Annotated in this window: 48 protein-coding genes (1 of these 48 running past the window's edge); 22 read left to right on the top strand and 26 right to left on the bottom strand. The window is 70.2% G+C overall.

Annotation, left to right across the window (positions count from 1 at the left end; genetic code table 11):
• On the top strand, window positions 1-998 hold the 3' portion of the coding sequence (locus tag ACFYNL_RS38670; protein ID WP_388812670.1) for an SUKH-4 family immunity protein. It extends 334 nt beyond the left edge of the window; the window shows 998 of its 1,332 coding nt (coding positions 335-1,332); its start codon lies off the left edge, out of view; the stop codon is at window positions 996-998.
• A 47-nt stretch (window positions 999-1,045) separates the two neighbouring features.
• On the top strand, window positions 1,046-1,351 hold the full coding sequence (locus ACFYNL_RS38665) for a hypothetical protein (protein ID WP_388812667.1): 306 nt from the start codon (window positions 1,046-1,048) through the stop codon (window positions 1,349-1,351).
• 103 nt (window positions 1,352-1,454) lie between these two features.
• Here the strand turns inward: ACFYNL_RS38665 and ACFYNL_RS38660 are convergent, their stop codons facing one another.
• Both ACFYNL_RS38660 and ACFYNL_RS38655 read right to left on the bottom strand, forming a co-directional pair.
• The gene (locus tag ACFYNL_RS38660; protein WP_388812664.1) at window positions 1,455-1,883 is read right to left on the bottom strand and encodes a hypothetical protein; all 429 of its coding nucleotides are present in this window, start codon (window positions 1,881-1,883) and stop codon (window positions 1,455-1,457) included.
• Between the two features lie 103 nt (window positions 1,884-1,986).
• Complete coding sequence (locus ACFYNL_RS38655) at window positions 1,987-2,205, bottom strand: hypothetical protein (RefSeq protein WP_388812662.1); 219 nt, start codon at window positions 2,203-2,205, stop codon at window positions 1,987-1,989.
• 60 nt (window positions 2,206-2,265) lie between these two features.
• On the opposite strand from ACFYNL_RS38655, the gene ACFYNL_RS38650 reads away from it, so the two are divergent.
• From ACFYNL_RS38650 to ACFYNL_RS38610, 9 genes are all read left to right on the top strand, one after another.
• Window positions 2,266-2,415, top strand: coding sequence for a hypothetical protein (locus ACFYNL_RS38650; RefSeq protein ID WP_388812659.1), 150 nt, complete (start codon window positions 2,266-2,268; stop codon window positions 2,413-2,415).
• Between the two features lie 24 nt (window positions 2,416-2,439).
• The gene (locus tag ACFYNL_RS38645; RefSeq protein WP_388812656.1) at window positions 2,440-3,090 is read left to right on the top strand and encodes a hypothetical protein; all 651 of its coding nucleotides are present in this window, start codon (window positions 2,440-2,442) and stop codon (window positions 3,088-3,090) included.
• A gap of 170 nt (window positions 3,091-3,260) precedes the next feature.
• Window positions 3,261-7,868 (top strand): toxin glutamine deamidase domain-containing protein, encoded by a 4,608-nt coding sequence (locus tag ACFYNL_RS38640; protein WP_388812653.1) that lies wholly within the window; start codon window positions 3,261-3,263, stop codon window positions 7,866-7,868.
• Between the two features lie 31 nt (window positions 7,869-7,899).
• Entirely contained in the window at window positions 7,900-10,089 is a 2,190-nt protein-coding gene (locus tag ACFYNL_RS38635; RefSeq protein ID WP_388812650.1) for an SUKH-4 family immunity protein, read from the top strand.
• 381 nt (window positions 10,090-10,470) lie between these two features.
• A complete protein-coding gene (locus ACFYNL_RS38630) occupies window positions 10,471-12,627 on the top strand; it encodes an SUKH-4 family immunity protein (protein ID WP_388812647.1) in 2,157 nt (718 codons plus the stop codon).
• Between the two features lie 138 nt (window positions 12,628-12,765).
• Window positions 12,766-13,509, top strand: a complete 744-nt coding sequence (locus ACFYNL_RS38625) for a hypothetical protein (RefSeq protein ID WP_388812645.1) — start codon at window positions 12,766-12,768, stop codon at window positions 13,507-13,509.
• 693 nt (window positions 13,510-14,202) lie between these two features.
• Complete coding sequence (locus ACFYNL_RS38620) at window positions 14,203-14,526, top strand: hypothetical protein (protein WP_388812642.1); 324 nt, start codon at window positions 14,203-14,205, stop codon at window positions 14,524-14,526.
• Window positions 14,523-15,830, top strand: a complete 1,308-nt coding sequence (locus ACFYNL_RS38615; protein WP_388812639.1) for a WXG100 family type VII secretion target — start codon at window positions 14,523-14,525, stop codon at window positions 15,828-15,830. Before ACFYNL_RS38620 ends, ACFYNL_RS38615 begins: the two co-directional genes overlap by 4 nt.
• A 29-nt stretch (window positions 15,831-15,859) precedes the next feature.
• Complete coding sequence (locus tag ACFYNL_RS38610; RefSeq protein ID WP_388812637.1) at window positions 15,860-17,278, top strand: hypothetical protein; 1,419 nt, start codon at window positions 15,860-15,862, stop codon at window positions 17,276-17,278.
• A 243-nt stretch (window positions 17,279-17,521) separates the two neighbouring features.
• Here the strand turns inward: ACFYNL_RS38610 and ACFYNL_RS38605 are convergent, their stop codons facing one another.
• Window positions 17,522-17,752, bottom strand: coding sequence for a hypothetical protein (locus ACFYNL_RS38605; protein WP_388812634.1), 231 nt, complete (start codon window positions 17,750-17,752; stop codon window positions 17,522-17,524).
• A gap of 504 nt (window positions 17,753-18,256) precedes the next feature.
• Between ACFYNL_RS38605 and ACFYNL_RS38600 the strand changes: the two genes are divergently transcribed.
• From ACFYNL_RS38600 to ACFYNL_RS38580, 5 genes are all read left to right on the top strand, one after another.
• Window positions 18,257-18,634, top strand: coding sequence for a nuclear transport factor 2 family protein (locus ACFYNL_RS38600; protein ID WP_100602404.1), 378 nt, complete (start codon window positions 18,257-18,259; stop codon window positions 18,632-18,634).
• Between the two features lie 347 nt (window positions 18,635-18,981).
• Window positions 18,982-19,284: a WXG100 family type VII secretion target gene (locus ACFYNL_RS38595; RefSeq protein ID WP_388812631.1), complete on the top strand. Its 303-nt coding sequence runs from the start codon at window positions 18,982-18,984 to the stop codon at window positions 19,282-19,284.
• Complete coding sequence (locus ACFYNL_RS38590) at window positions 19,281-20,708, top strand: putative T7SS-secreted protein (RefSeq protein WP_388812628.1); 1,428 nt, start codon at window positions 19,281-19,283, stop codon at window positions 20,706-20,708. The genes ACFYNL_RS38595 and ACFYNL_RS38590 overlap by 4 nt, the downstream gene beginning before the upstream one ends.
• A gap of 2 nt (window positions 20,709-20,710) precedes the next feature.
• A complete protein-coding gene (locus ACFYNL_RS38585; protein WP_388812626.1) occupies window positions 20,711-21,235 on the top strand; it encodes a hypothetical protein in 525 nt (174 codons plus the stop codon).
• Window positions 21,235-21,909, top strand: coding sequence for a hypothetical protein (locus ACFYNL_RS38580; RefSeq protein WP_388812623.1), 675 nt, complete (start codon window positions 21,235-21,237; stop codon window positions 21,907-21,909). Before ACFYNL_RS38585 ends, ACFYNL_RS38580 begins: the two co-directional genes overlap by 1 nt.
• A gap of 178 nt (window positions 21,910-22,087) precedes the next feature.
• Here the strand turns inward: ACFYNL_RS38580 and ACFYNL_RS38575 are convergent, their stop codons facing one another.
• From ACFYNL_RS38575 to eccB, 10 genes are all read right to left on the bottom strand, one after another.
• Window positions 22,088-22,750 carry a hypothetical protein gene (locus ACFYNL_RS38575; RefSeq protein ID WP_388812621.1) on the bottom strand — a complete coding sequence of 221 codons (663 nt, stop codon included), beginning with the start codon at window positions 22,748-22,750 and terminating at the stop codon, window positions 22,088-22,090.
• Window positions 22,747-23,724: a WXG100 family type VII secretion target gene (locus tag ACFYNL_RS38570; protein WP_388812619.1), complete on the bottom strand. Its 978-nt coding sequence runs from the start codon at window positions 23,722-23,724 to the stop codon at window positions 22,747-22,749. Before ACFYNL_RS38570 ends, ACFYNL_RS38575 begins: the two co-directional genes overlap by 4 nt.
• On the bottom strand, window positions 23,724-24,035 hold the full coding sequence (locus ACFYNL_RS38565) for a type VII secretion target (RefSeq protein WP_388812616.1): 312 nt from the start codon (window positions 24,033-24,035) through the stop codon (window positions 23,724-23,726). The genes ACFYNL_RS38570 and ACFYNL_RS38565 overlap by 1 nt, the downstream gene beginning before the upstream one ends.
• A 1,156-nt stretch (window positions 24,036-25,191) precedes the next feature.
• Entirely contained in the window at window positions 25,192-26,379 is a 1,188-nt protein-coding gene (gene mycP, locus ACFYNL_RS38560) for a type VII secretion-associated serine protease mycosin (protein ID WP_388812613.1), read from the bottom strand.
• Window positions 26,380-26,579: 200 nt separating this feature from the next.
• Window positions 26,580-28,037 (bottom strand): hypothetical protein, encoded by a 1,458-nt coding sequence (locus tag ACFYNL_RS38555; protein ID WP_388812612.1) that lies wholly within the window; start codon window positions 28,035-28,037, stop codon window positions 26,580-26,582.
• Between the two features lie 36 nt (window positions 28,038-28,073).
• Window positions 28,074-28,424, bottom strand: coding sequence for a hypothetical protein (locus ACFYNL_RS38550; protein ID WP_388812610.1), 351 nt, complete (start codon window positions 28,422-28,424; stop codon window positions 28,074-28,076).
• A 55-nt stretch (window positions 28,425-28,479) separates the two neighbouring features.
• Complete coding sequence (gene mycP, locus ACFYNL_RS38545; RefSeq protein ID WP_388812607.1) at window positions 28,480-29,889, bottom strand: type VII secretion-associated serine protease mycosin; 1,410 nt, start codon at window positions 29,887-29,889, stop codon at window positions 28,480-28,482.
• A 228-nt stretch (window positions 29,890-30,117) separates the two neighbouring features.
• Window positions 30,118-30,408 carry a WXG100 family type VII secretion target gene (locus ACFYNL_RS38540; protein WP_019754506.1) on the bottom strand — a complete coding sequence of 97 codons (291 nt, stop codon included), beginning with the start codon at window positions 30,406-30,408 and terminating at the stop codon, window positions 30,118-30,120.
• 96 nt (window positions 30,409-30,504) lie between these two features.
• Entirely contained in the window at window positions 30,505-30,816 is a 312-nt protein-coding gene (locus tag ACFYNL_RS38535; protein ID WP_019754507.1) for a WXG100 family type VII secretion target, read from the bottom strand.
• A gap of 262 nt (window positions 30,817-31,078) precedes the next feature.
• Window positions 31,079-32,668, bottom strand: coding sequence for a type VII secretion protein EccB (gene eccB / locus ACFYNL_RS38530; protein ID WP_388812601.1), 1,590 nt, complete (start codon window positions 32,666-32,668; stop codon window positions 31,079-31,081).
• Window positions 32,669-33,179: 511 nt separating this feature from the next.
• Between eccB and eccE the strand changes: the two genes are divergently transcribed.
• The 3 genes from eccE to ACFYNL_RS38515 all read left to right on the top strand — a co-directional run bounded on the left by eccE (window position 33,180) and on the right by ACFYNL_RS38515 (window position 38,831).
• Window positions 33,180-34,502 (top strand): type VII secretion protein EccE, encoded by a 1,323-nt coding sequence (gene eccE, locus ACFYNL_RS38525; RefSeq protein WP_388812599.1) that lies wholly within the window; start codon window positions 33,180-33,182, stop codon window positions 34,500-34,502.
• Entirely contained in the window at window positions 34,502-35,344 is an 843-nt protein-coding gene (locus ACFYNL_RS38520) for a hypothetical protein (RefSeq protein WP_388812595.1), read from the top strand. Before eccE ends, ACFYNL_RS38520 begins: the two co-directional genes overlap by 1 nt.
• A gap of 208 nt (window positions 35,345-35,552) precedes the next feature.
• Window positions 35,553-38,831 carry an SCO5717 family growth-regulating ATPase gene (locus ACFYNL_RS38515; RefSeq protein ID WP_388812592.1) on the top strand — a complete coding sequence of 1,093 codons (3,279 nt, stop codon included), beginning with the start codon at window positions 35,553-35,555 and terminating at the stop codon, window positions 38,829-38,831.
• 72 nt (window positions 38,832-38,903) lie between these two features.
• On the opposite strand, the gene ACFYNL_RS38510 is transcribed toward ACFYNL_RS38515, so the two are convergent.
• The 9 genes from ACFYNL_RS38510 to rimP all read right to left on the bottom strand — a co-directional run bounded on the left by ACFYNL_RS38510 (window position 38,904) and on the right by rimP (window position 51,045).
• Window positions 38,904-39,851, bottom strand: a complete 948-nt coding sequence (locus tag ACFYNL_RS38510; RefSeq protein WP_388812589.1) for a bifunctional riboflavin kinase/FAD synthetase — start codon at window positions 39,849-39,851, stop codon at window positions 38,904-38,906.
• 146 nt (window positions 39,852-39,997) lie between these two features.
• Window positions 39,998-43,702, bottom strand: a complete 3,705-nt coding sequence (locus ACFYNL_RS38505) for a serine protease (protein ID WP_388812587.1) — start codon at window positions 43,700-43,702, stop codon at window positions 39,998-40,000.
• 284 nt (window positions 43,703-43,986) lie between these two features.
• Window positions 43,987-44,892: a tRNA pseudouridine(55) synthase TruB gene (gene truB / locus ACFYNL_RS38500; protein ID WP_388812585.1), complete on the bottom strand. Its 906-nt coding sequence runs from the start codon at window positions 44,890-44,892 to the stop codon at window positions 43,987-43,989.
• A complete protein-coding gene (gene rbfA / locus ACFYNL_RS38495; RefSeq protein WP_388812583.1) occupies window positions 44,889-45,362 on the bottom strand; it encodes a 30S ribosome-binding factor RbfA in 474 nt (157 codons plus the stop codon). Before rbfA ends, truB begins: the two co-directional genes overlap by 4 nt.
• A 47-nt stretch (window positions 45,363-45,409) precedes the next feature.
• The gene (locus ACFYNL_RS38490) at window positions 45,410-45,706 is read right to left on the bottom strand and encodes a DUF503 family protein (protein ID WP_019755573.1); all 297 of its coding nucleotides are present in this window, start codon (window positions 45,704-45,706) and stop codon (window positions 45,410-45,412) included.
• Window positions 45,707-45,913: 207 nt separating this feature from the next.
• Entirely contained in the window at window positions 45,914-49,003 is a 3,090-nt protein-coding gene (infB, locus tag ACFYNL_RS38485) for a translation initiation factor IF-2 (protein ID WP_388812580.1), read from the bottom strand.
• 147 nt (window positions 49,004-49,150) lie between these two features.
• Window positions 49,151-49,447 (bottom strand): YlxR family protein, encoded by a 297-nt coding sequence (locus ACFYNL_RS38480; protein WP_388812578.1) that lies wholly within the window; start codon window positions 49,445-49,447, stop codon window positions 49,151-49,153.
• Window positions 49,448-49,549: 102 nt separating this feature from the next.
• Window positions 49,550-50,536, bottom strand: coding sequence for a transcription termination factor NusA (nusA, locus tag ACFYNL_RS38475; protein ID WP_030958814.1), 987 nt, complete (start codon window positions 50,534-50,536; stop codon window positions 49,550-49,552).
• Window positions 50,537-50,538: 2 nt separating this feature from the next.
• Window positions 50,539-51,045 carry a ribosome maturation factor RimP gene (gene rimP / locus ACFYNL_RS38470; protein ID WP_388812575.1) on the bottom strand — a complete coding sequence of 169 codons (507 nt, stop codon included), beginning with the start codon at window positions 51,043-51,045 and terminating at the stop codon, window positions 50,539-50,541.
• Between the two features lie 219 nt (window positions 51,046-51,264).
• Here rimP and ACFYNL_RS38465 point away from each other — a divergent pair, with 219 nt between their 5' ends.
• The 3 genes from ACFYNL_RS38465 to ACFYNL_RS38455 are packed head-to-tail and all read left to right on the top strand — an operon-like array spanning window position 51,265 to window position 53,289.
• Entirely contained in the window at window positions 51,265-51,831 is a 567-nt protein-coding gene (locus ACFYNL_RS38465) for a hypothetical protein (RefSeq protein ID WP_388812572.1), read from the top strand.
• Window positions 51,828-52,304, top strand: coding sequence for a ferritin-like domain-containing protein (locus ACFYNL_RS38460; RefSeq protein WP_388812569.1), 477 nt, complete (start codon window positions 51,828-51,830; stop codon window positions 52,302-52,304). The genes ACFYNL_RS38465 and ACFYNL_RS38460 overlap by 4 nt, the downstream gene beginning before the upstream one ends.
• Before the next feature lie 49 nt (window positions 52,305-52,353).
• Entirely contained in the window at window positions 52,354-53,289 is a 936-nt protein-coding gene (locus tag ACFYNL_RS38455; RefSeq protein ID WP_388812567.1) for an aminoglycoside phosphotransferase family protein, read from the top strand.
• A gap of 259 nt (window positions 53,290-53,548) precedes the next feature.
• Here ACFYNL_RS38455 and ACFYNL_RS38450 read toward each other — a convergent pair whose 3' ends face one another.
• The 4 genes from ACFYNL_RS38450 to ACFYNL_RS38435 form a co-directional block, all read right to left on the bottom strand.
• Window positions 53,549-55,252: a proline--tRNA ligase gene (locus ACFYNL_RS38450; RefSeq protein ID WP_388812565.1), complete on the bottom strand. Its 1,704-nt coding sequence runs from the start codon at window positions 55,250-55,252 to the stop codon at window positions 53,549-53,551.
• Window positions 55,253-55,324: 72 nt separating this feature from the next.
• Window positions 55,325-55,891: a GNAT family N-acetyltransferase gene (locus tag ACFYNL_RS38445; RefSeq protein ID WP_388812563.1), complete on the bottom strand. Its 567-nt coding sequence runs from the start codon at window positions 55,889-55,891 to the stop codon at window positions 55,325-55,327.
• Window positions 55,892-55,978: 87 nt separating this feature from the next.
• Complete coding sequence (locus ACFYNL_RS38440; RefSeq protein ID WP_388812560.1) at window positions 55,979-56,827, bottom strand: GNAT family N-acetyltransferase; 849 nt, start codon at window positions 56,825-56,827, stop codon at window positions 55,979-55,981.
• A 433-nt stretch (window positions 56,828-57,260) separates the two neighbouring features.
• A partial coding sequence (locus ACFYNL_RS38435) for a flavodoxin-dependent (E)-4-hydroxy-3-methylbut-2-enyl-diphosphate synthase (RefSeq protein ID WP_388812557.1) occupies window positions 57,261-57,671 on the bottom strand: 411 nt, incomplete at its 5' end.

Below are 57,671 nucleotides of genomic sequence, written 5' to 3'. Positions count from 1 at the left end.
GCCCCGGCAACACCGCCGTCTTCACGTACGTCGACCCGGCGAACGGCGAGGAGACCACCCTCTTCCGCACCTCCGCTCCGGGCCTGCCTCCCGCCGAGTACCAGGCGTGGGCCGAGCTGCGGCGGATGAACGTCCCCGCCGACAACGTCGTGGCCGTCCACACCGATCTGCGTCCCAGCCTGCTCCCCGGCGGTTACACGGCCGAGCTGCTCAACAACTTCCCCAACGCCCAGCTCTCCTGCTCACAGAGCTACGGGGCCCGCCCCGAGGCGCGCGCCGAGGGCATCGAAGCACTCGTCGAGCAGGTCGAGACGATGCACCGGATCGCGGGGCAGCAGCCGCCGCCGCGCCCGCACCGCGTTCCGGTTCCCGCGCAGGTGACGCCTGTGGAGCCGATGCGGGACGTGGCCCTCGGCCGCCATCTCGTCGAGGTTCTCGGTCAGGACGGCGTACGCCGCTACGACGCCGACACCCTCGCCGACAGCCCGTTGCCGGACGCCTGCAAGGCGACGCTCACGTGGGCAGGGCTCCCCGCCGACCTCCCTCTCTTCTTCACCGCCGACCGGTCTGACGCCCCTCCGGCCGGCGGCCTGTTCACCGATGTCGCCACGAATCTGCGTGAGCGGCGCAGCCCGGCCGGCGAGGAGAAGATCGGCGCCCTGTCGTACCTGATTCGGATCGGCTTCGACGGGGTCGCGGTCATGGCGGTGCAGTGCCAGCCGGGTTCCGGGCAGCCGGACGGTCTGGGCGCGGTGTGGGCGGTGGATCCGGTCACCGCCGAGGCGCGTTACGTCAATGTCTCGGCCGCTGCCTTCGCCCGTTCCCTGGCCCTGATCGCCACCGCGCGGCAGCGGCTGCAGGGCCTGGATCCGGTAGCGGCGGGTGCGGCGGTGGCGGAGCTGCAGGAGCAGCTGGTCGCCATCGACGCCTCAGCGCTGGCCGATCCGGGAGCCTGGTGGTCGCTGATCGTCGAGCAGATGTGGCACGGGTTGTTCTGAACGGCCTCCAGTACCGTTCCCGTTGAGCACAAAAGGAGCTCTCTGCCGTGACTTCGAACAACACCGCACGGCCCACAACCCCCGAACAGGCCCTCGCCCTCGTCCGCAGCCGCTACGCGCAGCCCAAGCTCCCGGACGGCACCCCCGCCGAAATGCACGTCGAGGAGTTCGACATCGGCTACCTGGTGTACGCGGTGTTCCCGCCTGTCACGGACGCCGCCGGGCGGCCCCAGCCCGCTCCGCCCGGCGGCAGCAAGATCGTCGTCTCCAAGGAGACCGGCGAGACCGTCACCGTCCCCAACTACCCGACCGAGACGGCCATCGCGCTGTACCGCAAGCAGCGACAGTCGTGACCGTACGCCGAGCGCGTGATCAGTCGCCCCCGATCAGTTGTGGCTGGACAGTCGTCTGTGATCAGCCGTCTCTGATCAGTCGTCTGTGATCAGTCGTCTGTGATCAGTACAGCGAGAATCCGCCGCTGTGGCGCCCTTGGTTCTTCTTCCCGGACTGTGAGGACTCGTCCTTGGAGTCCCCGGTGTCGGACTGCCCGGAGGCGGCGTCTGCACTCGCCGGTGCCTCTCCGTGCCTGATCTGGTCGCGCTCCTCCTCCGACAGTGACTCCCACTGGCCGCGCAGGGACGCCAGGCCTCCGCCCAGGGCGCGGGCGAACGCCGGGTCGTCCAGGGCGTCGCGCAGGGGGAGGCGGCCGGAGAGCATCCTCTTGGCCGCCTCCTGCAGGTCCTGGCTGACGCCATCGGTTGCGGACAGCTTGCGCAGGGCGGAGTTCAGGGAACGTATCTGCTCCGGTTCCAGGGCCTCGTCCAGTACGCCGCGCTCCGGCGAAGCGCCCTGCGGGTCCGGTGAGTTCTCCGGTCGACTGGTCATGTCGGCTCTCCTTGCTGCTCCTCGTCCTTCGGCACCCGCAGTATCTCCCGTCGCGCACAGGCGAAGGCTGCGGCGTGGGCGGCTGCCGGGCAGGTGGGTCCGGTCAGGGCAGCACATCCGCCAGTGACGCGCCGGCCGCCGCGAGAATGATCGCCATCATGGCCCAGCCGGTGCGTGCGCGCCGGGCCAACTCCACGCTGAGGCCGGCGGAAGCGAAGGACAGGACGTACACCATGGTCCCCATGCCCGTCGGCACACCGCTGGTGAGTCGTCCCACGATCACGACGAGGCAGACCAGCGCCACCAGCGCCCCGGCGGCCATGAGGGCCCCGCGCGCGCTCCGCGCCTGCTGCGACTGTTGTCTCGCGAACCCTGGGTCCGTTTGGCCCTGGAAACTCGTCCTGACCTCGTCCACGCCAGGGAGGGCCGGTTCGCCTTCGCCGCCTCGTACCTTCATCTGTACCTGTCCCTGTCCCTGTGCCTGTTCCCCGCCGTGTTCCCGGCCGTCCGTGGTCATGACGAGGCAGCGTAGGTGAATTGGCTAGGCTCACGCACCATGTCGCCTTCGCACACGCCCTCCCCCGCGCCGGATGCCACGGTCATACGGACCGGCCGCCGCAGTGGCATGGTCGGACTCCCCTGTTCCGTCCTCCTCGTCGCCCTGGGCGCCATCGGTGTCTTCGGCGCGGTCGTGATCGCTACCGGGAACGAGAAGGGCGCGGCCACCCCCGCGGGGTACGTGGGCCTCGTGTTCATGTTGGCGCTGGGCGTGGTCGGCGTGTTCCTCTTCATCGCCAACTGGGCCAACCGCAGGACGAGGATCCTCGTCGACCGCACGGGCCTGTGGATCGACAACGGAAGACTCCGCAACGTCGTCCCGTGGCAGACCCTCGCGGGAGTCGGCCTTTACTGGAGCAAGTTCGGGCGCCAGACCATGTACTCCCTGGAACTGTTCCCCACCGGCCCGGTCGACCGCGACGACCCGGTCCTATGGACCCTGGTCCGCGACGAGGAGCCGTTGCACCCCGACCTGCCCCGTCTGCGCTACCGCGTACCCTTCCCCGCCGGGTGCCGGCAGGAGGTGGTCACGGCCGTCCAGCAGTACGTCCCGCACATCTGGCTCGGCGAATCGGAGCGCGCGGAGGGGCACATCGGCCGACCTGACGTGGTGGGACACAAGGAGCGGATTCGGGGCCGTAGGCCGTGAACGGTCTCATACTCGGCTGCTTCGGACCACGGTGGTGGCCTGCAGCGGATTTGTGACAGCCGCCCTTGAAGTTGCCTCCAGATGAGTCCGTAAACTTTGCGGACGGCTGTGCTCCTGTGTGATTTGGCTTGAGGAGCGAGGGAGTTGTACGGCCGCAACGGGTGACGGGGGTGCTTTCTGCTGTGGCGATGATGCTGCCGGACGAACTCGAGTGGGTTCTCCAGATGCTGGGCTACAAGTGGCCGACGGCGAACGAGGACAAGCTCAGGGACTGCGCCACCATGTGGCGGGAGTTCGGCGGCAAGGTCACCGAGCTCCACACCAAGGCCAACAACAGCGCCCGCACGGTGACGGCTCACAATGCCGGCGAGTCGATCGACAAGTTCACCAAGACGTACGAGAAGTTCGACGGCGGAGGCGGCCAGGACGGCTACCTCCGCAACGCGGCCGAGGCCGCCTTCCTCATCGCGAACGTCCTTGAGGCCTGCGCGTACCTGGTCGAGTTCGCCAAGTGGGCGGTGATCGCCCAGCTCATCGCCCTCGCCATCCAGATCGCCGCCGCCGCTGCCGCCGCACCCTTCACCTTCGGTCTGTCCTCGGTCGCGGGAATGGGCGCCACCCAGGCTGCCCGGCTGATCGTCCGGCGCATCCTGGACGAGCTCAAACAAGCCATGATCGAGGCGCTCATCGAGACGCTGAAGGAGCCCGCGATCTCGGCGGTCGAGGCGATGATCAGCGACCTCGTGCGGCAGACGGTGAACGTCGGCTTCGGCGCCCAGGAGGGCTACGACGTGGGCGCCACCATGAAGGCAGGTGGCCAGGCGGGCCTCGACGCCCTCAGGCAGAGCCCGCAGACCTTCGCCGAAGGCGTCCGCGACAGCCTGGGCCAGAAGGCGGGCAGCCGGGCTCGGCACGCCATCGACAGCCGTATCGACGGGTACGACGGGCCGGCGGGGCCGGCGGGGGGCGACACCGGTAGCAGCGGCGGGAACAGCGGGAGCGGCAGCTCCGACAGCAGCGGGGACTCCGGGTCCGGCAGTTCCAGTTCCTCGTCCTCCTCCGACTCCTCGTCCTCCTCCAATTCCTCGTCCTCCGACTCGTCTTCCAACTCGTCGAGTTCGTCGAGCCCGGACTCTTCCCCGTCGACGCGTGCGAGCAACGGCCCCGGCGTGAACATCGGCGGCGGGATATCCGCCGACACCGGCGGCAACGACATCGGCGCCCCGAACGTGGGTGCAGCTCCCAACTCCGACTCCGGGCCTGGCAACGACTCCGGCAACCGGTCCTCCTCGGACACCCCGTACTCCAGGCCGGCGCCCTCCGCAGGACCGTCACTGTCGGACTTCGACGACCCCTCTCCCGGCGGGGCCTCGCCGCGCGGTGCGGACGCCAACGGTACGTCCGGCACTCCGAGTGCGCCCGGTCCCTCGCACTCCGGCGGCGGCTCCCCCGTGTCCGGCCTGTCGTCCCCGACCGCGCAGTCCGCGCCCACATCCGCGTCGCCGGGCGGGACGTCGTCCTCCCCCGGAGGCGGCTCGATCGGCACCCAGATCGACGGGCTGGCCGCGAGTACGCCCACACAGTCCAACGCTGCGCCGACGCCGACCGCCGACCCCACCTCGGGTGGGACAGGTGGCCGTACGGACGGCGGCTCGGCCATGCCGACGTCCCCCACGGCGCCTTCCACCGGAGGCGCGACTCCGGGCACGCAGCACACCCCGAGCGGCTCCGGCGGCACCTCGTCCGCGACGAGCCCGAATCCCAGCTCGGGCCCGGCGAGGAATCCTTCCGCCGGTACGCCCGTCACGCCCTCCGCAACCGGGACCGGCCCTGCATCGACTCCGAGCCCCACGTCACCTACAACACCTCGGAGTACGCCGGCCCCGACACCGGACGGCCGAATACCCGGTACGGCGGACGGACGTGCATCCAGCACTCCCGACGGCCGAATTCCGACTCAGCGCACCCCTGGGAGCACGACGCCGGGCGACGGGACCGCGCCCCGAAACACCCCGGGGAGCACACCCCCGGGCGGCCGCTCCACCCCAGGCAACACTCCCGGGACCACGGCTCCGAGCGACCGCCCTGCGCCCGGCAACAACACCCCGGGCACGACTCCGGGCGACCGCACACCGTCCCGCAACACCACGGGCCCGGCCACCGGCATGGGTACCACCACCCCGGGCCAGAACCCGAGCACGACCAGCCCGAACCAGACCGCAACCCAGGCCACTCCCCCCAGGACCGCATCGCCGCCCACCGGCACCCCCACGGCGACGCCCTCCCCCACGACCGGTACCGGCTCGGGGCCCGCCTCCAAACCGAGCAGCAGCACCCCGAACTCCTCGACGCAGCCCGGCCCCACCACCCACAATCCCCTCACCCACAACCCAACCACTCAGGGCACACCCGTCACACCCGGCACTCCCAACCAGCCGAGCGCCGGCTCCACCCCCTCCAAGCCGCCCCACCAGCCGGCCGGCAGCACACCGAACACCCCCAACCAGCCGGGAGCGCAGCCCAACACCCAACAGCCCCCGGCGAACACCCCGAACCAACAACAGCAGCCCCAGGTCACCCCGGTCCCCATCCACCACGTGACCACGGCGCCGAACAACCAGCCCCACCAATCCACCCCGCACTCCACCCCCAACAGCCCCAACCAACAGAACTCCTCGGACAGCCCGAAGCCGATACAGCCACCCACCCCGGCCTCGGAAACCCGCAACACCAACCCCCCGGGCGGCGTCACCGACCCCACCCGCGCCGAACAGGACGCACTGGAGAACTCGGTCCCCCGAGACGAGAACGGCGACCCGACCCGGCCACCGAACCCGGCGGACGGCCGGTGGGTCGAACGCATCAACGGCGAAGGCCGGAACGCCCCCGGCCGCAACAACAACTGCGTCGACGTGGCCCTGTCCACAGTCGACACCTACGCCGGCAACCCCACCGCCGCCGCCAGCCGCACCCCCGACCTGGACGCCGACGGCAACCCCTCGGACCGCGGCGAAAAGGGCGGCCGCGACCGCATCGAGAACACCCTCGGCGCCCGCTTCAGCGACCTGGGCAACGGACGCGACGCCTTCAACCGCCTGGAAAACACCCTCCGCAACAGCGGACACGGCTCGCAGGCCGTGATCATCACACAGGACGCCAACGGACGGGCCCACGCCTGGAACGCCGTCAACCACAACGGCAAGATCACATACATCGACGCCCAGACAGGACAGCAGAGTTCGAAGCCCCTGCACAGCGGGGACAACGGGGTCTTCGCGATCCCGCTGGACTCGAACCGACGCGCGGTTGCCCCGGACAGCGGCAGCCACTCCGGGTCGAGCACGGCCTCGCAACCCGGACGCGAGACATCAGGCACGCCTACGAGCGACCGGCGGGCGCCCGAAGCCCCAGCTGGCGCCGACGACGGCAAGAACAAGGACGAGAAGAAGGATGAGGGCAAGAAGAACGAGCAAGGACAGAACGAGGGCAAGAAGCCGAAGAAGTCGAAGTCCCCGGAAGAGCGAGCGGCCGAGATCGCCAGGGCCAAGGAGGTCGCTGGGGATCCCTACGACTCGTCCCGAGCAGAAGGAACCCCCGGCTACGGCGTCGATCAGCCGGGCGACGGCTCCCACACCCACTACGGGATGCTCACCGACCAGTCACAGGACCGGCTGCGTCAGACGAACCGTGTCGAGCAGGTGGACCTCAGTCCTGTCGTCCGACGCCTCCATGAGTGGGCCGCACCCGGCCCCGAGGGGACGCCTCCACCGCTGATCGACGCCATCCGCGAATCCGCCAAGGGGCCGATCAGCCAGCAGCGGCTGAACGATCTGCTCCGTCCGGGGTTCGAGGACATGAGTCGCGAGGAGAGGATGGCGACCGTCGCTGCGATCGCCCGCCTCAGCAGCGCGTTCCACGAGGCGCATTCCGTGGATGAGTCCGGCGGCGCAGATCTCCACTCCCGGCACAACCCCAAGACCGGCGAGCGTGTGGACCCGGCCTCGCTGGCTCGCGAATACGCGGCGGTGCAGGGGCTCCTGGAGGGCGGCCATGACCCGGACAACGCCAAGGAGATGCGCGCCGAGAAGCGCAAGTTCACCTCTCTCTGGAACGAACACGTCGGAGACAAGGCAAGGATCAAGAAGGAAGAGGCGGGCAAGACAGAGGAAGAGAAGGAAAAGATGCGGGAAAGACGGAGACTGTTGCGCCCCGACTTTTCCGGAAAGAATTACGCAGTACTTGAAGTGGTGGAGACGAAGGAAGACGGCACCACCGAGATTCACTACATCATCGACTCCTCTGTGCCACCGAACTCCGACGACATCAGCCAGGATCACTCCGAGCCGGTACTCGGTGAGGCATTTCGCGCACGCGACCAGGCGAACCCGGGCCGCTACGAAGCGCCTGCTATGTACACGGAATTCGAGCCCTGCGGAGACAAGACCCATCCCGCCTCAGCGAACTGCTCCGACTACCTCGTGCACGAGCTGGAGCGCCCAGAAGGCCAGGAGCGGAAGAAGTATCACGAGAAATCGGAAGAGGAAAGGGCGGTCCCTGAAGGAAAGCAGAACAAGACGACCATCTACTACGCCGCCGGCTACCGCATGGGCGAGATGGATGCTGCGGCCGTCGAAATACGAGAGGGCGAGACACCGGAGCAGGCCGCGGAGCGGGCACACAGGGAAGCCAAGGATCGTCGCGACGAGGATATGCACCGGTTCCGAGGCGAGCTCGTCAGAATATGGATGAAGGCCGCCCAGAACAGTGGCGTAGAGTGAGCCGCCCAGCGTTGATCGGAGTGATGAACCAGTGATCCTTGCTGAAGCCGAGCGCGCTGTCAGTGACTGGCTGGCCGAACCGCGGCAACGCGGATCGGTGCTGCCCCTGCTCGGAGCCGCCGGGGTGGGCAAGAGCGCACTCCTGGGCAGGATGCGCGAGCGGTTTCCCTCGTCTGTGTTCGTGGACTGCCGCGGTCTGACCATGGATGAAGTGGCCGGTGGACTTCTCGCGGAGTTCGGCATCGATATCGCAGGACTTCGGGGACAGCACCCGCTGTTCGATGCCGTCGTGAAGGTGCGCAGTGATGCCATTGTCCTGCTGTCCAACGTGCAATGGTCCGGCCCTTTGTTCACATCGAGCGAGCCGGATCGCATTGCCGGCCCACTGGCTACTGCGTTCGGTGCACACAGTCGTGGGTGCGTGCGTGTGGTCGTGGAAGCCGACTCTGCTCGTAGCCGGGTGCACATCCGCCGCCCGAATGAGATCGTCCTGGACGGAGAATCCGATGGGGCGGATGTTGCGGCACTGCTCGGTTCCCACCCTCAGCTGCGCGCGCTCGCCGCATCTGAAGTACGCGAAACCCCGCTGGCGGTTTGGGAGTTCCTCTGCTCCGTGCTGGGGGAGCGTACCCAAGAGGAATCTCTTCGTCGGCTCGCGCAACAGCTCCCCGAGGTAGTGGCGGTGCAGGACACGGCCGCCGGCATCAGTGCGACGCTCGTATCCGATGCGCTGAAGTACGGCATCAGGTCACACAGCTCACTGGCCCCTGCCGAACAGGTCTCCATTGCCGAGGCCCTGCTCGCCTCCACGCGCACATCTCCGGCGATCCCCGCCTCCGCCGACGCAATTGCACGCGTGCGTGACTACGGAGCTCGTGCCGCCGCAGTCCACGCGGCCCTGGGCGGCGCCCTGCCCCGGCTTCTGGACAGGCAGCCGGATTTCGTGGCCCTCTGCGACCGGATCGGTCTGCTGGAAGGGATCGCCCGGGCATGGCCGGAAGGCGTGCCCATGGGAGGCGCCGCCGCCGACGCCCACTACCTGGATGCGGAAGGCGTAGCACCGCGGTCCCAGGCCGAATGGCTGGCCTGGCTGCACTGGGCTGCCGTGAACCGCGGACGTACCGAGTGGGCGGACGCACTCGCTGACTCTGCCGTGCGGCTGCCCTGGCGCACCTCGTGGTCGCGGTGGCGTCCGTACGGCGTGTTCGGGCAGCACCCCGGGACGAGCGGGGCTGTGGACTACGTGGAGCTCGGATTCAACGACGACCTCCCCGTGGTGACCACTCAGCGCGAGTTGCCTCTGCCCATGGATGACGAGTCGGAGGAACCGGGCGACGAGCGCTATCTGGAACGGGTGTGGAGGCTCACGGACGGCACGGAAACCGCGGTCCCGTCGGTGGTCGACGTCTTCCTCGACGACGATGGAGAAGTCGACCGTGTGGTCGGCCGTGCCGTCGACACTCACCCGGCCCCTCCGATGCCCTCGGAGCTGCCGTGCCCCCAACTGCCCCGCAGCGTCCGGGACACGACGCAGGCCGAGGGCGATCGCTGGGTGCTGGGCGGCAGTGGGGGCCTCTTCGCCCTGGAAGTGCTGGAGGCCAAGGAACTGGAAGCGGGGCCGCCGCGCTGGCCCAGCCCACTCGTCGCCCCGGTCCGCCGCGCGGCCATCTGGCCCATGCCCGCCCCGCTCCTCACGGCCGAGGGGCCCGATCGGTCCTGGTTCGCGAGTAGTTTCGGTGAGCAGGCACTCCGCCGACTTGAGCCGAACCGAGTCCCTGCCGGGGTCGTCCACCCGCAAGCGCGTGCCACCCTGACCGACCTCGGCTTCCCCGCTCTTGACGGCGGCGAGCCGAGATTCCTGACCACCGTGGCCCTTGACCGGACCGGCCTGGAAGCCACCGAGGCACGGGGGCACCAGGAGCCGGGCTACCGCTTGGGGACCTGGCTCGGCGAGGAGGTCGTCCTCGACGGTGGTTGCGGCCGCGTACTGCTGGCCTCTGCCGCCGGACCGCAGCTGCTCGGCAGCAGCCTGCGGCAGTTCATGACCTTGGTGGCTCTGTACGTCACGCTGCGTCGCAGCGATTTCCCCACCCGGTACGAGGAACGGGACGCTCGTCGCAGCCTCGCGTCCTGGGCACAGCAGATAGACCAACCGGCAGGATCGTCCGCACCTTGGCAGGCAGCATTCGACGGAGAGTCGGACGTCCCGGAATCGTTGTGATGCGGCGACCGTTAACCCGGCGCCGCCGCCCTCGCGTACCGGCGCGAGAGAACAGTCCGCTGACCACTGGTCGGAGTCGGAAGAGGCCCAGGAAGCACGAAAGGCGCACCGGCCGCAACGGAAGGCGGCAGACGTTCAGCTGCGCGGGACCACGCCCCGACCACCGCGAACCGCACTCGGGCGGCTGGATCGAGCGCCTCAAGAGGCGAACTGGTCGAACCGTTCAGGGATCCGCGCGGTGGCATGACAATGCGGCACAGGCCATGGAAGCCGATTTGCCGGGATCGCTTCGAACAAGGCGCCGCTATTCTCGAGGCTTACGCCTTTCCGACACCAAACGCCCAGGTCAGAGCAGGTCTGACGGTAGGAAATGACCGACGCATGAGCGCGACTCCGAACCTCGATGAAGTCACGGCAGAACTCGCTCTGAGCCGTGCGCTGCGGTGGATCGACCGTCCTCGCGACACCAGCGCCTGGCTATGGATCGGCGGGCGTGCGGGCAGCGGCAGAACGGGCGTGCTGCGCGCAGTCGTTGCCCGCCATCCGGCCGCCGCCCACGTCGACTGCGCCGGCAGGTCAGCGGAGGAAGTGGCCCGGGAGTTGGCGAAAGCCCTTGGCATCGCCGCCCCGGACTCCTTCGACGACACCTTCGGCTCCGTGGCCCGCCGGATCAAGGGCGACCCCGTGGTGGTGCTCACGAACACACAGTGGGCGGGCCGGCTGCGCACATCGCGCGAACCGGAGCGTGTGGTCGATCGGGTGGCACGGGCGCTGATCACGTTCCTTCCGCGCGGGCTGCGGATGCGCCTGCTGGTCGAAGTGGACGATGCCCCGGGTAGGGCCGACGAGTTGCGCGGACGGCATCTCACGCTGCAGGGGGGCTTCGAGCGCATGCCCGCCTTCGCGGAGTCGGCCGAGGATGCGGCCCTGACGTCCGCCCTCGATGCACTGGCGTTGGCCGAGCACCGTTTCGTTCCCCTCCCCGTGTGGTCCATCCTCTGCGCCGCGCTCGGCCAAGACGTCCCCGAGTCCCGGCTGGAGTCGCTGCTCGGCGAGCCGAAGGCCGGAGACTGGCTCCACCGGACGGAGGACGGGACCGGCACCCCCCTCTTCTCCTTCAAACAGGAGGCAGCGGCCCGACACCTGCGTACACAGATGCCCGCCGAGGAGGCCAGGTCCTGGCACGCGCGCGCAGTCACCGCGCTGTCCGCCGCGGACGCCTCCGAGGCGACACGCTGGTACGCCGAGCGCGCCCTGGCCGGTCACGCTGCGGCAGCCGACCAGTTCGAGGCATTCCTCAATGACACGGCAGCAGTCGTCGGGAGCGGCCACGAGACGCTCTTCGAGGCGTTCGAGGCCGCGTTCCATGGACGGCCCATCCCGCAGGGAACTGCCGGGGCCCGCCTCCACTACCTGGTGCGCCGCGGTGTTCGGCCTTCGTCCCAGGGTGAGTGGCTGGCGCTGTGGCATCTGGCCCTGATGCAGGCCGGACCGACGGAGGAAGCCGCCGCCGATCTACTTCTGCCGGCGGCCGGCCCCGTGATCCTGCCCTGGCGGACACTGTGGGCCGAGGGCGTCGGTGCCGGCGCGTTCGGCACGGACGCGGTGGTCAGGCGCCCGATCGTCCGGACACTCCAGATCGCGCGCACCCCGACCGGCGACCTGGTCACAGCCCGCACACGCCGCGGCCACATCGGCACCTGGGATCTGGCCACGGGCGCGCCCCGAGCCGAGCCCGGTGAGGCCGCGGACGCGTCCGGCACCGTGCGGGCGGATCAGGGGCCCCGAGGGTGGCGCCCCGCCGGAGCTGCCGGCGGGGAGGTGGATCTGCCCCGCATGCCTCAGTACATCCGTCGAGCCACGCGCTCGGGCCATCACATCGCTCTGGCAACCATGGACGGGGTCTGTGCGGTCGAGATCAACCAGAGCGCAGGCCAGGAGGGCACATCAGGACTCCTCAAGCATCTGGTGGGCACCGACACGACGCTTGCTCGGGCCGACCTGCCCGCCCCGGCACTGGCCCCCACGACCGATTGGCTGACGGACGTCTTCGGATCCGCGGCGGTCAAACGGTTCCCGCAGGAGAGCCTGCCGGCCGCCCTCTCCGACGTCGGTGCGCGCGCCTTTCTTTCCGAAGTCGGCTTCCCCTGTGTCACCGGCTTCCTCGAACTCGACACCACCGGCCTTGAGGACACCGGCCTGCACCCGGTTGCCGAGCCGTTCGGCAAAGCGGACGGGACGGAGTCCTCGTACTTCGCCCTCGGCAGCTGGCAAGGCGCGCGCCTCCTCCTCGACGGCCGCGACGGGCGCGTACTGCAGGATGGCTGGTCGGGGATCGCGGACGATCTGGCCGGAAGCAGTCTCGCCCAGTTCGTCGCCATGGTCCGCCTCTACTACTGGTGGCGCGCCTCCGACTGGTCGATCGAGGACACGGAGTCGGATCTACGTCACTGGTTGGAGCTCATCGACCCTGCGGCCTCCCGAACACAGGGGTGGCAAAGGGTATTCGAGGACTACAACTTCGACGACCGGGTCTGACGGGCCGGCCCCGGTCGTTCGGCGGCGGATTCTGCGTGCTGACGGCCGCTCTTCACGCGGCCCGCTCCTGCTCCGACGTCCCCCTCCTGATCTCACTGATAACTTGCTGTTCCCATCAATTCACTCAGTGGGAAATCGATGAGCCAGCCGCCCTTCCAGCCGCCCCCGCAGCCTCCCCAACCACCACAGCCCTCGCAGCAACCGCAGCAGTCGCAGCAACCGCCGAACGCCTACAACCCGTACGCCCAGCCCGGCCCGCCGCAGCCACCGGGTTTCGGAGCGCCCCCCGTCCCCGGGCAGCCCCCGATGCAGGCCGGGCAACCCCTCATGCAGTCCGGGCAGCCGCACATGCCCGGACCGGCCCCGATGTACGCGGCACCGTCGTACCAGGCGCCTCCCTTCGGGCAACAGCCGGTCAGGAGCGGCAATCCCGTCGGCGCGGTCCTGCTCGGGTTCCTCGTCTCCTTCATCGTCGCGCTGCTCTTCAGCGTCCTCATCGTGGTCATAGCCAAGGACCTGACGTTCGCCACGTCCACCACCCTCTACTTGGCGCACGCGCTCCTCAACGGAGCGATCGTCGGCGCGTTGATCGGCAGCGTGGGTCATCACAGCAACGGCGCCCGCATCGGCGGAGCCATCGTCGCCACGCTCGGCGCCTTCTTCGGCTGGGCCAACTTCCTCCCGATCTACATCGTCAAGGAAGACGGCGGCATGGCTCTCAAGTCACTGCTGGAATCCGAGCCCTTCTTCCCGGCCAAGGCCTGGTGGATCGACGAAGCCAGCGGCGGAGTCGACTGGACCTCCCCGCTCGGACTCGTGATCGCCGCAGCCGCCGCTTGGGGCATTGCCTACCTCGTCGGCAACAAGCGCCGTCACGTGTGACTTCTCGGCAGTCCGCCTCAGTGGACGGCGGGGCTGTCACCGAGCCCCGCCGAAGCTGCTGCTTGGGGAAAGGCCGCGGCCACGCCCTTGACAGGGTAAGGCTCGGCAGCGAACCCGCCCTCGCCAGAGCGTCATCCGCATCTGCGTTTCGACGAGGAACGGGCGCTTCTCCGGATCCCCTACTGAATCCGGGGTCACCGAATACGCGGTTTTCCATGTCACCGTTCGCGCTTGCCAGCGCACCCGGAATCGACGCACGTACGGCACTGGCGAGTTCGTCGGGTGTTTCGTCGTCTGTACGTCCCTCTTCAAGGTGCTGACCTGAACCGCGCACTCGGGCGCCCGAGGTCCGCGCCATCATCCGCCCGGTGAGCTGCCGAGCTCACCCTCATGAGGGATGCCATTCCACCCGAAGCAGGGCGTATGGGTCATACGTGGTACATCAGGCAGTCCCCCTTAGGCATGATGCCGTGACTCGACGCTCGCCGGTCGAGCCGCCACAAGGCCCCGTCGCGCTGCAGCTGAGGGTAGGCGTAGACCCTGTGTGAAGACGTTCGGCATGCACTCCGGATGTGCAGAGCCGCGGCCGCCGCCCGGCACAATCGGCGATTCCGCCAAGCGTGCGCGTGAAGTGCCCTGCAGAGCCGGAGGGTTTGCTGCACGGCGCGCGACAACACACAGAGGGAGAACCTTGTGTCGGACGGGTTCTATGTCGGCCGCTCAGCGCTCGAAAAGTTGAGCGGCGCCTTCAAGAAAGAGGCCGATCAACTCGGTGAGCAGTTGGCAAGGTTCAAGCCCAGGACGGATGCCGAGGCCATCCACGACGGGTTCGGCTTTCTGACGGAGTCCGAGGAAGTGACCACCGCTTACATTGACTTGGCCGAGCATATGACCAAGGCGGTCCAGGGGTTACAGGACCACCTCTATGACATGGCCGACAACCTCTCCGACAACTCCCGCAACACCGCAGCCGCCGAGAACGCCTTGGCGGATCTGTTCAAGGGGAGGAGCGCGTGAGTGACGAGTCGGCCGCGGAGACCGTGTACGAAGCCGGACTGGAACTCTGGAACCCCGGTGGCGAGCCGGACGTTCTGCGGAACGCCGCCAACGCGTGGGGCGCGATGGGGAAAGCGCTCGACACGTTCGTCGTACACATGGACAAGGTCGTTCGTGACGTGTACGGCGACGAGTGGCGAGGGCCGGCCGCCGATGCCTTCGTCAAGCACTGGGCAGAGATCAAGACTTCCGTCGCGGACGCTCAACCGAGCTTCGGCGAGGCGCAGAAGGGCCTGAACGAGGCAGCGGACAAGATCAAGGAGATCAACGACGAGATCCATGCGATCTACGCGGAGATCGGTGTCACGATCGGTGTCTCCATCGCCACCTCCTTCATCACCCTCGGTTTCTCCGCCGCAGCGGGTGCCGCGAACGCGGCCCGACTCGCCGGGCAGGCAGCAAGCGCCGCGGCACGGCTCGGCAGGATCCTGGCTGCCATCGCCCGGTGCTTCGAGAGGCTGCGGACATGTGAGCACTCGAACGAGCTTGTGCGGTACGGCGTTCACTTCGCCAGTACGTTCGCCGGCCGGACCGCGATCGAGTTCGGCAACGGGGTGACCACCAGCCTGCTCAGCGGCAAGGGCCCCGAGTGGGAGAACAACCTCGTCGGCGGGATGGCGGGGGCAGGCATGGGAAAGCTCGCCGATGCGGCGCTCGGCGGAAGGCTCGGGGGCGGAATCGGTGAGTCGATCGGCGCGGGTGCCGTGGGTGGAGCGACGGGCAGCCTGGTCGGGGATGCCGTCAACGCTTCCGGCCCGTGGGCCGACGAGGATGACGGGTTCGACTGGTCGCAGTCGCTGATCGGGGCAGGGGCGGGGGCGGCCGGCGGGGGCGTCGGAGGCGGAATGGCGCATGGCCCGGGATCAGGTGAGGCATCCGGCCTCCGAGTAGGTGCCACCGGCGCAGAAGGCACTTCAGGCGGGGCGGCCGACGGCAGCGGCACTGCGGACGGTGCTTCCGGCGGAGCCGCCGACGCGAGCGCAACCCGCGGAAGCGGCGGGGCTGCCGGCGCGAGTGGAGGCAGCTGCGGCCAGGCGACGTCGTCCGGCACCGGAGCCGATGCCGGCGGCCTGACGCAGGAGCAGCGGAACGCGATGCGTGACGAAGCCACGAGCAACCGAGTGGGGGCCGGATTCGGTGTGGCCGGTAACCGGCTCAAGGAGGCGGACGGCATCGAGGACGACCTGGCCGAAGGGCAGCGGAAGACGGCCCAGCGGCTCCGCGAGCACGCGAGGAACACAACTCTCGTGGACGACTTCGGATGAACGGTTCGGGAGGGACAGGGACGGGAGCCGTGCAGCACAGCGTGATTCGCACGCTCGGCCCGGCCGTCGTCCTGGGCAAGGCGGTGGCATGGGGGGCCTGCACCCTGATGACCGTGCTCCTCGGGTGCTGGCTCTTCATGGTGAAGTCCACGATGCGTGACGCTCTGGTGCTGGGCTGCGCGGGCGCCCTCGCAGTCCTGGCCGTCTCGGCATGGGCACTGCGACGCGCCTCGGGCAACGCGGAGCCCGCGGAGGTCTACCGCGCCCTCGCCGACCGCCTGTCGCGGGCGGGCGAGAACGACCCCGGAGAGCTACCCGGAAGATTGCGGGGCGCATCGGCTCTGTGGAACAACGAGGCCCTGGTGGTCTACGGCGCGGTTGTGGCGCTGATCCTCCCGCTCGCCCTCGGGGTGGGTGAAGCCACACCCAGCGGCAAGGCGGCGGACATCGCCTCCGCGGGCGCCGTTGTGCGGGCGTTGCCGGTGGAGTCGGTGCGGGATGTGGTCGAGGACGAGCACAGGAACGGCAGCACGTACCACTGCACGGTGACGGTGACGGTGACGCTGCCTGCGGCCGACGAAGCCGGGCGAGGGCAGCGCGTCGACTTCAGGTCGGAGTTTCCGGACCCCGCGGTGGTCGGTGCGAAGGTCTACGTCGCCCACGCCCCCGACCGACCGGAACTGGGGGCCGTGGGCGACAACGACAGGGCCGATGTCGAGCGTCGACTCACCGGTCGGGCCATGAGTAACTGGTGGACCTGGATTCTGGCTTTGGCATGGCTGGTCCTCGTGGTGACCATCACCTTCGGGCGTCTGACGACCCGTAGGGATCAGCGCTTTCCGCGGCGACTGCGCGGGAACGAAAGTGTGCTGAGGGCGCGTGTCTCCGGGTACGACGGTTATGGTGCCGGCAAGGCACGTATCTCCCTGGACATCGCCGATGGCGTCAATGGCCCCGTGCAGCTGCATGTTCCTGCGGACAATGCCAGGTACGTGGAGACGGTGGGGCGTGCGGAAGGCCATCTGGTCTGGGTGCCCGGCCGCAACAGGCACGGGAGTCGGAAGGGGCCGCATCGTACGGGGGCGGTCTTCGTCGGCGATGCCGGCTGGTTCATCCCGGGCGGGCTCGCCCCGGAGCACGAGGAGACCGCGAGCGCGAGAGGCGATCATCAGGTTCCGGTCAACCCCGGGAGCGAGGGCCGACTGCTGGACCTCAACGGCTGCTGGATCCTCAGCATCCCGAACCGCTCAATGAACGTCCTGCTGCTGTGGACGCTCAGCGTCGTAGTGCTCGCGCTTCCCGCTCCCGGGGTGGCTTGGCGCTTGGTCATCGGAATCGTTGGCACGGTGGGGCTGCTGGCGTACGGCATGTACCTCGCGGTACGCCACGACCCGGCGTCCGAGAGGCAGTCGGGTGGCGGCCGGGGTGCCATGGGGGCTGCCGCCTGACGTCGTCCATCGGCTCGGCTTACGGGGCTGCTCCGCTCATGCCGGGCCGGTGGTGAGTGGCCGTGCCTGAACTCGCTTCGGCTCGGGCATGACCTGCCGGCATCGACGGCGGGGCTGGAACGAGGGGGGCGACCGCCGAGCTGGAAGGAGGCCGGCATCGACCGCCGGGCTGGAACGAGGGCGGTGTCCGCCGGCGGCCGCACGAGGTCCTGCTCGTCGAGCGGAACGCCACTTCCCGGCTCCTCAGCGAAACGCCGGGCTGTCGCCAAGACCAGCCAACGCCACCGCAACACAAGCGACCATCATCGCCCAGCGCGTGTGGCCGATGCGCGCGAGCACGAAACCCCACCCACCGAGAAGCACACCCGCGGCATACGTGGCCACCCACACGCCGAGCGCGTCGCCCTGACCAAGGCGTACGGCGAGCAGGACCAGACAGACTACGGCGACCAACCCGGCGACCGCCGCGTACATGCCCCTTGCCTGCCGCACATCGCGCCGCCGCTGCTCCGCGAGCTCCGGTCGGCCCTGACTCTGGAACCGTGCCCGCAGTTCGTCCGCACTCTCCCTCGGGGCCAGGGGCCGCCCTCCCGTCCCGTCCGACCTTTCGGCCGCGTCACCGCCATGCGTTGTCATGGCAGGCGAGCTTAGCGACCGTCCGCCCGAGAGCGGCAGGACAACGGCGAGCCGCACCCCTCACGGCCCTCGGGTCATGCCGGCACGCACGCCGGCGGCAGCGCGACGACCGCGAGGGGAACCCACCGCCGCCATCCCCGTACGGATCTCGCCGCTGCCCCGGATCCGGCCGTCCTGGACGGCCGCGGCAGCCAGGGCGGGCGCCACGGCGCCCGTGGCGCCGAGGTGCGCACGTAGTCGACTCTCATGGTGTGCAACCAGTGCTGTGACCGGGGTTGTTCACCGTGTTCCGGAAGGCGGCTCGCGGACCGGGGCACGCGAAACGGCTGGTATTACTGGGACATGCAGGAAGAGACCGCACGCTCCGCGATCGACACGTTCATCTCCGCGTTCAACGCCTCGGATGACAGTTATGTGACTGCCCTGCTCTCCCAGGCCCTGACCTCGGACGTGGTCTTCTGGGGGCCGTTGGGTCGCAGCGAAGGAATCGCGGCGGTCGAGCGGTTCGTGCTGGACATCCGGCGCCACCCGGCGGGGACCGGCACGATGGTGCGCTGCTCAGCGGTGGACATGCCTGACGAGTGGGCCCGGTACCAGTGGGTCTTCACCACGCCGGACGGAGGCCCCCGCCTGGCGGGAACGGACGTCGTGCATCTGCGGCGGAGCCTCATCGACCAGGTGATCGTCTTTGCGGGAGAGATCGAGCCCTCCACCTCCTGAGTCAAGCCCTCCACTCCTGAGTCAAGCCCTTTACTCCTGAGTCACCTGTCTGTCGCTGGCCTTCTCATGAACCTGTCCCCATCGGCGCTCGCGGGCTGCGGTTCGCGGTTGGACGGGCTGCGTCGCCCAGTGGCGGATGCGCGCGCCGTGTGGGCGGAGAGGTTGTCCGGGATGAATGCGCCGGCAAGGGTCATCGCTCGCCCGACACCACTTCCGGTACCTGCCCCGAAGAAGCCGTGAAGGTTGTGCAAACGAGCAAACCCCCAGCGTGGTTCCACAATCCCGTTGGATAGCGTGTTGCGGCGCGGTTGACGTGCGCCTGTGCAAGACAAGGGGGATGCCACGCCATGGGAGCGGGCTTCAAGGTAGACATATCCGAGCTGGACACCTTGGTCAGGGAACTCCATCGGAGCCAGGACGAGATGCGAGCGGCACTGAACGCCCTGCGCGACACCGGACCGAAGACCACGGGCAGCAAGGAACTCGACAACGCCTGCGACGAGTTCCACGACAGCTGGGACGACGCGATCACGAAGATCGCCGAGGGCACGCAGGGCATCGAGGACGGCCTGAAGAAGACCCGCGACACTTACCGGGACGTCGAGAGCGCACTTCGCGACGGCTTCGCCGGGAAGGGCGGCACCCAGTGAGCAGCGACTCCTATCCCTCGCTCGGCTTCGACCCCGCTCCGGGCAGCCCCGGCAACGTGGACTCACTCGCCGCCCGCACCAAGCGGGCGGCAGCCGCACTGGACAACGCGCAGAACAGCATCAAGCGCCTCACCGGGAACGTCACATGGGCCGGAGACGCCGCCTCCGCCTTCTCGAAGAAGGTCGGGGAACTGCCCCGCTACCTGAAGGACAGCCAGGAGGCGATGAGCACCGCGTCCTCGGAGCTGACGAAGTGGCGTGCGGCACTCGCCGACTACCAGCACACGGCGCGGACGTACGAGGCGCAGGCGAAGGAAGCCAAGGGGCAGGTGGCGTCAGCGGAGAAGAGCAAGGACACCGCGACGAACCGTTACAACCAGGCCGCGTCCGACCCCGCCTTCCGTCTCAGCGGTCAGTACTTCACCGGCCCCGCTCTCCAGGATGCCCAGGCGAAGATCGACGCGGCGAGCGTCCGGCTACGGCAGGCAGACGGCGAACTGTCGGCGGCCTCGGCGCGGCTCGACCAGGCCGAGCGTGAACTGGAGGAGATCATCAAGCGGGCCGAGCGTCTGCTGGAGGAGCACCAGTCCCAGGCTCGGGGCGTCGCGAGTCAGCTGCGCAAGGCGACCGAGAAGGCACCCGACCCGGGGTTCTGGGAGCGTCTGGGCGACCAGTTCCAAAAGCTCGGGCACGCCATCCAGGAGTGGTGCGCCCGGCACAAGGACCTCTTGAAGACGATCGGTGACTGGCTGAGCAACATCTCCGCGGTCCTGGGCGTCCTGGCACTGCTGACCCTGTGGTGTCCGCCTCTGTCCGGTGCCCTGGCCCTGGCCAGCGCCGGATTCTCCGCGGGCGCGCTGCTCGCCCACGGCGCGGCCAAGATCGGTGGGGCTGACGTGGGGGTCATGGATCTCGTAGGTGACGCGGTCGGGATCATCCCTGGGGCCGGGTTCGCGAAGACGGCGGTCACCGGATCCGCGAAGGTCGCGGTGCGTACGACGACGATCGTCGAGGAGGGCGTGGAACGAGTCGTCGCCAACGTCGACGACGTACAGAAGGTCCTTCGGCTGAACCGCCTCGCGGACGAGGGAGTCGCGCAGGCGAGCAACTTCACCCGCGAGGCCGGCCGCATCATGCCCGCCGCGGAAGGCCGCGTCTTCGAGGCGGCAAGTGGCGTGGGCAACCGGTTGAAGCTCGCCTGGGAGAACTCGGTCGCCCACAATCTCGGCTCCACGTTCACCGAGGGCAAGCTGAACGACATGATCGCCAATGCCCCGGTGCTCAGGGACCTGGACTCCCTCAAGGCGGCCATTCGCCCGGACGGCAGCCTCGACCCCCTGTCGTGGTGGTCCAAGGGCCCGCAGCTCGCACAGTCCCTGCCCGGGACGGTCAGCGGCATCTACAACAGCGTGACCGGAGAATAGGCATGGCCTCCACACCGCACTCCCCGTCGTACGTCGACCCCGTCCTCCCCCACCCGTCACGGCTGGGACTGGTCCTGTGGTTCATCGTGCAGTGGGTCGTCATTCCCCTGGACATCCCCGTCCGGTTGGTCTGCCGGCTCGTGCTCGTGATCGGAGAGGGCGACGTGGGTTCCCTGCTGCCGGACCGCTTCGCCTTTCATTCGTTCCTGTCACCTGGCAGGCTCATGCTCCGGCTGTCTCATGATGCGTCCAAGCACGAGGCGTACCTGGACAGGGAGTTCGCCCGCCTGTCGTACGAGATCGCACGGCAGGAATTCAGCCGCCGCACCAACTTCCACCACCTGGGTGCCCCCGCGCTCATGCCCGACGGCGGCTTCCTCAAGGGCTTGTGGCTGTCCCCGCGAGAGTTCCGCGGGACCCCTCTCAGCACCCTCACCCGCCTCGCGCACAAGCACGGCCTGAACCTGGACGCCTCCAAGGGACTCCGGCACGTGGCTCTGCTCCCCCAGCACGGGAAGGTCCGGTAATGCAGTCCGCCACATCAGAGCTTCAGCTGGACATTCCTGGAGGCTTCTACTCCCTGGGCCTTGACCTTGCCGGTGAGGAACGCCTTGAACAGCTCTTGGCCATCGCGGAGGAGGTCTGGCCGACCGGAACCGACTTCCAACGTGAAGTCGCCTTCCACGCCTACCGCGAAATGGCCGACCACGCCCTGGCCGAGAACTCCTTCTACGCCGGCTTCTGCCTCGACGAGGCCCCTGACGGCCGTCTCACCACAGCCTCACTGCTGGCCCGCCTCGACCCACTGGACGAACCGGACGCCGAACTCTCGGCACGCGGTCTCTTCGAGGCACTGTCCACGAACGACAACAACGCCGTCGAGGAGATCCGTGTCCCGGCGGGGCCAGGAGTGCTGGTCCTGTGCGGTGTCGAGTGGCAGTCGGATCCCTCGGACGCCACGGCACCCTCTCTCCCCCTGGCCAGGGCGGACGTGTACCTGCCCCTCCCCCGTATGCAGCGGCTCCTCGTCCTGAGCCTCACCACACCCTCGTTGCCCGATCTGCCGTTCTACGTCTCCCTGTTGTCGAAGACCGCGCATGACCTGACGGTGTCCAGCGGCGGAGAGTCCGACGCAGCCGACGGCGATGGAGGGGAGCAGAGGCACACCCTCGCCGATCGCGTGCGGGCTGACTTCGGGTAGCGATCCGGCCACGCTCCAACCACGGCTGCTCCGCCAGGCGCCGGCCCGTCGGGGCCCTTCTCCTCGGCTGAGCCGGCACCTCGTACCTCGTACCTCGTAGAAGTGCCCCCAAGGCGTGGCCTGGGGCCGGGTCGCCGACCCCAGGCGCATCGACTGACGCCCGCTCACCTGTGGTTGGTCATCTCAGGTTCGGAACGGGGTCGAGGTGACTCAACCGGAGGGGGAACACCTCCGACACCCGGCTCCACCCGTCACCCCAGAAGCGGACCGTGCACCACGAACCGTCGACGAAGCCGATCTCATGGTCGCCGCCCACTACGTCGCTGCGATCCCGGATCCAGGTCACGTTCCGGATATCGGTGGCCCACCCCGCTTCCACCGGGCCAGGTGCGCCGGTGAGGGAACGGACGCGGGACACGTACACGAGCTGCAGGCGACGGTCGGTCACCTGCATCATCACGGTTGGCGAGTTCGAGGGGTTCTTCGTCCGAGGAACCAGCCCGCGGGCCAGATGGCCGGCCATGCTGTTCCAGCCGCCGTGAAACGGCTTGCCCGGCTTCTTCTCCTCACGCTCCGTGAATGCTTCGACGAGCCACTCGATCGGGTTCCAAGAAGTGACTGTGAATATCCTCACGAGCCAGCCAAACGGGATCCACAGCCAGCCACCGAGCGTACGGCGCTCGGACCGCAGAACGCGCGGGCGACGAAAATGGCCGGGCGACGGTGCCCGTTCGGCCAGCGTGACTCCGTGATCGGCACGCAGCACGTCACCCGCCGGCACCAACGCCCTGGCCCGCTCGACCGTCTGACGGACGAAGTCCGCCCTACCCTTTCCGCTCACCCGAAATCGTCCCTCACTGTCCTCGCGCCACTCGCAGGAGTCAGATCCGTACGCTCGTCGAAACGCTGCGGATCAGGACGCTGGTGGTACTCGTAGCGCTCCTCCGCCACTCCCGGCCCGTCCTGCAACAGACTGTCCTGGACGGCCCCGGCCGGGTCCGCGCCGATGGCGTCTTTGACGACACCCTTCACGCCCTTCTTGACGACCTTATAGCCCACGTACATGGCGAGGTCGTTGGGGTTGCGCACAGTGATTTCGTTGCCGAACTCGTCGCGCTTCTTCGTGCCCCGGATGTAACGCCCGAGGCCACCCTTGAAATGCTTGGGTCCCTTACGCAGTGCGTTGCGGAGCTTCATCATCTTGCGCAGCAGTTGCATGCGCTTGGCGATGTCCGACAGGGCGTCCGCCAGTTTCGCGGTGATCCTCACGGCCTTCGCCGCCCTGGAAGCGATGCCCGCAGCCGCGATGAGCGGGCCGATGGCGGCCGCGGCGCCCGCCGTCAGCAGCGAGAGGATCGCCGTGGTCGCGGCGGTCGCGAGCGCGACTTCCACGATCTCGACGATGAGCTCGAGCATCAGCTGCTCGGCGGCCGCGCACTCCTGGGCCGCCATTTCGAGCAGCTCCGCCATGGTGTCCATGTCCGTGGCCTCGCCCCTGAGGGCTTCCTCGAACTCGGTCATCATGGTGTCGAACTTGCCGAAGGCCTCGCCCTGCCACTGCTGGGCGAGCGTACGGCGGTCGGCGACCAGGTCCTCGACCACACCGCGCAGTTCGTTGGCTTGCTTCCGCCACTGGATCGCGGTCTCGGTGAGAAGTTCGTTGTCCCCGCTGACCTGCTCGAGGAGTTCGTCCAGGTTGAACTGCTTGAGGATGCCCCGGATAATCTCGTCGAGAACACCGGCGAGCGGGTTGCTCCAGTCCAGGACGAAATTGATCCGGCTGAGGGCGTCGCCCGCTGCCTGTCCCGCGCCCATCAGTTCCCCCCGCCCATCATGCCCCTGTTCTCCATCTCCGTGCCGTCGTAAGCGGCCGCAGAGTCTTTGAGTGCATCGGCTATCGCGTACAGCGTGTCGACGGCGTCGGTGAGATCATTGCCGGACTCCTTACGCTGAGTGTCGTAGTCGGCCTTCAGATCATCTGATTGCGGCAGCTTCCCGAATGTTTCCTGGGTGAGCTCAAGCTGCTGAGTACGGGCCCTGATCCTCTCAACCCGGCCGGCTGCGGCTTCCACCGCCTTCGCGTACTTGCGCAAGGCGTCGCCTTCGACATCAAATCCCCCGCTCATAAGTCCCCTCATTAGTGCGGTACTTGGATGGACGCGACCGTTCCGGTAGTCGCGACGCGATCATTTCATCATGGAGCCACGCTCGCCGAGGCATGCCTCTTGAGCGCCGCCCGTCAGCTGCAACAGCCCACCGTGACGCACACGGCCGCCGGGCCCGGACCCACGCCAGCAAGCTGATCCGCGTATGTCCTGGCGCTTGACCTAGTGACAGCAGGTGGATTCACAAGGGCCCAGAGCCGCCCACCTGCGCGACGAACGGCTCCGCGGGCGTCGAAACCAATGCCACCAGCGCGGTCCGTGATTCGCCTGCGAACGAACACGAGCCCACACGGGCCTGGTTGTAACAGACCCTCGGTATGTACACGGACCTCCGGCATTTCAGACGGCGGCCTTTACCACTGAAGTTCGTCCACTCGACCGTTGTGTCACAACCAGGCGCGGTCGACGAGAGCGACCCGACGGACGCCGTCAGACACTGCCCGGCCCGGCTCCCTCATCCTCATACACGCCCTTGCCGTGGCCGCGCGCGTCCAGCGTTCTCCGTCGACCACTGGGCCAGGTGGGGTTCGAGCCGCGACTCAGACCCCGATCGGCCTGGTCACGGGTGCGTACTGGTCATCAACAGAAACCACAGTTACTGGCCTTGCTGGGGAGGCTGCTGGGTGTACGGATTGGCATGCTGCGGCGGCTGTCCAGGAGGAGCAGGGTAGCCCTGCTGCGGAGGCATGGGATATTGCGTTTGGGCAGGCGGGTAAATTGGCTGCTGAGCGGGATACCCCGGGGCAGGATGGGGTGCCATGCCAGGGGTGACCTGACCGACACCGGAGTGACGCCGGCTTCGAATCACGGCAAATACCACGACCGCGGCGATCACGGCCCCGAAAAAGAGGATGCCAACAACAAGGGCGAGTGCGCCCATTTGGGGAGTGTCCCTTCTTGTTCTCGGAACTGACTGCGCTGCTGGTTGATGCTCTGTATTGCAGCGACGGCGAGACAGTCGAAGTCAAGGAGCTCCCCGTCGCGCAGATCGGAATCCCGCGACCTCGGCAACACGGTCAGGGGCCAGCCGCTGTGACGAGGAGCAAGGCAACACGCCGATGAAACACCGCTCAGTCTGCGAGGTCGTTTCATCGGCGGCAGCGAGGTCGCCTGTTCCCTACTGACCCTGATACGGAGGCTGCTGGCTGTAGGGGCCGGGCTGCTGTGGCGCCTGTCCCGGAGGGGCGTACGGCTGCCCCGCGGACGGGTACGGGGGGTGCTGTGAGCCTCCACTGCCGGCGCCGGGGCCGCCGCCGTTGCGCCGGCTACGAAGGACAGCGAAGGCGATGGCGCCGACGACCACGACGGCTGCGATACCGCCGGCAATGATGAGGAGGTTGCCGGAAGAGGACTTCTTCTTCTTGGCCCGAGTCGCGTCGTTCGTCCCCTTGGCCGCCTCGCTGGAAGTCGAGGTGGAGGACGAGAGCTGACCGAGAGGGTTCTTCTTGGGGCCGGCGGGGATGTCCATCGTCAGCGCCGAGTAGGGGCGCACGATTCCGTAGCCGTATTCTTCGTCGGGCGCCTTCAATCCCTTGTGGTGGGCGAAGGTGGCCGTCTTGATCAGGCGGTTGATTACCTGGCCTGCGGTGAGGTCGGGGTACTTGGATCGGACGAGGGCGGCGGCGGCGGATACATAAGCAGTAGCATCCGAAGTGCCGGTAGACAAAGTATATTGCTTCGCATTGGTCGGATCCGCAGCAAGAACCTCGACGCCAGGAGCCATCAGGGCAAGCCCCTTGCCAGTGTTTGAGCCCTCCCAGCGGTTCGCGTTCTTATCGATGGCCCCAACAGCGACAACACCAGGTAGCGCTGCTGGCTCGTCGACAGCGATGGAGCCGTCGTTTCCAGCGCCAGCCACAACGACAACGTCGTGAGCTTGCGCATAAGCGATTGCCTCCCGACCATCACTGAGGGTCTTTCCGCCATCATTAGCGAAGGAGAGGTTAATGACCTTCACACCCTGGTCTACGGCATATCGAACCGCTGCAGCCCAAGTCTCGTCATGTAGGGGGTCCTTCTCCGTCTGGAGGGCACGCAGCGGCAGAATCTTCGCCTTCGGCGCAAGACCGACCATGCCGGACGCGTTCCCCGCGCCATGGCCGTGGCCAGCAATGATGCTGGCCATAATCGTCCCGTGTCCGAGCTTGTCCTCTTGAGCATCACCTCCTCCGGTGAAGTCCTTACCCTTGAGGACCTGCCCAGTCAGATCGGGATGACTGGCATCGACTCCAGAGTCGACAACGCCAACGGTAACGCCTTGGCCTTGGGATTCGGCCCAAACGTCGTCTACCGCAAACGCGTTCAAGACCCATTGCTGGTCTCTTACGTAGTCCGCCGATGCGGTTGGGGCGTTAGTGAGGAGCAAAGCTCCTGTCAGTGCCACGACTCCCGCCGCAGACCGGGCTCGCTTGAAACTCACTGCTTTACTCCTCACATAACTACGACTGGTACCACCAGTCCTCATACGAGCGGGCCGCACGCTAGTCGTGCGGCCCGACTCGTGTACTACTCGATGGTCCGCGGTACGTTGCGGTTCCGGTCCTCTTCCGAGATCCAGGTCTCTTCGTCCTCGACCAGGTAATCGGGACGATCGCTCTGGTTGCTCTCGTTCTCGGACCGTCGACCGTTGCGACCACCCATGCCGCCGGCCATCCCACCAGCCATTGCACCACGCTGGGTTCCACCGCGACTGCCGTGCAGGCCCGCGCCACCGCCAGCGCCCTTGCCAGCGATGCCCTTAGCCGCGCCTACAACACCTCCACGAGCCTTCGCGAGGGCTCCACGACCCCCGCCAGCAGCAGCACCGCCTCGGCCAGCCGCACCGGCTCCGGCACCGCCCATACCGCCGATACCGGCTCGGCCTCCGGCGCCACGACCTGCTGCCGCGCCACCGCCAGCCATACCACCACGACCGCCCGCTACCCCAATGCCACCACGTCCGGCCGTGCCGCCACGACCGAGACCGGCTCCTCCGCCAGGCGCCACGAAGCCCGGGCCCTGCCCGCCGCCGGTGCCAATGCCTCCGCCGCCGCCCCCGGCACCTCCGGTGCTCGGAGGCAGACCGGGACCTGTCAGACCAGGCGTGAGGCTGTCCACCTTCGTCTTGGTTGTCGGCAGTTGCGTGCCACCCGTGATGCCCCCGTCACGGGGGACTGTCGGAGCCGGCTTCACAGTAGCTGTCGGTCCGGCACTCCACGGCTTGGGAGCCGCGCCTGATGCCCCTGGGCGTGACGCCCCACCGGTGGGCGGCGTAACGGGCGGCGGATACTCTACGTCGCGGTTAGGGTCCTTGATGTTGCCTCTGTCATCGACGACCACTCGGTTCCTGTCCAGGTTTCCCTTTACCCGGATGTACTGGGCCGCAAGATTCTCCATAACGGCAACACCGTTGAGCTGGGCTTCCCGGCTTGCGCCGATCTTGCCCTCGTTAATCTCCGCTACTTCCTTAGCGGTCAGCTTGCGGTCCTGAAGGTCACTGGCGACGGCTTCGCCATTGTCCCACTTCCAGTCACTGAGAGCGTCGCCGACCTTAGCCCATCCGCTGGGCTCTTCGATCTGATCCAGCTGCGCCTTGAACCGCCGGAGCTGCGAGCCAGCATCAGCCATCTGTGAGCTGTTGAGATCGGCATGCCAAGCCGCATTCCTGATGCTCTGGGAGATTTCTCGGGCCTTCTTCTCGAAGCTCCGAGCCGCATCTCCTTCCCAATGCTCCAGGACATTGTCGACCGCCTTGTCGAGCAGCCCGGCGATGCCGCCACCTTCGCCACCGGAAAGGATGTCGTTGACCTTGCCCCAGTGACGACCAGCCTCCTCAATCGCGCCGGGGTTCGTACCCTCAAGCATCTGCTTGAGTTCCTTCAGCGAGTACTCAATGAATTGAGTCTTGGTCTGAGGTCGCCCAGGATCCGCGACGCAGGTGTCGTTCACGATTTCGGGCTTGGGCAGGTCCTTTTCACCAGCCATTTTGAACTCCTCCTCTACAGGTGATTCTCGAACCGACTACCTTGCAAACGAGCCGTTCGAGTTCCCCGTGTCACCACCCATTTGGTTCTTGTTCGCGTACTCCTGCTCGGTGTACTTGTCCTTGACCTTGGAGGTGCTCGTGCCGAACTTGTCGATCAGTCCATGCAGGCTCTTGATCGCTGTCTCGAGATCGGACTTCATGGTCCCGTGGGCCGCATGCAGATCCCCGGCCTCCTTGAAGAGGCACGAATTCCCGAACGCATCCATCGGGATCTCCGTGTTGTACCGCGACGTCTGCCCGGCCTTATCCATATCGTCCAGCAACGTCCACAGCTTCCGGATGACCTCATCCAGCGCGCTGAGATCAACCCGCATCCCGTTACTCATACCCCGTTGTCCTCTCCCCTGTTGTCCAAGTCGTCAGCACCACCCGGTGCCCAAGTCATCGCCCAACTCCGCTGCCGGACCGGCCAACCCGCCGACTACGCCAGTCCCGCACAGCTACCCCGCTCCCCGCAACCACGAGAGCCAGCGCAAGTCCCGTGCCGAGTACGTAGATCGCCACGCGGCGTTCCCGCTCCGTCTCCGTCTCGCCCATGGTCACGGCCATCGGGACGACTCCGCCGGAGCCGGCTGCGACCGGCTGGTCCGGCTTCGGAGTAGTGCCCGGGGTCGATTCGTCGGTCAAGGCGGCGACCGGGTCGACGACACCCCAGCCGATGAACTGGTTGGGGCCGCGGCCGGGGCGCTGTGCCGTTTCCTCGATGCGCGTGGCGATCTGGGACGCGGTCCACTTCGGGTACTTCTCCTTCAGCAGGGCCGCGACACCCGCGACGTACGGTGCCGCGAAGCTCGTGCCGTCCGCGGTGCACTGGCCTTTCGTCGGGACCGTGGAGACCATGCCGACGCCCGGTGCCGCGACGTCGACGAAGTCGCCGGACTGGGAGAAGAAGGCGCGTTCGTCGTTGCGGTCGGAGGCCGCAACCGCCAGGACACCCTCGTACGAAGCGGGGTACGTCCTGCCGGTGTTGCCGTCGGCGCCGTCGTTCCCGGCGGCGGCGATGATGAGGGCACCCTTCTGCACGGCGTCCGCGACGGTGCGCCGCAGCGGGCCGTTGTCCTTCTTGTTCGCGGTGTCCGACGAGATGTTGATGACGTCCGCGCCCTTGGCGACCGCGTCCCGGATCGCGGCGGACATCGTGCCCGAGTCGCCCTGCTTCTCCTCCCCGCCGGTGTAGCGGTAGGAGAGGATCTTGGCCTTCGGTGCGATGCCCACGAAGCCCGTGCCCTTGATCGGGCGGGCCGCGATGATGCCGGCGACCCGGGTGCCGTGGCCCTCGATGTCCTCGGTGGCGGGGCCGTCGACGTAGGTGTCCCCGCCGGCCACGGCGGAGGTCAGCTGGGGATTGCTCTTGTCGACGCCCGTGTCGATCACCGCGACCGTGACGCCCTCGCCCTCCGCCTGTGCCCACAGCTGGTCCAGGAGGATCCGCTGCAGCGACCAGGGCGTGGACTTGATGACGTCGCCGCCGAAGACGCACTCCGAACTGTTCGACAGGCCGAAGTCCGTGCTGCCGGAGCCGCCGCCCGAAGCAGGAGCGCCCGAGTCCGCGAGGTGGGTGGGTACCGCCGTGTCCGCCGGTGCAGCCTGTGCCGCCGAAGCGAGCGGCGCGGGCGGTGCCGACACGAGGCAGATCCCGGTCACCGCGAGCACGCCGAAGGCCCGCTGCAGTGCGCGGGTTCCACCGTTGCGGCTACGCGAGCGGGCTGTGCGGCCCGCCACGTTCAGGCCTCTCATGTTCAGGCCCCCCAGGGCTTCCTTGCCGTCGTGCTTCCTACGAAGCTGGGTCATGTCTGTGTCACCGGTGTGGCGACATGTGTGAATGTTTGCGGAATTTGCTGTGTGCGCCCCTGTGGAGGCTTCGCGTGCCCCCGCGGGAGCCTCGCGTGTTTCCGCAGGAGCCTTGTGCGGTTCCGCAGAACCTGTGGTCGACCCTGAACTAGAGGTCGGCCCAGCGGACGCCATCGCGTCGGCTGGGCCGATTCTCTTCATCTCATGTCCCTCGGGTCGCCGACGGGCTCAGCCCCAGGTCTGGGCGTTGCTCTTCTCAGTGGCCTGGTAGTTCTCGGCGGCGTTCTGCAGCGCCGTGGAGATCTTCAGCAGGGTCGCGTGCAGGTCCGCGGCGGTCTTGTCCCACTCGCGCTGCTTGCGCTGGTAACCCTCCTGCGCCTCACCTTCCCAGGTGGTGGCGACGCGCTTGACCGCGGCCTCGAGGTCGTCCAGCTGCTGCTTGATGCGACCGGCGGTCGTCTTCACGTCCGTGGACGCGTTGGTGATCGTTGCGTAATTGACGAGGATCGACATCGTCATTCCCTTTCAGGAAGAAATCTAAGGAAGTCGGTGGAAATCAGGAAGAGTTGGAGTGCTTCGCGAGCGAATGAAGCACTTCCGACCGGAACGGCTCGATCAGCCGAAGTCGGACATGATCTTGCTGATCTCGGAGTTCTGCTGCTCTTCGGACGCGGAGTAGTTGCTCCGCGTGGAGTCCACGGCTTCCTTGATGTCGTTGAGGATGTCGCTCATCCTCTTCGCGTCCGCGTTCCAGCGGTCCTGCAGCTGGCGGTACGACTGGGCCGCCTGGCCCTTCCAGCCGCCGGCGATCTGGTCGATCACTCCGTTGAGGCGGCGGATCTCGCCCTGCAGCTGGCCGTTGACAGTGCTGATGTCACCGGAGAGCTTGGTGAGTTCGTCCTCTGTTACCCGGAACTGGCCGGCCATGATGAACCTTCCCCCATGTCGTCGTTGATCCGGGAAACCTGTGCCGGTGCCCGGAGAAGCTTCGCACGCTTGAGCGCTGCAAACACTCTATCGTCAGCCTGTCACTCAACCACAGGCACGGCCAATCAGTTACACGGCTCACACACTTGGGCGATCATCCTGTGACCCGTGCGCCGTCTTACCCCAAGTGCTGCTGCCCGTCGGCCCGTTGGCCGTCGACCGACGGGCGCGTCGGACGTCGGTCGCCCCGCGGGGCCCGCCGTCACTGGCTCTGCGGCTGGGCCGCGCGCCCGGTGTCGAGCATGGGGCCCTTCGAGATGAACGCCGCCCACGTCTGGGGCACGATCGCGGGCCTGGCGACGTCCTCGTAGCCCAGCCGCGTCCGTGCCTTGTCCGTCTCGGTGGCACCGCCCTGCGACGAGGACGAGGACGAACCAACGGCGTCCGTGCCCGCCTGGCTGTCGTTGTTCAACGGGAGCGAGTACCGCAGTCCCGTGTCCGTCAGGAGGTACCAGGCGCCACCGCCGCCCGCCTTGCCGGTGACTTCCTGGAAGAGGAGACCCGAGCCGGACGAGACGTACGCGCTCTGCGAGTCGGTGATGACCTTCTTGGGGTAGGTCGTTCCGGCCCAGGTGGCGAGCTGCGGCCTGTTGCCCTCGCCGATCGTGCCCTTGTAGACGCTGCACGAGGTCGTGAGGGCCCGGCCGGTCGCCGTCTTCGCGGGGTTGGCCTGCTGCGGAACGGCCTGGGGCCAGCCCTTGTCGGCGTAGAAGAAGTTCGCCTCGCCGTTGTTGGCGGCGATGATCTGCTGCGGGTTCACCTCGACGTCGGTGATCGGGTCCGTCCCGTACGCCTTGTCCGCGTCGGGCGACCGCTTGAGCAGGTCGGCGACGAACGGCGTGATGGCGGCGACCTCGTTCTTGAGGACGACGTAGTACTGCTCGCCCTGCGCGTCCCGCGCCTTGAGCACACGACCCACCGTGCTCGCCTCGGCGGGAAGCCCCTGGACCGACGTGGGCCCGCCGATCGACGGGACCGTCGGGAAGGTGATGACCCCGCCCTCGTTGAAGGTGCGCAGCCACTCCCGGCTCACCGGTTGCGGTTCGGCCCTGCTGCCGATGACGGCGGCGCGCAACTGCGCCATGGTGGTCTCGTCGAGCCCCGCCCGGTCACCGAGCAGGAAGAGGTTGCCGTTGCCGTCCGCGAGGAACTCCCGGCCGGTCTGCTGGTCCACGACGTACAGGGCCTCGCGGTGGTTGACCCGGCCGGAGTTGCTCAGCGACTTGGCGTCCTCGTCGTTGAAGACGAACACGGCGCGGTCGACGGCGTTCTTGGCGCCCTGCGCGGGACGCTCGCACACCGCCCAGGTCTTCGGCTTCTCCGCGTCCTCCTTGGAGGGCAGCCGGTCGGGGGCGTAGGGGATGCCGATCGTCGCGCCGTGCCGGATGCCGCTCTTGTCGATCTCCTTGCCGGGGACCTCGAGAACGCTGCCCTTGCCCTTGTCGAGCAGCAGCTTGGCGGAGGCGTAGTTGAGGACGGGGTGGAGCACCTTCTCCACCTTGCCGTCCTTCGGGTCGGGGTCGAGGACCACGTACCGCGTCGTCGAGTCGCTGTCGACGATGATGTGCTCGCCCGGTGTGTCCCAACCCTTGGGCGCCGTGGGCTTGATCACGCCCCAGGCGATGAAGCCGATCACGAGAACGACGCCGACGGCGAGGCTGGGCATCACCGTCCGGACGGGGCGCGGCGCGCCTTCCTCCGAGCCGCCCGGTGACGGCGCCAGGAACGCCGCGACGGTGCGCTTGCGAGCGAACGTGTAGGCGGCGAGCTCATCCCGACGCTGCTTTGCCATGGTCCCCGTGTCTCCCGATGTGTACTGCTCGATCGCGTTCGTACCGCTCGCTCACCTTGTGGTGAACGGTGGCGTTTTGTGGTGCTCGACCGTGCCCGAAAGCTCAACAATGCTCCGTCAGCGGGGCCTTGTCGTGCTCGAAGCCGTGCTCGATGTCGTGCTCGATGTCGTGCTCGTAGTCCTGCTCGCATTCGTGCGCGAAGGTCACGTCGGCCACGCAGGCCCCTACTATGCCCTGCGCCGCCGGACGACGATTCATCAGGTGGGTGGCCGACCCCGCATCTTCACAGAGCTTCACCACAGCGCTCCACCACCGGGGGCCCGTCCGTGACACTCTGGCCACCTGGGGTTTCGGTGTCCCCTGTGTCACCTCGACTTCCGCAGCGGGTACCGTGAGCCACTCGCATGGATGTCGTGGGCCGTCGGGCCCCTGGCCCGTCGCCGGAATCCCGGACAGAGGATTCCGCCCCACGAGCGGGCCGATACTTTCGCGAAAGGGATGTCCCGGGGGATGACCAGCGCTACGAGCACTCGGCGCGGACGCCGCGCACCGCAGCAACAGGGAGGGCCGAGCGGCAGACGTACGCCGAACGCCCCGGCCTCCCCGGCCGCCGCGTCGCCGCGCACGCTGCCCCGTCCCGGCGGTCTGGGCCCGGTGCGGCTGCAGCAACTCATCCTGGTGGAGCTCGCGGCCGCGGTCATGGTGGCCGCCTGGGCCGCCGACACGTCGTGGCTGCTGGTTCCGGCCGGTGTCGTGGCGGCGTTGCTGCTGCTCCTGGCGGTCCTGCGCCGGGGTCGTCGCCCGCTGCCCGAGTGGTACGAGACGTCGCGCGCGCTCCGGCAGCGCCGGCGCGACGCCAAGACTCCCGTCCCGCCGGGGACGGACGCGATGATGGCCCCGGTCGTGGAGTGCGACCCCGCCCTGCGGACGTACTCCTTCGTCTCCCGTGACGACCGTTCGATCGGCATGATCGGTGACGGGACGTTCCTGACCGCCGTGCTCTTCGTGCAGCCGGGCGACCAGCCGCTGCGCCCGGGGGCCGCCGGACGGCAGTTGCCGCTGCGGCTGATCCAGGACGCCCTGGAGGTCGACGGCATCCGGCTCGCCTCGGTGCAGGTCGTGCAGCACACCCAGCCGGCGCCCGCGCCGCACCTGCCGCAGCAGTCGCTCGCCGCACGTTCGTACGGCCCCCTCCAGGCGCAGGCCGGTTCGCCCGCGCTGCGGCTCACCTGGGTCGCCCTCAAGCTCGACCCGGAGCTGTGCCCGGAGGCGGTGCAGGCACGCGGGGACGGTGTTCCCGGCGCGCAGCGGGCGCTGTTGCGGGTGGCCGACCAGTTGGCGAGCCGGCTCGCCGGGGCCGGTTTCAAGGCGACGATCCTGGACGAGACCGAGCTGGTGCAGGCGCTGGCGACCTCCAGCTGCCTCAACCCGCGTGCCAACGCCCAGCACTCCCAGGAGGGTCGGGCGCCCCAGCGCCGTACGGTCGAGGCGGTGCGGACCTGGCGGGTGGACGACCGTTGGCACACCACGTACTGGGTGTCGCGCTGGCCCCAGTTGGGCAGCGGCGGTGTGGCGCTGCCCGAGCTGGTGACGCGGTTCACGTCGTTGCCGGTGCTCGCCACGACGTTCAGCATGACCCTGAGCCGGGCCGGCAACCGCGGTGTCGCCCTCACCGGGCACATCCGCGTCACGGCCCGCGGTGACGACGAACTCGGCCAGGTGGGCCGCGAGTTGGAGCGGGCCGCGAGTGCCGCGAAGGTCGGCCTCGTCCGTCTGGACCGGGAACAGGTCCCCGGTGCCCTCGCCACTCTGCCGCTCGGAGGTACGTACTGATGTCCCAGCCCGCCCCGACGATGCCCCCGGGACAGCAGGGCCGCGCCCCCGCACGCACGCCCGCGCACGTGGCCTCGCCCACGGACACCGGCATGATCCCGATCATCCGGCAGCCGGAGCCCCCGCAGCAGCAACGCCGTATCTTCAGCCCGGGGTTCGGGCTGCGTGGACCGCGCCGCAACCGCCATGTGGTGACCGCCGACGAGCTCGCGGCGATCAGCATGCCGCTCGGCGACGACGGCGTGATCATCGGTACCGACCCGGAATCGCAGCCGGCCGTGCTCGGGCTGGCCCGCCCCACCCCGTTCGACGTCGTCCTCGTGGGCGGCCTGTGGCTCGCCCAGGTGCTGGCGCTGCGCGCCGCCGCGACCGGTGCGCGCGTCGGTGTGGAGACCGGACGTCCGCAGGCCTGGCAGCAGTTGGCGCAGGCGGCCGGCGGCGGTCAGCAGTGTGTGACGGTCTATCCCGTGGGCCGGGTGCCCGCGCAGGGTCCGTCCGTGTCGAGTCCGGTCGTGCTGTTCCGGGACTGCGGTATCCGGCCGCCACGCGGGCGGGTCACGTCGGTGCCGTGGCAGTCCGTGGTGACGGTGCTGCCGTTCGTCAGCGAACACGCGCCGCGTTGGCTGTCCCAGGCGCATCTGGTCGGGATCCAGCGCATCTCGCCGTTCGAGACCGAGGTCGTGAAGGACACTCTGGGCGTGCCCGAGGAGCATCTCCAGCATCTGCCGACCCTTCACGACGGCGTCGCACTGTGGTGCACTCGCAAGCATCACAAGTTCGTCATGACCGAAGCCACGGATGCGGAGACGGGTCTGCTCGGTGTGGCCCGCCGTATGGACTGACGCGTCGTCGTCTGCGCGGCGGGGCGCGGACAAGTCGCTCCCATGGGGCGTTTTCGTCCGCCCCCATGGGGGCTTTTCCGTCCCGCCATGCGAGTGATTAGGCTTCTGGTGGTGCGGTGACGATCGCAGTCGCGTGGGACTCGCCACTCGGTCCGCCCGGCCGCGACGACGACCAGCTCAGCAGCAGTGGCTGACCAGGAGGCAAGCAGTGAACAGGGATCGGTCCGAGTACAACGGCGGGAGCCCTTCCTCGGACGGGGACGATCACGAGGTGGATCTGACGGGCGAGTTCGAAATCGTCTACACACCTCCCGCCTGGTACGCCCAAGGCACGCAGGGTGGCTCCGCGTCCGGCGCTCAGCAGGACACCGGGCACACGTCACCACCACCGCCGACCGGACCACCGATCGGTACGCCCACCGGGCCCCCGGGCGGCCCCGGCGCGCAGGGTCCCGCACCGGCCCAGCCGCCCGCGCAGGGCGCACCGCAACCGCCCGCGCAGCCCTCGCAGCCGACCCCGGCCCAGGGCACGGCCACGGGCGGCTACGGGTTCCCGCAGCAGCCCGCGCCGGGTCCGGTGCCCGCGGCGGGTGGCTACGGCTACCCCCAGCAGCCGGGCGGCCAGGACACGTCGGGTGGTTTCGGCGCGCCCCAGCCGAACCACGACACGTCCGGCGGCTACGGCTACCCCCAGCAGCCGACCGGCCAGGACACGTCGGGTGGTTTCGGCGCGCCCCAGCCGAACCACGACACGTCCGGCGGCTACGGCTACCCCCAGCAGCCCGCCCAGGGCACGTCGGGCGGCTTTGTCGCGTCCCCGCAGCAGACGCCCGCGCAGCCGCCCACCGCAACACCGCAGCAGCCGCCTGCCACCGCTCCGCAGCAGCCTCCCGCCGTGGCACCGCAGCAACCGCCTGCCACCGCTCCGCAGCAGGCCACCCAGGCCCAACCGCCCGCCGCCGCGCCCGGCTTCCCCGTGCTGCGCCCGGTCGAGGAGGACGCCCAGGCCGCACCGCCCGCACCCGCGCCCGCCCCGACCGCCACCCCGGCGGCCGGCGTTCCGGCGCCGCCCGAGCCGGAACAGCCCGCCCCGGCCCAGCCGGTGGCCGAGCAGCCGGAGGCCGAGCAGCGGGAAGCCGAGCTGCGGGAAGCCGAGCAGCGGGAGGCCGAGCTCAACCACGCCGCCGCCGACGCGGAGGCGGCACGGTTGTTCGGCGGTGCCGACGACGATGAGCCGGAGGAGCGGCGCGACGAGGCGGAGGCGGACGACACCGCCGCGTCCGTGACGGGAGCCGGGGACGAGGGACCGGCGCCGGTCCGGTCCGACGACTCCCCCGCGCCCGACGCCGCGCAGCCCGACGCCGCGCAGCCCGAGGCCGGCACCGCGCCGGCCACGGCGGAGGCGGAGCCGCCGGCGCCGCAGCCGGAACCGGAAGCGGGGGCACAACCCGCGCCGGTCCCCGTACAGCAGCCCGAGGCACAAGGCCAGCCCGCCGCACAGGGCCAGCAGCCGGAGCCCGTCGGCCAGGTTCCCGTCGGCCAAGTGCCCGTCTCGCCCCAGGCCGGCCAGCCGCTGCCCCCGCTGCCCCAGGGTTTCGTGCCCGCGAACCCCGCCCAGGGGGCCCCGCAGCAACCGGACCCGCAGGCCGCTGCCGCCGCAGCCGCCGCGCAGGCCGGCGCATACGGCTACCCCCAGCAGCCGGGCCATCCCGCCCAGCACGACCCCCAGGCCGCAGCCGCCGCAGCCGCCGCGCAGGCCGCCGGATACGGCTACCCCCAGCAGCCGGGCCACCCCGCCCAGCCGCAGCAGCCGCATCCCGGCCACCCCGGCCACCCCGCGCCGCCGCAGGGCTCCTTCGGCCCGGCCCAGCAGCCCGGTCACCCGGCGCAGCAGCAGCCCGGCCACCCCGGGGCGCAGGGCGGTCAGCCCGCTCCGGTCGACCCGCGCCAGGCGGCCGGGCCCGCGCAGCCCCAGCCGCACCCGCAGCAGCCCGCTCCTCCGCAGGCCGCCGGTTACGGCTACCCGCAGCAGCCCCAGCCCGGTTACGGCTATCCGCCCCAGCAGCCGGGCTACGGCTACCCGCAGCCCGCCCAGCCGCAGCCGCCGGCTGCCCAGCAGCCCCCGGCCCAGCCGGAGCAGCAGGCGCCGCACCAGCACCCCCAGCAGCACCCCGTCCAGAACCCGGCCGTCCCGCCCGCCGCGTACGGCAACCAGGGCCAGCCGGGCAACCAGGGCTGGACCGCCCCGCCCGGGCCGCAGGCCGGACCCGGCGCTCCGCAGCAGCAGCAAGCCGCGCCCGGAACCCCGCTCGGCTACAACGCCGCCGTGGAGCTGTCCTCCGACCGGCTGCTGCGCAACCAGCCCAAGGCCCGCAAGAACAACCAGGGCCCGTCCCGCTTCAAGCTCGGCGCCAAGAAGGAGCAGGCGGAGCGGGAGCGCAAGCTCGGTCTGATCCGTACGCCGGTGATGTCCTGCTACCGGATCGCGGTCATCAGCCTCAAGGGCGGCGTCGGCAAGACGACGACGACCATGTCGCTGGGCGCCACGCTCGCCACCGAGCGGCAGGACAAGATCCTGGCGATCGACGCCAACCCGGACGCCGGCACCCTCGGCCGACGGGTGCGGCGCGAGACGGGCGCGACCATCCGTGACCTGGTGCAGGCGATCCCGCAGCTGAACAGCTACATGGACATCCGTCGCTTCACCTCGCAGGCGCCCTCCGGTCTGGAGATCATCGCCAACGACGTGGACCCGGCGGTCTCCACCACGTTCAACGACCAGGACTACCGCAGCGCGCTCGACGTACTGGGCCGGCAGTACCCGATCATCCTCACGGACTCGGGTACGGGGCTGCTCTACAGCGCGATGCGCGGGGTGCTGGACCTCGCCGACCAGCTGATCATCATCTCCACGCCGTCGGTGGACGGTGCGAGCAGCGCCTCGACGACGCTCGACTGGCTGTCGGCGAACGGTTTCGCGGACCTCGTCCAGCGGTCGGTCACGGTGATCTCCGGTGTCCGCGAGACGGGCAAGATGATCAAGGTGGAGGACATCGTCGCGCACTTCGAGACCCGCTGCCGCGGTGTCGTCGTGATCCCGTTCGATGAGCACCTGGCGGCGGGCGCCGAGGTGGACCTCGACATGATGCGGCCCAAGACGCGCGAGGCCTACTTCGACCTCGCCGCCCTCATCGCCGAGGACATCGCCCGCACCCAGCAGGGCTTCGGCAACCCGAACATGCAGTACCAGCAGCACCCGCAGCAGGGGTACGACCAGCACCCCCAGCAGGGCTACCCGGCCCAGCAGCAGCCGCCGCAGCAGCCGTACGCCCAGCCGGGCGGCTCCCCGCAGCCCGGTCAGGGCTGGGGCCAGGCCCCGCAGCAGCCCGCGCCCGGTCAGGGCTGGCAGCAGCAGGCGCCGCCGCACCCGGACCCGCAGCAGCCCCAGCAGCAGGGCGTCGTACCGCCCGGCTGGACGCAGCAGTAGCGCGAGCCCGTACGCAACGAAGGGCGGCCGGTGCCCGCGAGGCACCGGCCGCCCTTCGGCGTCACGGGGTGACTACTCGGCTGCCGCCACCAGTTCGCGGCAGCGCTTCACGTCCTCGGCCATCTGCTCCAGCAGGGCGTCCAACGTCTCGAACTTCGCCTGGCCGCGGACGAAGGCGAGGAAGTCGACGGCGACGTGCAGGCCGTACAGGTCCAGGCCGACCCGGTCGATCGCGTACGCCTCCACCGTGCGCTCGGTGCCGTCGAACTGGGGGTTGGTACCGACGGAGATGGCCGCGGGCATCGCCTCGCCCTGGGCGTGCAGCCAGCCGGCGTAGACGCCGTCGGCGGGGACGGCGGTGTGGGGCAGTGTCTCGACGTTGGCGGTCGGGAAGCCGAGCTCACGCCCCCGCTGGGCGCCACGGACGACCACGCCCTCCACGCGGTGCGGGCGGCCCAGGATCTCGGCGGCGCCGGTGACGTCGCCCTCGGCGACCAGACGGCGGGTCAGGGTCGAGGAGAAGGGTTCGCCGCCGCCCGCCTCGCCGGTCACGTACAGGTCGACGACCTCGACCTCGAAGTCGTAGACCTTGCCCTGTTCGGCGAGGAACTCGACATCGCCCGCCGCACGGTGCCCGAAGCGGAAGTTGGGGCCTTCGACGACGGCCTTGGCGTGCAGCTTGTCGACGAGGACCTTGACGACGAAGTCGGCCGGCGACAGCTTCGAGAACTCGGTGGTGAAGGGCAGGATCAGCACCGCGTCCACGCCCAGTTCGCCCATCAGCTCGGCGCGGCGGTGGTGCGGCGCGAGCAGGGGCGGATGGCTGCCGGGGCGGACGACCTCGCTGGGGTGCGGGTCGAAGGTGACGACGACCGCGGGGACGCCCAGCTCGCGGGCGCGTTCCACGGCATGCCGGATGATCAGCTGGTGTCCGCGGTGGACGCCGTCGTAGGAGCCGATGGTGACGACGCTGCGCCCCCAGTCCTCGGGGATGTCCTCCAAGCCACGCCAGCGCTGCACTGTGCCTGCTCCTTGTCGCAAACTCGTCGAACTCGTGTCCGTCTGTGCCTCAGACGCTCTTACGCAGGTCTAAGGGTGCCATGCCGGGCGCCCCGTGCCCGCATCGGCATGGGGGCTGTGACCGGGTGCACGCACGGACGCGCTGGTCATGCGGGAACTCGTACGCCCGCCAGGTTCTCGATCATCCGGCGCGTGCTCGGGCCGACCACGGCCGCCCACTCCTCGGGGCTCGCGGCGAGCCAGCCGGCGACCCGCCCGGCGAAGCCCGGAACGCGGCGGCCCAGGTCGACCAGGCCCCGGTCGAAGCGGGCGGCGCCGTCCGGGGTGCGGACCAGGAGCAGGCCGGTGTGTCGGACGAGGCCGTGAAGGTCGCCGTCCGCCCGGTCGCCGCCCTGGTGGACCACTGCGCGCAGGAGGGCTTCCAGGACGGCCGGGGCGTGCTCGTGGGCGAGGAGGAAGTCGAGGAGTTCGCCGCGCAGGGGGCGCGAGCCGGGGGCGCCGGGAGCGGCGAGTACGGCGGCGAGGGCGGCCCGCACCTGTTCCGTGCCGCCGTCCAGCAGCCCGGTGACCAGCGGGAACAGTACGGCACGGGCCGCGGGGCCGTGGTCGAGGCGCCGGTCGACGTACGCGGCCACGTCGGCGGCGGTCTCGGGGCGCCGCCCCACCGCCTCCCGGACCAGGGCGGCGACGCGGCGGGCGAGGGCCGGTGTGGTGACGTCGGCGAGGGTGCGCAGCGCCTCACCGGTGTCCGGTCGCTTCAGGCGCTCACGGAACGCTTCCAGGACCGGTTCGGGGTGGGTCGCCAGGGCGGCGACCAGGGCGCTGGGCGGCAGCTGCGGGTCGGCGGCGGTGAAGAGCGCCAGCGCCTGCGGCAGGTGCCGGGTCCGGGTGCGCGGGTCCCGGACGAGGAGGGCGAGGGCGCCGCCGTGGAGGGTGGTGTCGGCGGGGCGGTCGAGCAGGGCCAGGGCGGCGCGGCGCAAGAGTTCCAGGTCGGTCTCGGCGTGGACGTGGGGCGCGGCACGCAGCCCGTAGGTCACCGCCGCGCAGCGCCGCCCGGGTCGTTCGTCGTGTGCCCAGCGCTCGACGGCCCGGCAGACGGCGGACGGCTCCTCCTCGGCAAGTACGGCGAGGAGTTCGTCGGCCTTGCGGTGCGCGCTGTCGACGAGCGTCTCGGTGAGGTCGTCGAGGGCGCGGTGGCGGTGAGTGTAGAGCAGTGCCTGGGCCGCGCGGGCGACGGTCGCGTGCGGGGTGGCGGGCAGGGGGCGGTCGTCGTCGAACCAGCGGGTGAGGTGGGGTTGGACGGCGGCGGGGGTGGTGGCGAGGAGGTGGGCGGCGGCGTCGAGGTAGCGGGCGTCGTGGCCGCCGGTCGAGGGGGGTCCCGGCGCCGGGGGGCCGCCGGGGTGGAAGGGGCCGGTGGTGTACGGCAGGGGGTCGGTGACGGCGTCGGTCGTCGCGCCGTCGGTGCCCTGGGGTGGGCCGTCGGCGCGGACCAGGTCGCGCAGGAGCTCGAAGCGGTCGGTGTCGGAGAGCCGCAGGGCGGTCCAGAAGCCGGGGCCGAAGTCCGGCGGTGCGGGGCGTCCGCGGTGCCGCCAGGCCACGATGTGGTCGACGAGCAGGCGCAGTACGTCCAGGTACGGCGTCGCGTCCGGGACGCGCACCAGGGTCTCGGACAGGAGCCGGGAGGCCCACCAGGAGTCCTCGTCGGCGTCGAGGGCGTACGTCAACTGGTCGAGCTGTTCGGCCAGTCGGGCGCTTCCGTGCTGCCGCGCCAGGTGCAGCAGGGCCTGCACCACGGGGCCGATGCGGTGGTGCGGTACGGGGAGGGGGTGCACGGCGTCGGGGTGGCTGCGGCGGCGGTGCACCAGGGCCTTGAGTGCCTCGTCCAGGTCGAGGTGCATGCCCTGGATCCAGTCGGCGAGTTCCTCGTGGGCGAAGCGGTAGCCGTTGCCGGCCGGCACGACGAGGCCCTCGGTGAGGACCGCGGAGGCCCAGCCGGTGCCGCCGCCGAGCCTCGCGGGGGCGGGGCCCCAGGGGAACACGGCCTCGAACGACTCCCGGTCCAGCTCGCCCTGCCCGGGCCCCAGGCTGCGTCGGGCGGCCTCGTGGACCTGGCCGGAGACCTTGGCGGCGAGGCGGCGTACAGCGCTTCCGCGCAGCCCGTTCTCCGCGGCGAGGCGTACGGCGATGCGCAGGCACATCAGGTCGAGGTGGGCTGAGAGCACGTCGTCGCGGTCGGCCTGCCGGGGCGCCGGGGTGCCGGGGAGGGCGGCGCGCACCTCGGAGAGCAGGCGCAGGGTGAGGGGGTGCCGGGCGTCGGGGGCGGCGAGGGCGCCTTCCGGGATGCCGTACCGGGCGCGGGCCTGCCGTGCCTCGTCGGGGGTGAGGTCACCGAGCCGTACGCAGGCCGGAGACGGCCGGTCGGCCTCCGGCACCGCACACTCACCGGCCCGGTGCAGCGACTCCTCCGGAAAGGCGGCCTCCTCCCAGTACTCGGCCCCGCACGCCACGACCAGCCGTGCCCCGGTCTCCCGCAGCCAACGCGCCGTGTCCTGCGTCCAGTCGGCCAGGCGGTGCGCCAGGAACGGCGGCATCTCCTCAGGACCGTCGAGGAGCAGCAGCAGGGGGCGGCCGGTGGCGTGGGAGAGGTGGGCCAGGCGCTCCGGGGAGGTGTCGCCCAGGTCGGTGGAGCCGGCCGGCACGGAGGCGGCCACGATGCGGGCCGCCCGGCTCAGCGCACGACGCGCGGCGTCGGCCACCGAGGTGTCGTGGTCCTTGAGGTCGGCGCCGCGCAGCCACAGCGTGGGGGCCGGTTCGGGACCGTGGTGGCGGCGCGCGGCCAGGGCGGCGAGTTCGGTGGTACGGCCACTGCCCGGAGCGCCGACCAGGCCCAGGACCGCGGCCCCGCCCCGCAGGAAGGCGTCGAACTCCCTTGCCAACGAGGCGCGTTCGACGGGCGCCGCCGCCCCCGCTCCCCCGCTGTCCGCCCGCCCGGCGCGTCCCGGCGTCTGCGGTGGACCGTCCTGCGCCACCGTCGTGGCCGTCAGTTCGAGGACGCCGGCCATGTTCAGGTCGGCGCCGTACGCCGGCACCGTCGCCGCGTTCCTCGCGAGCAGGTCGGCCAGCGGTCCGTCGGGCGTCGGCCGCAGCGGCACGGCGAGGACGGCGTCACGGTCACCGGACCGCAGGGCCCTGCCGAGCACGCCCACGACCGCGCCTGTCCCGGCGTCCAGCACCGGTCCTCCGGCCGCCCCGGCACCCATCCGCAGGGCATCCCGACCGGCGGTCCCGACCGCCAACTCCGCGGCGCCGTCGAGCAGATGGACCCCGTCCGTCGCCCGGTACGTCGCACAGGCCGCCCCCAGTACCCGTGCCTCCCGCCAGCCACCGGCCGCGATCCGCACATACGCACCGGTCTCGGCCCGGTCCCGCACCGCCACCGGCAGCGGGTCCACGCCCAGTCCCCGCGTGCGTACGAGGGCCAGGCCGCAGGCGGGCAACGCGGTCACCGCGCTCGCGGAGACGGCACAGCTGCGGCCCCCCTCGACAGCGCACAGGACGAGACGGGACAGTCCGTCGACGACCTCATGGCCGGTGACGACCGTGCCGTGGTGGTCGGCCATGAAACCGAGGCCCCGGGGCCGCCCGCCGAGGTCGTGGATCCGGACCAGGGCCCGGTCGCCCGAGGGCGACGACCCGTCCGAGGCGCACCCGGTCCGCGGCTCCTGCCCGGCCGGTGCCCACCGCTCCCCCTCGGCGTCGGACGGCACCCAGGCTCCCTGGGCCGCCCACGCGTCCCCCGCCGCACCCGGCATCCGGCGGCCCCCGCCCGCCCCCGGGCCCCGTTCCGCCATCGTCGAACCTCCACGCCGTACGTCCGCGCGCCCCGCACACTCGCGCGCTGCTGTCGACGGTAGGCGCGAGATGATCAGTGGGACAGATCGCGTGACGAACGCGCCCCCTTCCGCTCCCTCGGTTCACTCCGAGCGCCCGCACGGACGGGTGAACAGGCGGGGGGCGTTGGATACACCCTAGGGGTGGGGGAACCGAGGGGGACCGCGGAGCGACGGGCAGTGGACGACCCCGTGGCCGTCGCTCCGCGGGCGGGCACCCGCACGGGGCACCGGTTGTCGGCGCCTCAGCCGAACACGGCCAGGCTCTTCGCCTTCCCTCTGTGCTGCTCCACGAGCGCCAGGAAGCAGCCCTCGGGGTCGAAGACGGCGACGGGGCCGGCGCCCGCGTACTCGTCGGGCATGTCCAGGCGGACCCCGTTCGTGAGCAGGCGGGCGCGCTTGGCGTCCACGTCCCAGCGCGGGAACGCGGCCGCGGCGGCCTCGGCGATCGGCATCACCGTGAGCTCCTGCTGCAGTTGCTCCAGCGTCCTGGCGGAGTCCAGCTTGTACGGGCCGACGCGGGTGCGGCGCAGCGCCGTGAGGTGGCCGCCGACGCCGAGACCGGCACCGAGGTCGCGGGCCAGGGCGCGGATGTAGGTGCCGGAGGAGCAGACGACGGACACGACCAGGTCGAGGACGGGGGTTCCGTCCTCGGCGACGGCGTCCCGCATGTCGTACACCGCGAAGGAGGAGACGGTGACCGGACGGGCCGGGATCTCGAAGTCCTCGCCCTCGCGCGCCCGCTTGTAGGAGCGGACACCGTCGATCTTGATGGCGCTGACCTTGGACGGCACCTGCATGATGTCGCCGGTCAGCTTGGCGATCCCGGCGTCGACGGCGTCGCGGGTGACCTTCGAGGCGTCGGCCGACCCCGTGATCTCGCCCTCGGCGTCGTCGGTGACGGTGGTCTGGCCCAGCCGGATGGTGCCCAGGTACTCCTTCTCGGTCAGGGCCAGATGACCGAGGAGCTTGGTCGCCTTCTCGACGCCGAGGACGAGCACGCCCGTCGCCATGGGGTCGAGGGTGCCGGCGTGCCCGACGCGGCGGGTGCGCGCGATGCCGCGCATCTTGGCGACCACGTCGTGCGAAGTGAAGCCCGACGGCTTGTCGACGATGACAAGGCCGTCGGGCGTGGTGTGCTTCTGCGTCATTCCGCGGTGTCGCCGTCCGTCTCGACAGTGCTGTCCGGCTCGTCGTCGGAGCCCGGCTTGCGGTACGGGTCGGCCTCACCGGCGTACTTCGCGCCCGCGGACACCTCGCGCACCTTCTCGTCGGACTGGCGCGCCTTGTCGAGAAGGTCCTCGATGGTGCGTGCGGTGTCCGGCAGGGCGTCGGCGACGAAGGTGAGGGTCGGCGTGAACTTCACGCCCGCGGCCGCCCCGACCGCGGACCGGAGGACGCCCTTGGCGCTCTCCAGTCCGGCCGCCGCGGCCGCCCGCTCCTCGTCGTCCCCGTACACCGTGTAGAAGACGGTCGCCTCCCGCAGGTCACCCGTGACCCGGGTGTCCGTGATGGTGACGTGCGAGCCGAGCCGCGGGTCCTTGATCCCGCGCTGCAGCTTCTGGGCCACCACCTCTCGGATGAGGTCCGCCAGCCTTTTCGCCCGCGCGTTGTCGGCCACTGGTCCGTCTCCCGTTCTTTCTTCTTCTCGTTCTTGGCTGTGTGTCGTCAGTCGTCGTGATCACCGTGGAAGCGCCGTCGTACCGACAGCAGTTCCACTTCCGGACGGCCGGCGACCAGCCGTTCGCACCGGTCCAGTACGTCGGTGAGGTGACCGGCGTCGCCGGACACCATGGCGATGCCGATCCCGGCCCGCCGGTAGAGGTCCATGTGGTCCACCTCGGCCGCGCTCACCGCGTACTTGCGCTGGAGCTCGGCGACGATCGGGCGGACGACGGAGCGCTTCTCCTTCAGCGACCGTACGTCGCCGAGGAGGAGGTCGAAGGACAGCGTCCCCACATACATGTGTGTAACCGGTTCACCCGCCGGTACGGGATCGATGGCCCTGCCGACTGTGAGGCAGGAACATCAGAACCGTACAACGAAGGGGCCGGGACGATCGACGGATATTACGCTCCGTGGACCGTCGCGCCCGCCCGCGGTGCCGGTCGGCAAACGCCGTGCCGGCCGACGGGACCGAAAGTCCCGCCGGCCGGCACGAACCGTCGGCTGTTACGCCCGCGGCTTCTCGCGCATCTCGTACGTCGCGATGACGTCGTCGACCTTGATGTCGTTGAAGTTGCCGAGGTTGATACCGCCCTCGAACCCTTCGCGAATCTCGGTGACGTCGTCCTTGAAGCGACGCAGACCCTCGATGTTGAGGTTCTCCGCGACCACCTTGCCGTCGCGGATGAGGCGCGCCTTGGTGTTGCGCTTGACCTCGCCGGAGCGGATGAGAACACCCGCGATGTTGCCCAGCTTGGACGACTTGAAGACCTCGCGGATCTCCGCCGTGCCGAGCTCGACCTCTTCGTACTCCGGCTTGAGCATGCCCTTGAGGGCAGCCTCGATCTCCTCGATCGCCTGGTAGATGACCGAGTAGTACCGGACGTCCACACCCTCGCGCTCGGCCATCTGCTGCGCACGCCCGGCGGCGCGCACGTTGAAGCCGATGACGATGGCGTCGGAGCCCATGGCCAGGTCGATGTCGGACTCCGTGACCGCACCGACGCCGCGGTGCAGGACGCGGATGTCGACCTCTTCGCCGACGTCCAGCTGGAGCAGCGAGGACTCGAGGGCCTCGACCGAACCGGAAGCGTCACCCTTGATGATCAGGTTCAGCTGCTGGACCTCGCCGGCCTTGAGCACCTTGTCCAGGTCCTCCAGCGACACACGGCGCGTGCGCTTCGCGAAGGCCGCGTTGCGCTCGCGCGCCGCACGCTTCTCCGCGATCTGACGGGCCGTACGGTCCTCGTCGACGACGAGGAAGTTGTCGCCCGCGCCCGGGACGTTGGTGAGGCCCAGGACCTGCACCGGAGTCGACGGGCCGGCCTCGGTGACGAGGTTGCCGTTGTCGTCGTGCATGGCGCGCACACGGCCGTAGGCGTCGCCCACGACCATCGTGTCACCGACCCGCAGCGTGCCGCGCTGGACGAGGACCGTCGACACGGCACCGCGGCCGCGGTCGAGACGGGACTCGATCGAGATGCCCTGCGCGTCCTGGTTCGGGTTGGCCCGCAGGTCGAGCGAGGCGTCCGCGGTGAGGACCACGGCCTCCAGCAGGGAGTCGATGTGCAGACCCTGCTTGGCGGAGATGTCGACGAACATGGTGTCGCCGCCGTACTCCTCGGCCACCAGCCCGTACTCGGTGAGCTGACCGCGCACCTTGGTCGGGTCGGCGCCCTCGACGTCGATCTTGTTGACCGCGACGACGATCGGGACCTCGGCCGCCTTGGCGTGGTTGAGCGCCTCGACCGTCTGCGGCATGACGCCGTCGTTGGCCGCGACGACCAGGATCGCGATGTCGGTCGACTTCGCACCACGGGCACGCATGGCGGTGAACGCCTCGTGACCCGGGGTGTCGATGAAGGTGATCTTGCGCTCTTCGTCGTTGACCTCGGTCGCGACCTGGTAGGCACCGATGTGCTGGGTGATGCCGCCGGCCTCGCCCGCGATGACGTTCGTCTTGCGGATGGCGTCGAGCAGTCGGGTCTTACCGTGGTCGACGTGACCCATGACGGTGACGACCGGCGGGCGGACCACCAGGTCCTCCTCGTCGCCCTCGTCCTCGCCGAACTCGATGTCGAAGGACTCGAGCAGCTCGCGGTCCTCCTCCTCCGGGCTGACGATCTGAACCGTGTAGTTCATCTCGTCGGCGAGGAGCTGGAGCGTCTCGTCGGAGACGGACTGGGTCGCGGTGACCATCTCGCCGAGGTTCATCATGACCGCGACGAGGGACGCCGGGTTGGCGTTGATCTTCTCCGCGAAGTCGGTGAGCGACGCACCGCGCGACAGGCGAATGGACTCGCCGTTGCCGCGAGGCAGCATCACGCCGCCGACCGACGGGGCCTGCATGGCCTCGTACTCCTGGCGCCTCTGCCGCTTCGACTTGCGGCCACGACGCGCGGGACCACCGGGACGGCCGAAGGCACCCTGCGTGCCGCCACGGCCACCGGGACCACCGGGACGACCGCCGAAGCCGGGACGGCCACCGCCGCCACCGCCGGGACCACCCGGACGGCCGGCGAAACCGCCGCCACCGCCACCGGGGCCACCGGGACGACCGGCGAAACCGCCGCCACCGCCACCGGGACGACCGGCGAAGCCGCCGCCACCCGGGCGACCGCCGCCACCGGGACGACCGCCGCCACCGGGACCGCGGCCACCGGGGCCACCGCCGCCGGGACGCGGGCCGGCAGCCGGACGCTGCGGCATCATGCCGGGGTTCGGACGCGGACCGCCGGGACCGCCACCGGGACGCGGGCCGCCGCCCTGCGGACGGGGCATGCCGCCCGGCGTGGGACGCGGGCCGCCCGGGGCCTGCGGACGGGGACCGCCCGCGGCGCCCTGGGGACGGGGACCGCCCTGGCCCTGGCCCTGCGGACGCGGAGCGCCGCCGGGAGCGCCGGGGCCACCCGGACGCGGGGCACCGCCCGGACGGGGCGCCTGCGGGCGCGCCATGCCGGTGGAGCCACCAGAGGTGAACGGGTTGTTACCCGGACGCGGACCGGCCGGACGGCCACCGGGACGCGGTGCCTGGCCACCCGGACGCGGAGCGCCGGGACGCTCACCGCGGCCCTGACCGCCCTGTCCGGGACCGCCCGGACGCGGGGCGCCGGGACGCGGCGCCTGGCCACCCGGACGCGGAGCGTTCGGACGCGGGCCGGAGCCCTGTGCCGGGGCGGCGGGAGCCGACGGGGGTGCCGTGAACTCGGGCGTGGTCGGAGCCGGGGACGCCGGGGCGGGCCGCGGCGCGGGCTTCGGGCCCGGGGTCGGACGGGGGCCGGGAGCGGCCGGCGCGGCGGGAGCCGCGGGCTTCTCGGCGGCGGGCGGCTTGGGAGCCGCCGGGCGCGGGGCGGCCGGACGGGCTGCCTGCGCCGGAGAGGGGGCTGCCGGCTTCGCCGGGGCAGCCTTGCGGGCGGGGGCGGACTTGCCGCCTCCGTTGCCCTGCTGGAGGGCGTCCGTCAGTTTGCGGACTACGGGCGCTTCGATGGTCGAAGACGCCGAACGGACGAATTCACCGAGTTCCTGGAGCTTGGCCATGACGACCTTGCTCTCCACACCGAACTCCTTGGCGAGTTCGTATACCCGGACCTTAGCCACTTCGCTCCTTTTAGGTCCGGGTTGCGGCCGGACCGTCGCTACTTCATGGGCGTACTCATCGCGTACTCATCGAGTGCTCATCGCAATCTCGACCTACTTCCGACTCGCGAGGTACCAGGGCCGCACGGGGGTTCCGCACGACGCTTCTTACGGTGTTGCCTGCTCAGCAACTGTTGCCTGCTCGACGTACCGGCGCAACGCCTTTGTGTCGAGCGCTCCCGGGGCGCGCAACGCCCGCGTGAACGCCCGGCGGCGTACCGCCTGGTCGAGACAGACCAGTGCGGGGTGTACGTACGCACCCCGGCCGGGCAGCGTACCGCGAGGATCAGGGACGCACTCGTCCTCGATCGCCACGATGCGCAGCAGATCAGTCTTGGCCGCTCGCTCCCGGCACCCCACACAGGTGCGTTCAGGGCATGCGCGGACGCGTGTCCGGCCAGACACAGTTAAGTCTACCTCCCCGTACCGACCTCACCCCTTTGGGGCAGGATTCGAACAGTTGCCGCGCGATAACCTGACGTGATCTGAGCGTCCCGCGGCCTGGATCTATTCCCCGGCCTGCTCGGTGTCCGGGCGGATGTCGATCCGCCACCCGGTGAGCCGGGCCGCGAGCCGGGCGTTCTGGCCTTCCTTGCCGATCGCCAGGGACAGCTGGTAGTCGGGCACGGTCACCCGCGCGGAGCGGGCCGCCATGTCCACGACCTCCACCTTGGAGACCCGGGCCGGGGAAAGCGCGTTCGCCACCATCTCGGCCGGGTCGTCCGACCAGTCGACGATGTCGATCTTCTCACCGTTCAGCTCGCCCATGACATTGCGCACCCGGCCACCCATGGGGCCGATGCAGGCGCCCTTGGCGTTCAGGCCGCTACGGGTGGAGCGGACGGCGATCTTGGTGCGGTGACCGGCCTCACGCGCGATGGCGGCGATCTCGACGGATCCGTCGGCGATCTCCGGCACCTCCAGGGCGAAGAGCTTCTTCACCAGGTTGGGGTGGGTGCGCGAAAGGGTGACGGACGGGCCGCGGACGCCCTTGGCCACCCGGACGACGTACGAGCGCAGCCGCATGCCGTGGGGGTACGTCTCGCCGGGCACCTGCTCCTGCACCGGAAGGATGGCTTCCAGCTTGCCGATGTCCACGAGGACGTTCTTCGGGTCGCGGCCCTGCTGGACCACTCCGGTGACGATGTCGCCCTCGCGGCCGGCGTACTCGCCGAGCGTCGCGTCGTCCTCGGCGTCGCGCAGCCGCTGCAGGATGACCTGCTTGGCGGTGGTGGCGGCGATACGGCCGAAGCCGGACGGGGTGTCGTCGAACTCGCGGGCCTCCTGGCCCTCCTCCAGGTCCTCGGGGTCCTCCTTCGCCCACACGGTCACATGGCCGGTCTCCCGGTTCAGCTCCACGCGCGCGTGGCGGCGGCTTCCCTCGGTGCGGTGGTAGGCGATGAGGAGGGCCGACTCGATCGCCTCGACCAGCAGGTCGAAGGAGATCTCCTTCTCCCGTACCAAGCCCCGCAGGGCACTCATGTCGATGTCCACGGCTACGCCTCCTCTTCCTTCTCGTCCTTGCTGTCCTTGCGGTTGAACTCGACCTGCACGCGCGCCCGGTCGATCTCCGGGAAGCCGAGCCTGCGCGAGGTGGCCTTGCGGCCCTTCACCCCCGGTACTTCGAGGTCGAGTCCTTCGTCGTCGACCTTCAGGATCCTGGCCACCAGCTCGCCGCCCTCGGCCAGCTGGAACTTCACCAGCCGGTCGACGGCACGCACGTAGTGGCGGTGCTCCGTGAGGAGGCGCTCCGCGCCCGGGGTTCCGACCTCGAGGGTGTACTCGCCCTCGCCCATCGCGTCGCTCTCGTCGAGCTTCGCCGAGAGCACACGGCTCACATCGGCGATCCGGTCCAGGTCGGCACCGGTGTCGGAGTCGACGACGACGCGCAGCACACGCTTGCGTCCGACCGAGTCCACTGCGATCTCTTCGAGATCCAGGCCCTGAGAGCTGACGAGCGGTTCCAGTAGTTCTCGCAGCCTCTCGCTCTGGGTGGTGCTCATCCGGGTGACTCCTCGGCCGCGTGTGCTGTTGTGGGATGGGTCGCTGTCAGGTCAAAGGGTATCGGGTCGCGGGGGGTGTTGCCGTCCACCTGCGTACGAGCGGTGCCGCTGAGTGGTGCCGTCCGGTTGCGCGGGTACGGTGATCACGGGCCTGCGGTCCGCTGATCGCACAGGTGCCTTCGTAACCGCTTTCGAACGAGTTCCCCGAGGACGTCTGCCGTGCCGTACCCCTCGCCGCCGCGCACCCCCTCGGGCGCGCGCAGAAGAACCCTGCTCGCCTCGGCCGCCGGGGCCGTCCTGCTCGTGGGCTGCTCCTCCGGGTCCGGGGACTCGGACGGCCGTACGACCGGCGGCGGTCCGTCGCTCACCGAGCGGGCACGCGCGCGTGCGGCCCGGGACAGCGAGGGGCTGGTCGGGCGGTACGACGCCGTGCTCGCCGCCCACCCGGTGCTGGCAGAGCTGCTGGGGCCGCTGCGGGCGGCCGCGGTACGGCATGTGGAGGCGTTCGGGGGCAGGGCGCCGGGGACTTCGGGAACCTCCGGGCCCGACGACGGCTCTTCCAGGGCGCCGGAGGCCGGGAAGGCGGCACCGTCCGCCTCCGTCCCGCCCGGCGTTCCGCCGAAGGAGAAGGACGCCGTGGCCGAACTCGCCGCGGCCGAGCGGGAGCTGGCGGACCGGCGGTCCAAGGCGCTCCTCGACGTGCCCGGCGAGCTGGCGCGGCTGCTGGCCTCCGTGGCGGCGGCCGGGGCGGCGCACGCGTACCTGCTGACCGAGGGGGCCAAGTGAGCGAGGCGGGCGACGAGACGAGGAAGCGGCGGCTGACCGCCCTGCAGGCGGCGCTCGCCGCCGAGCACGCGGCGGTGTACGGGTACGGCGTCGTCGGCGCCCGGATCGCCGAGGAACGGCGCGGGGACGCCCGGGCGGCGTACGACGCGCACCGGGCGCGGCGGGACGCGCTGGCGCGCGAGGTGCGCGACCTGGGCGCCGATCCGGCCGTCGCGAGCGCTGCCTACGCGCTGCCGTTCCCGGTGCCGGACCCGGCAGCGGCCGTCCGGCTCGCCGCCGAGTTGGAGGACCGGGTCGCCGCGGTGTACTCCGACCTGGTGCGGGCAGCCGAGGGTGGGTTGCGGACCACGGCGGCCGATGCGCTGCGGGAGGCGGCGGTGCGGGCGGTGCGCTGGCGGGGCGAGAGCGTAGCCTTCCCTGGGCTCGCCGAGCGGGCGGGCGCCCCGTCGGCAGCGGCGGCGCCCACGGCGTGACGGGGGCGGAGGACACGTGGGGGCAGGACGGGAAGGGAACGACTCGCGCATGGCTTTCGAACCGCCGCAGCGTCTGGTCAGGGCGCTCGGTGAGACGGCACCGGACGGTGACGACTGGTTGGGGAAGCTGCCGGAGGCGGCCCACCGGGCCGTCGTCTCGCGTGAGTTGACCGTCGAGCGGGTGCAGATGCCGGGCGGTCGCAGCAGCCTCGTGGTACTGGTGCGGCGCGCGGACGGCACCCCGGCGGTGCTCAAGCTGGCCCCGCCCCGGTTCCGGCCGGAGAGTGAACGGGCGGCGCTCGCGCACTGGGGCGGCCTCGGATCCGTCCAGCTGCTCGAACCTCCCCCGCTCTCGACTTCGTCCGAGCGGGAGGGCCCCCCGGTGACCGAGGGCGTGCTGCTGCTGGAGCGGCTGCATCCGGATCTGTCGGTGCGGTCGTTGCCGGAGGCGAAGGCGCTGCTGGAGGCGGCGGGGACGCTGCGGCGGCTGTGGGTGGAGCCTCCGGCCGGGCACGTCTTCGAGACCGTGGCCGAGCGGACCGGGCGGCAGGCCCGGGCGATGCGCACGACCGCGACGGCGCGCACCGAGGTGGCCCCGCTGGTGGACGCCGCGCTCGCGGCCCGCGAGGAGTTGCTGAGCGCACCGCCCGAGCACCGGCTGCTGCACGGCACCTTCCGGCAGAGCAAGGTGCTGGCCGGGGAGCGGATGCCGTGGCTGGCGGTGGGTCCTGACCCGGTGGTCGGTGAGTGCGCCTTCGACCTCGCCCGGCTGGTACGGGACCGGGTGGAGGATCTCATCGCGCAGCCGTCGGGCGCCGCGACGACCCGGCGGCGCGTGAAGCGGCTCGCGGAGTCGCTGGACGTCGATCAGGAGCGGTTGCGGGGCTGGACGCTGTTCCGGGCGGTGGAGTCCGGTGTGCGGGCGCTTCGGGTGGGGCGGCCTAACGACGCCGAGCTGCTGCTGGAGTTCGCCGGGTGGCTCTAGGCGGCGTCCGCGACGACCTGTCGGCCGCCGGGAGGGCGGGCCCCGCGGTGTGGCGGTGCGTGTCTGTCGGCGTGCCGGGCGGATGCCCTCGCACCGGTGGCGGTACGCGGGCTTTCGGCCGCTGCGGCGAGTGGGCGGCTCGCACGCCTTTCAGGCAGTGCGGGGCGTGCGGGCAGGCGGGACTTCGCGGACGCGGTCTGGAAAGGTGAGAGCCGGGAGGCGGTGTGCGCCTCCCGGCTCCTCTTGTGCGGGGCCGCGGCTACGCGGTCAGGCGGGCGATCGCCTCGTCGACCGTCAGCTCCTCGCGCTCGCCCGTCCGGCGGTCCTTGAGCTCGACGACGCCCTCGGCCGCGCGCCGCCCGGCCACCAGGATCTGCGGGACGCCGATCAGCTCGGAGTCGGTGAACTTCACGCCGGGCGAGACGCCGGCGCGGTCGTCGCACAGGACGCGCAGGCCGGCCGCGGACAGCTTCTCGGCGACGTCCAGAGCCAGTTCGGTCTGCAGGGCCTTGCCGGCGGCGACGACGTGCACGTCGGCCGGGGCGACCTCGGCGGGCCAGCACAGGCCCTTGTCGTCGGCGGTCTGCTCGGCGAGAGCGGCGACCGCGCGGGAGACGCCGATGCCGTAGGAGCCCATGGTGACGCGGACCGGCTTGCCGTTCTGGCCGAGGACGTCGAGCTTGAGGGCGTCGGCGTACTTGCGGCCCAGCTGGAAGATGTGGCCGATCTCGATGGCGCGGTCGAGCTTGAGGCCGGTGCCGCACTTCGGGCAGGGGTCGCCGTCCCGCACGACCACGACGTCGACGTACTCGTCGACCTCGAAGTCACGGCCCGCGACGACGTTCTTGGCGTGCGTGTGCTCCTTGTTGGCGCCCGTGATCCAGGAGGTGCCGGGGGCCACGCGCGGGTCGGCGAGGTACTTGACCTTCTCGCCCAGCCCCTGCGGGCCGACGTAGCCGCGGACCAGGTCCGCACGGCCGGCGAAGTCCGCCTCGGTGACCATCTCGACGAGGGCCGGGGCGAAGTGCGCCTCCACCTTGTCCATGTCGACCTCGCGGTCGCCGGGGACGCCGACGGCGACGATCTCGCCGTCGACCTTGACGAGGAGGTTCTTCAGGGTGGCCGACGCCGGGACGCCGAGGGAGGCGGCGAGGGTCTCGATGGTCGGGGTGTCGGGGGTGGGGATCTCCTCGGCCGCCGGGACGGTGGAGCCGTCCACCGGCTTCAGCTCGTACGCGATCGCCTCGGTGTTGGCCGCGAAGTCGCAGTTCGGGCAGTCCGCGAAGGTGTCCTCACCGGCGCCGGCCGGGGCGAGGAACTCCTCCGACTTGGAGCCGCCCATCGCGCCGGCGTTGGCGGCGCAGATGCGGTAGTCCAGGCCGAGGCGCTCGAAGACGCGCTGATAGGCCTGGCGGTGCAGGGCGTAGGACTGGGCCAGGCCCTCGTCCTCGGTGTCGAAGGAGTAGGAGTCCTTCATCAGGAACTCGCGGCCGCGCAGGATGCCGGCGCGCGGGCGGGCCTCGTCACGGTACTTGTGCTGGATCTGGTAGAGGATGACCGGCAGGTCCTTGTAGGAGGACGCCTGGTCCTTCACCAGCAGGGTGAAGATCTCCTCGTGGGTCGGGCCGAGCAGGTAGTCGCCGCCCTTGCGGTCCTTGAGGCGGAACAGCTCCTGGCCGTACTCGTCCCAGCGGCCGGTCGCGTCGTAGGGCTCGCGCGGCAGCAGCGCGGGGAGCAGCACCTCCTGGGCGCCGATCGCGTCCATCTCCTCGCGGACGATGCGCTCCACGTTGGCGAGGACCCGCTTGCCGAGGGGCAGCCAGGACCAGATGCCGGCCGCCGTGCGACGGACGTAGCCCGCGCGGACCAGCAGCTTGTGGCTGAGGACCTCGGCGTCGGCCGGGTCGTCGCGCAGCGTCTTCGCCATCAACTGGGACATGCGCTGGACCGGTGCGTTCGCCATGGTTCTCGTACTCCTGCCGGGTTTGGGTTATGGCAGGAGGTTAGCCGGGTGGCACCGGGCGGTGGAAATCGGTTAACGGCGGCGCAGCGGGAGCGGGGCGCCCATCACGGCGTACGGCTTGGGGGCGCTGGGGAACAGGACCTGGCGGGCCAGGTCCTGGTAGCCGAGGGAGCGGTAGAGGCCACGGGCGGGGCTCTCGATGTCGATCGCCGAGAGGATCGAGCGGGGTTCGGTCGCGCCGTCCGTGATGGTGGTGATGAGGGAGCGGCCGATGCCGCGGTTCTGGTAGCGGGGGTGGACGTGGAGCTCGGTGATGACGAAGGAGTCGTCGAGCCAGTCGTCGCGCGCCTGGGCCCGGAGGTAGGGCTCCACGACGGTGGACCACCAGTGCGTGCGGTCGTTGGGCATGCCGTACACGAACCCGACGAGGCTGCCCGCGGAGGTTGCGCCCAGGGCCCGCGCTCCCGGGTAGGTCATGTGGCGCAGGACGATCTGGCGGCGTACGGCCACTTCGTCGGGGCCCAGGCCGAAGGCGACGGCTTGGACGGCGAGCGCTTCGTCGACGTGGGCGGAGAGGTCCAGGGGGCCGATCACGATGTCGTCGGGGTGGCGGCGGTGTGCGTGACCGGGAAGGCGCATGTGGGGAGCCTACAGGGGGGTTCGCGCCGTGTTCCGGGTGTGGCTCGTCCTCGGTCGCTCGCGCGGGCCCCGCGCCCCCGGGCGGTTTCAGAACAGGATGCTCATGAAGGCGCCGACCTCCTGGAAGCCCACCCTGTGGTACGTCCGCCTCGCCGCCGTGTTGAAGTCGTTGACGTAGAGGCTGACCACCGGGGCCACGTCCGCCAGGGCGTAGCGCAGAACCGCCGCCATTCCGGGGGCCGCGAGGCCCTGGCCGCGGTACTCGGGGGCCACCCAGACCCCCTGGATCTGGCAGGCCCGGTCGGTCGCGGCGCCGATCTCGGCCTTGAAGACGACCTTGCCGTGCTGGTCGAGGCGGGCGAAGGAGCGGCCGGAGCCCACGAGTTCGGCCACCCGGGCCTGGTAGAGGAGGCCCCCGTCACCGGCCAGCGGCGAGACGCCGACCTCCTCGGTGAACATCGCCACGCACGCCGGCATGATCGTCTCCATCTCGTCCTTGCGGATGCGGCGGACGTACGGATCCGGGGTGATGTCGGCGGGCATGCGGTCGGTGACCATGAGGGGCTGGTGGGCGCGGACCTCACGGGCCGGGCCCCAGCCGGGTTCCAGCAGGCGCCACAGCTGGGCGGTGGAGTCGGCGGGCCCGACGATGGAGGAGCAGCGGCGGCCCGCTCGCCGGGCCCGGTCGGCAAAGGCCCGTACCGCTCGCGGGGTCGCGCAGATCGGGACGAGGTTGGCGCCCGCGTAGCACAGGGACGTCAGCATGCCGTCCTCGTACCAGCCCCACATCTCGCCGCCGAGGCGCCACGGGTCGAGGCCGGCGACCTGGACTCGGGACGTCACGAAGGCGTTCGCGACCGGCTCGCGGTCGAGGACGGCGAGCGCGGCGTCCAGGTCACTCGGTTCGAGCACCCGTGAAGTGGTCTGGGTCAACACGTGCGGGGGCCCTCCGGGGGAGCTGCTGGTCTCCGCACTGTACCTGCGGAAGCTGAGGCATGCCGCCCTGCCTCGGCACCGCCTGCTTCGAGGCGCGGTCGGTTGCGGGGCGCCCAGGAACTCGGGAGGACCTGTCGTCCGGCGGCTACAGGTCGACGGTGGTCGATCGCGCAGTTCCCCGCGCCCCTCAGGGCGCCACAGCCACCCGCCACCGACACCCACGCCCCACCCGAAAACTCGGGAAGACCCGTGGCGCGGTGACTGCAGGTCGTACGTGGTCGATCGCGCAGTTCCCCGCGCCCCTCAGGGCGCCACAACCACCCGCCACCGACACCCACGCCCCACCCGAAAACTCGGGAAGACCCGTGGCGCGGTGACTGCAGGTCGTATGCGGTCGATCGCGCAGTTCCCCGCGCCCCTCAGGGCGCCGTTGTCAGCCGGCCACCGCCACCGACGGCTCGCCCGATGCCACGCCGTCCGCCTCCATCTGCTCGGCCAGCTTCATGGCCTCCTCGATGAGGGTCTCGACGATCTTGGACTCGGGGACGGTCTTGATGACCTCGCCCTTGACGAAGATCTGGCCCTTGCCGTTGCCGGAGGCGACGCCGAGGTCGGCCTCGCGGGCCTCGCCGGGGCCGTTGACGACGCAGCCCATGACGGCGACGCGGAGGGGGACCTCCATGCCGGTGAGGCCGGCCGTGACCTCTTCGGCCAGCTTGTAGACGTCGACCTGGGCGCGGCCGCAGGAGGGGCAGGAGACGATCTCCAGGCCGCGCTGCTTGAGGTTCAGGGACTCCAGGATCTGGATGCCGACCTTGACCTCCTCGGCGGGCGGCGCGCTCAG

Source organism: Streptomyces sp. NPDC007808, from assembly GCF_042868655.1.
Lineage (GTDB): Bacteria > Actinomycetota > Actinomycetes > Streptomycetales > Streptomycetaceae > Streptomyces.
Note: the sequence above shows the minus strand (reverse complement) of the source record. Positions and strands in the feature narration are given on the sequence as shown.

Coding starts and splice junctions, on each gene's coding strand:
- ACFYNL_RS38660 (WP_388812664.1), bottom strand. CDS start 1,883: ATGACCAGTCGACCGGAGAACTCACCGGACCCGCAGGGCGCTTCGCCG.
- ACFYNL_RS38655 (WP_388812662.1), bottom strand. CDS start 2,205: ATGGCCGCCGGGGCGCTGGTGGCGCTGGTCTGCCTCGTCGTGATCGTG.
- ACFYNL_RS38645 (WP_388812656.1), top strand. CDS start 2,440: ATGTCGCCTTCGCACACGCCCTCCCCCGCGCCGGATGCCACGGTCATA.
- ACFYNL_RS38630 (WP_388812647.1), top strand. CDS start 10,471: ATGAGCGCGACTCCGAACCTCGATGAAGTCACGGCAGAACTCGCTCTG.
- ACFYNL_RS38625 (WP_388812645.1), top strand. CDS start 12,766: ATGAGCCAGCCGCCCTTCCAGCCGCCCCCGCAGCCTCCCCAACCACCA.
- ACFYNL_RS38605 (WP_388812634.1), bottom strand. CDS start 17,752: ATGTACGCGGCGGTCGCCGGGTTGGTCGCCGTAGTCTGTCTGGTCCTG.
- ACFYNL_RS38600 (WP_100602404.1), top strand. CDS start 18,257: ATGCAGGAAGAGACCGCACGCTCCGCGATCGACACGTTCATCTCCGCG.
- ACFYNL_RS38595 (WP_388812631.1), top strand. CDS start 18,982: ATGGGAGCGGGCTTCAAGGTAGACATATCCGAGCTGGACACCTTGGTC.
- ACFYNL_RS38585 (WP_388812626.1), top strand. CDS start 20,711: ATGGCCTCCACACCGCACTCCCCGTCGTACGTCGACCCCGTCCTCCCC.
- ACFYNL_RS38580 (WP_388812623.1), top strand. CDS start 21,235: ATGCAGTCCGCCACATCAGAGCTTCAGCTGGACATTCCTGGAGGCTTC.
- ACFYNL_RS38570 (WP_388812619.1), bottom strand. CDS start 23,724: ATGGGCGCGGGACAGGCAGCGGGCGACGCCCTCAGCCGGATCAATTTC.
- ACFYNL_RS38565 (WP_388812616.1), bottom strand. CDS start 24,035: ATGAGCGGGGGATTTGATGTCGAAGGCGACGCCTTGCGCAAGTACGCG.
- ACFYNL_RS38555 (WP_388812612.1), bottom strand. CDS start 28,037: ATGGCTGGTGAAAAGGACCTGCCCAAGCCCGAAATCGTGAACGACACC.
- ACFYNL_RS38550 (WP_388812610.1), bottom strand. CDS start 28,424: ATGAGTAACGGGATGCGGGTTGATCTCAGCGCGCTGGATGAGGTCATC.
- mycP (WP_388812607.1), bottom strand. CDS start 29,889: ATGACCCAGCTTCGTAGGAAGCACGACGGCAAGGAAGCCCTGGGGGGC.
- ACFYNL_RS38540 (WP_019754506.1), bottom strand. CDS start 30,408: ATGACGATGTCGATCCTCGTCAATTACGCAACGATCACCAACGCGTCC.
- ACFYNL_RS38535 (WP_019754507.1), bottom strand. CDS start 30,816: ATGGCCGGCCAGTTCCGGGTAACAGAGGACGAACTCACCAAGCTCTCC.
- eccB (WP_388812601.1), bottom strand. CDS start 32,668: ATGGCAAAGCAGCGTCGGGATGAGCTCGCCGCCTACACGTTCGCTCGC.
- eccE (WP_388812599.1), top strand. CDS start 33,180: ATGACCAGCGCTACGAGCACTCGGCGCGGACGCCGCGCACCGCAGCAA.
- ACFYNL_RS38520 (WP_388812595.1), top strand. CDS start 34,502: ATGTCCCAGCCCGCCCCGACGATGCCCCCGGGACAGCAGGGCCGCGCC.
- ACFYNL_RS38505 (WP_388812587.1), bottom strand. CDS start 43,702: ATGGCGGAACGGGGCCCGGGGGCGGGCGGGGGCCGCCGGATGCCGGGT.
- truB (WP_388812585.1), bottom strand. CDS start 44,892: ATGACGCAGAAGCACACCACGCCCGACGGCCTTGTCATCGTCGACAAG.
- ACFYNL_RS38490 (WP_019755573.1), bottom strand. CDS start 45,706: ATGTATGTGGGGACGCTGTCCTTCGACCTCCTCCTCGGCGACGTACGG.
- rimP (WP_388812575.1), bottom strand. CDS start 51,045: ATGAGCACCACCCAGAGCGAGAGGCTGCGAGAACTACTGGAACCGCTC.
- ACFYNL_RS38455 (WP_388812567.1), top strand. CDS start 52,354: ATGGCTTTCGAACCGCCGCAGCGTCTGGTCAGGGCGCTCGGTGAGACG.
- ACFYNL_RS38450 (WP_388812565.1), bottom strand. CDS start 55,252: ATGGCGAACGCACCGGTCCAGCGCATGTCCCAGTTGATGGCGAAGACG.
- ACFYNL_RS38445 (WP_388812563.1), bottom strand. CDS start 55,891: ATGCGCCTTCCCGGTCACGCACACCGCCGCCACCCCGACGACATCGTG.